We start from the raw sequence: 46,139 nt of genomic DNA, 5'->3' as shown, positions 1-46,139 counted from the left end.
CGACTGGCTCCACACCTACAATCACCACCGCGGACACACCGCACTCGCAGGCAAACCACCCGCCAGCCGCGTTCCCAACCTCACGGGCCAGAACAGCTAGGCCGACGGCCGGGTCCCGGTCTCGGTCCGGGTCCCGGTCTCGGTCTCGGGCCGGGCCCTGGGTGTCGGCGCGGCACACCGGCGCACCCTCCCGACCGCGGCGGAAGGGCGTGCCGGTGCGCCGCAGTGCCGCTCCGCGCCCACCGTCCGGTCCGTAGGCGGCGCCGGCTCTCCCGGGTCGGCCGTTTCCCGGTGCCCGAGGTCCGCCGGGATACTTCCGGGGTGCTGTTGACCTGGATCGCCGAGGTGGCGGATGAGCCGCTGGTGCTGGAGCCGACCGACCGGCGGGTGGAGTGGGAGACCAACACCTGGTGGCTGGGTGCGGAGGACGAGGACAGGCGGGCCCTGTCGGTGCCGGAGGTGGTCGCCGCCTTCGAGCGGACCGCCGAAGGCATCCGGCGCCGCATCCGCGGGATGGGCTTCGCCGGGGTGGCGACGTTCTACGTGTGGCACGACGAGCAGGCAGGGCAGCTCCGGTGCTCGACCGGATCGGTGGCCGCGGACCAGTTGCCGTTCGGCGGTGCCTACGTGCCGTCCGGCGACCTCGGCGCCGTGATCGAGGGCTTCCTGAGCGACCGGGGGCCGGGCGTCGTCGCCTGGTCGGACCTTGAGGACCTGTCGGATCTTGAGGACGGGGCGGACCTTGAGGATGTGCACGACCGGTGCGGGCGGGCCCCCGAGCCGGAGGTGGCACCGTTTCCCGTGTGGGTGTGCAGTGTCGGGCGGGCTCCACGGTGACCGGTTCCGCCCGCCGGGGCGGCCTCGGCGGTGGTGCGGACGGCCGGGCAGGTCGGCTCTTCAGGGCGCGCTGACGGACGGCTACGCTGGGCGGTGTCAGGGCAGCCAGTGGCGCCCGGCCGGCCGAGGGTGTCCGGTCCGGAGCGGTGTTACGAGATCGACCAGAACCGTTGCAAGACCGAGGAGACACCTACGTGGCAGAGCGCAAGCCCATCGAGTCCTGGCTGACCGACATGGACGGGGTCCTCATCCACGAGGGCACGCCGATCCCCGGGGCGGAGGAGTTCCTGCGCCGGCTGCGGGAGTCCGGCAAGCCCTTCCTGGTCCTCACCAACAACTCGATCTACACCCCGCGCGACCTCAGCGCCCGCCTGGCCGGGATGGGCCTGGAGGTCCCGGAGGAGTGCATCTGGACCTCCGCCCTGGCCACCGCGAAGTTCCTCAAGAGCCAGCGCCCGAACGGCACCGCCTACGTGATCGGCGAGGCCGGGCTCACCACCGCGCTGTACCAGGCCGGCTACGTGCTGACCGACAACAACCCCGACTACGTGGTCCTCGGCGAGACCCGCACCTACTCCTTCGAGGCGCTCACCAAGGCGATCCGCCTGATCAACCAGGGCGCCCGGTTCATCTGCACCAACCCGGACGAGACCGGCCCCTCGCCCGAGGGCGTGCTGCCGGCCACCGGATCGGTCGCGGCGCTGATCACCAAGGCGACCGGCGTCGAGCCGTACTTCGTCGGCAAGCCCAACCCGCTGATGATGCGCGAGGCGCTGAACACCGCCGGCGCCCACTCCGAGAGCGCCGTGATGATCGGCGACCGGATGGACACCGACATCGTCGCGGGCATGGAGGCGGGCATGGAGACGATCCTGGTGCTCACCGGCCTGACCTCCGCCGCCGACGTGGAGCGCTTCCCGTACCGGCCGACCCGCGTGGTCAAGTCGATCGCGGACCTGGTCGAGCTGGTCTAGCCTCTGCGGTGCTGTCGTGGGCCCCGTTCCGGCCGTTCGCCGGGGCGGGGCCCGCTTCGTACGGTTCGGCATGCGGGGAGGCAAGGCGCGCATGAGCACGACGGGGGAGTCACCGGAGCCCGAGCTGCCGGGGACGGAACCGCGGGAGCCCGAGCAGGCGGGCCCGGAGGAGAAGCGGGTCACCTGGGCGGAGCTCTACTTCGACCTGGTCTTCGTCTTCGCGATCACGCAGGTCTCCGGCCTGCTGCACCACCACCACGACGCGGCCGGCCTGGTCCGGGCGCTGGTGGTCTTCGTGCCGGTGTACTGGTGCTGGGTGGGCACCACCGTGCAGGCCAACATCCGGGACGTGGACAACCTGCGGGACCGCCTCGGCATCCTGCTGGTCGGCCTGGCGGGCCTGTTCATGGCGCTCGCGATCCCGGGCGCGTACGGCGGGCGGGGCGTGCTGCTCGGCGCCGCGTACTGGCTGGCCCGGCTGGTGCTGCTGCTCCTGCTGGTCCGCGTCCCGGGCGTCTGGCGCGGCCCGTACGGCGTGGGCGTGCTGGTCAGCGGGCCGCTGCTGGTGACGGGCGGGCTGCTGCCGGACGGGCCGCGGTTGGTGCTGTGGACGGTGGCCGCGCTCTGTGACCTGGCCGCGCCGCTGGTGTTCCGCCGTCGGCTCGCCAAGGTCGCCTACCACCCCGAGCACATGCCGGAGCGGTTCGCGCTGTTCCTGCTGGTGGCGCTCGGCGAATCGATCGTCGGGATCGGTGGCACGGCGGCCTCCGCCCGGTTGGACGTGGCCGAACTCGCCGCGGTGGCGGTCGCGTTCACGATCTCGGCGGGCCTGTGGTGGCAGTACTTCGTGTACGCGGCCGATGCGATGCGGCATGCCGTGGTGATCGCCGACTCGCGCCGGGACGTGGTCCGGCGGATCTTCCAGTACGGGCACCTGGCGCTGGTCGCCGGGGTGATCGGGGTGGCGGTCGGCTTCGGGGAGACGGTCGCGGACCCGTGGCAGGCGCTCGGCCCGGGGTCGGTGACGTTGTTGTACGGCGGCTGCGGGCTGTACCTGCTGACCTTCGGGTACACGCGGTGGATGATGTTCCGCCAGGTCGCGTCGACCCGGATCGCCGCGGCCGTGGTGGCGCTGGCGCTGCTGCCCGCCATGGTGCGGCTGCCGGCGCTGGTGGTGCTGTCGACACTGGCGGTGCTGCTGGTGACGCTCAACGTGCTGGAGCACCTCCGGGTGGAGCGCGCCGCGCGCTCCGCCGCCGGGGCCTCGGCGGCGGCCTCGGCCTCGGCCTCGGATCCTGCCTCCGTGGCTGCTCCGGCCCCGGCCGCCGGCTCCGCGCCCGCTCCTGTGGAGTGAGTTGTCGGTGGGCCTGTGTAGCGTTCGGGGTGAAAGAGGGCGTGCGGCGCAGCAGCCGCGGTGTGGGAGGTAGATGTCGTGACGGACACGGTCGAGGCGGGCGTGGTCGAGGCCGGCGAGGGCGGCGGGCTGGAGCTGCCCGAGTCCTGGCGCGGGGTGCTGGGCGCCGAGACGGAGAAGCCGTACTTCGCCGAGCTGGCGGCCTTCGTGGCGGCTCAGCGCGCGGAGCACGAGGTGTTCCCGCCGAGCGGCCAGGAGTTCGCCGCGCTGGAGGCCACTCCGTACGACAAGGTCCGGGTACTGGTGCTCGGCCAGGATCCGTACCACGACAACGGCCAGGCCCACGGCATGAGCTTCTCGGTGCTGCCCGGCACCAAGACGCCGCCTTCGCTGCGCAACATCTTCAAGGAGCTGGACGCCGACCTGGGCATCCCGGCTCCGGACAACGGCTACCTGATGCACTGGGCCGAGCAGGGCGTGCTGCTGCTCAACGCGGTGCTCACGGTCCGTGCGCACGAGGCGAACTCGCACAAGGCCAAGGGCTGGGAGAAGTTCACCGACGCGGTGATCAAGGCGGTGAGCGAGCGCGAGGAGCCGGTGGTCTTCGTGCTGTGGGGCAACTACGCGAAGAAGAAGCTGCCGCTGATCGACACCGAGAAGCACGTGGTGGTGCAGGGCGCGCACCCGTCGCCGCTGTCCGCCAAGCTGTTCTTCGGCAGCCGTCCGTTCTCGCAGATCAATGCCGCGCTGGACGGTTTCGGCGGCGAGCCGATCGACTGGCAGGTGCCCGACCTGAAGCAGGCCTGAGCCTCGGCCCGGGGTTCGTCGGGGGCGGATCCCGGGGTCCGGTGGCCGTGGTCGGACGGGTTCGATCTCCCGTTCGCCCACGGCCACTTGGCGTTCACGGCTGGCGGCCGTCGGTCGGTACCGGGTGTGCTTAGCTGGTGCCGATCGGTCGCCGGACCGGTCCTGGGAGGGGCGGTACGTGCACGGGCTGGGGCGGGCGAGGACGTTTCGGTGGGTGAGGGCCTCCCGGTGGGTCGTGGGGGCGGCGCTGGCCGGGGTGCTGGTGGCCGTGTCCGGTTGCAGCGGTTCGGGCGGCGGCGCAGGCGGCGGGTCCGCCTCCTCGGGCGGCGCAGCCGCCTCCGGAGCCACCGTCGCGGGCACGGCCGCCGGGTCCGGTGGTCTCGCCCAGCTGCCCGGGCAGACCTTCTTCGTCTCGGACCGGACCAACGCGGCCCTGCAGGTGACGGCGCTGCGCGGCCAGGGCCGGACGGCGGAGGCGGACACGCTGCTGAAGATCGCCTCCCAGCCCTCGTCGCAGTGGCTCGGTGAGCAGGGGGCGAAGGAGATCGCCGAGCAGGTGAGCCGGCGGGCCGCCGAGGCGGACCGGACGGCGGTCTTCGTCGCGTACGACATCCCGCACCGCGACTGCGGCCAGTACTCGGCCGGCGGCGCCGCGGACGCCGCCGCCTACCGGGCCTGGATCGCCGACGTGGCCCGGGCCCTCGGCGACCGCAAGGCCTGGGTGGTGCTGGAGCCGGACGCCGTCGCGCACACCCTGGACACCTGCGGCATCAAGGGCGACCTGGCCGCCGAGCGGTACGGCCTGCTGGCCTTCGCCGTCCAGGAGTTGAAGAAGCGTCCGAACGTCCGGGTCTATCTGGACGCGGGCAACCCCGGCTGGGCGCAGGATCCGGACGAGCTGGCCGGTGCGCTGCGCAAGGCGGGCATCGCCGCCGCGGACGGTTTCGCCGTGAACGTCGCCAACTTCTACGACACCGAACGGAACGCGGCGTACGGCGCCCGGCTATCCGCCGCGCTGGGCGGGAAGCACTTCGTCATCGACACCAGTCGCAGCGGCAACGGTGCGCTGGGCGGCGACTCCTGGTGCAACCCGCCCGGGCGTGCCCTGGGTGAGCGGCCGACCGCCGAGACCGGTCGGCCGGGGGTGGACGCCTACCTGTGGATCAAGAACCCGGGCGAGTCCGACGGGGACTGCGGACGCGGCGAGCCCCGGGCGGGCGAGTTCTGGCTGCCGTACGCGCTCGGGCTGGCGCAGGCGGCGCGCTGAGGCAGCGGGCTGCGCCCGTGCCCCGGGACCGTGCGTCCGCCCGGTTGGGCTGCCTGTCCGTCCGGTCCGGCTGCCTTCCCGGGCCGGTCCGCTCAGCTCAGCTCAGCCGGTGACCTGGATCCAGCGGGCGACCGACGGGGTGCCGGCGGCGTCCGTCAGGAACAGCATGTACCAGCCCGGGGGCAGCAGGTTGGGGTTGCCGGGGAGGGCGAGCGAGATGCCGTCCGCCGTCCGCCCGGTGATGTCGAGGGCCACCGAGCGCTGTTCGACGTCCGTCACGTGGGTGACCGAACTCGGCCGGATCAGCTTGGCGGTGGCGACGGCCTCCGGCCGGGAGGTGCCGACGCTGACGGTGCCGCCGAGCTTCGCCGCCTGCGGCGCGGCGCCCACCTGCGGGCGGTCGCCGCGGTACAGGTAGGGCGGGGTGTAGATCTCGATGCGCTGCTCGAAGCCGCCGGGCTGGGTCTCGGCCTTGTCGGCGAAGAGCGGGTTGGAGCCGAGCACGGCGACCCGGCCGTCGGGCAGCAGCAGCGCCTCCGAGTGGTAGTTGCGGCCGACGGTCGGCTCGGCGGCGGTGGTGAAGCTGTTGGAATCCGGGTGGTACACCTGCGCCTTGAGCAGGTCGCTGTCGCCCCGGCCGCGGTAGCCGCTGGAGCCGCCGGTGGTGAAGACGGTGTCGTCCGGGAGGATCACGCTGTTGAGGTAGCGGGTGCCGCCGGCCGGCAGGTCCGGGCCGGGGGTGAAGGAGGGCTTGGCGGCGGAGAGGTCGGCGATGTCGGTGCGCGCCGTGGACAGCGGCGACTCGCCGACGCCACCGCCGCCGAGGACCATCACCCTCTGCGACTGCGCGGGCGGCAGCAGCACCGAGGAGGAGGTCTCGGTCAGGCCCGGGTCGCGCAGGCCGGGGACGGGCTGGAAGGTGTTGTTCGACAGGTCCCAGACGCCCGGCTCGCGGCCCTTGTCGGCGGGGCCGTAGCCCCCGTTCGAGCCGGAGTAGAAGAGCCTGCCGGAGGCGGTCAGGAAGATCGCCGGGTAGGTCGGGAAGTAGTGGTCGGGCGCCTTGGCCCAGGTCTTGTCCTTCGGGTCGTAGATCTCGTTGTCGTTGCCGTTGAGGATCCGGCCGGCGTCGTCCAGCCCGGAGACGGTGACCACCCGGCCGTCGCCCAGCCCGGTCAGCGTCGGGTACCAGCGGGCGTAGGCCATGTCGGTGACCGGCTCGTACAGTTCGGTGTCCGGGTTGAACTCGAAGGCGGAGCGGATGCCCTGGTACTCCTGTTTGTCCAGGGTCAGCTTGTCGCTCTGGCCGTAGAGGTTGCGGGCGTCGGCGCCGCTCAGGTCCTTGATCCGGTACTGGGCGGGCGAGCTGGCGACGTAGTCGGGGCCGGTGCCGACCGCCTCGACGAACACGTGCTGCTCGCCGGCGGTGATCACGGTCTGCTTGCCGGAGCCGCTCTTGGTCGCGGCCGGGACGGTCACCGGGACGGTGCTGGCGTACTCGCGGCCGTTCGGGGCGACGAAGACGGTGCCCTTCGGGAGGGTCCGGGCGCGCTCGGGGCTCTCGTTGCGCACCCGCATGACGCCGGCCGCCTTCTTCACCGCGCCCGCCAGCTTCTCGTACCGCTGGGTGCCGCCGGCGACCAGGACCCGGCCGTCCGGCAGCGAGGTGTGCCCGCCGCAGAACATGTCGGCCGGGGTGGGCACCAGCTTGTAGGTGTTCCGGGCCGGGTCCCAGAGCAGGCTCTTGAAGGTGCCCGCGTTGAACTGCTTCTCGTCGTTGCCGGAACCGGCCACGATCAGCACCTTGCCGGTGCGCAGCAGGGTGGCGTGGACGGCGTTGACCCGGAACTCGGCGGGCAGCGTCAGGGTCTGCCAGTGGCCGTACTGCGCCTTGTACTCGGGGCGGTTGATCACGTAGTGGTGGTACTGCTGGGTCGCGAAGCCGAGGACGGCCGGCGCGTTCATCCCCGCCACGGTCAGTGCGACGGTGCTGCCGAGGGCGAAGCGCTTGGTGCGGCCGGTCTTGTGGATCCTCACGGTGGTTGCTACTCCCTCAGTGGATGGGGGTGCCGCTCTCGTGCTGCGGGGTCCGGACGAACGGTGCGGGGTGCGCGGGGTGCGCCGGCTGCTGCGGGTGCGGGTGCGGGTGCGGGTGCGGGTGCGGGCGCGGCAAGTGCTGAGCGTGCTGCGCGGGCTGCGGGTGCTGAGCGGGCTGGGCGGGCTGCGGGCCCCGCGGGTCGCGGGCGTGGCGCGGGCGGCGCTTCTCCAGCAGGACCTTCGGGTCTGCGGCCGGGCCGCCCGTGACGGTGAGGGTGGCGGTGGGCCGGGTGCGGCGGCGGCGTACGGTGTCCCCGGCCAGGATCAGGAGTGGCAGCAGGGTCAGCGCCAGGGCGATCCAGGCCCAGGTGCGCATCGCGACGTGGTCGTAGCCGGTGAAGTACGAGGCGGTGATCGCGCCGCCGAACACCAGTGTCCAGAACAGGTGGAAGCGGAAGGTGCCGAGGCGGTCGGTGCTGGCCGAGCGGCCCTTCGGCGTCACCTCGAAACGGCTGCGGCGGCGTACCAGCGCCTGCAGCAGCGAGGCCGCGTAGATCGGTCCGCAGAGCGCCGACATCACCATTCCGGCGACCCCGGACGAGCCGGCCGGCTCGTGCGGGCTCACGTTGTGCTTGCGGTTCCAGGTGTAGAGCAGGAGTTGGAGGGCGGCGGCGTCGCTGTAGAGCATCATCCAGATCTCGGAGGAGACGTGGACGCCCGAGGCGCCGAAGCCCAGGTAGAGCACGCTGGACAGGCCGCCGAGCAGCCAGGTGAGCGCGGCCATCGGGTAGAAGAGCACCATCAGCGAGTAGTTGAGCAGCCGGCCCGGTGAGAGCTGCCAGAGCACCCGCCAGTACTGGGTGAGCAGGGTCTCGTAGGTGCCCCGGCTCCAGCGGAGCTGCTGGGAGAAGAAGTCGGTCCAGGAGGAGGGGCCTTCGCCGACGGCGAGCACGTCCGGGGTGTACACGGACTTCCAGCGCTCTCCGGTCTTCGGGTTACGGCTCCGGTGGAACTCCAGACCGGTCGCCATGTCCTCGGTGATGGAGTCGTACAACCCGCCGATCGACTGGAGTGCGCGGATTCTGACGGCGTTGTTGGTTCCGACGAACATGGGCGCGCCGTAACGGTTTCCGGCGCGCTGGATGAGGGCGTGGAAGAGGTACTGCTGGCTCTCGGAGAATTTGGTGACGGCGGAGCCCGAGCTGCGGTAGTTCCCGTACACCTGGGGGCCGACCACGAATGCCACGTCGGGGTCGCGGAAGTAGCCGAGCATGCGCTCGCAGAAGTCCGGCAGCGGAACGTGGTCGGTGTCGACGGCCACCCAGAAGTCGTAGTCGTCGCCGTGCGCCTGGAGCCAGGCGTTGTAGTTGCCGTGCTTGCTCCTGGCGCGGAACCGGCCCTCGGGGCGGTTCCAGTGCGGCCGGCCTGCCCGGGTGAAGTGGCGGACGCCCAGCTCGGCGCAGAGCTCCCGCATTGCAGAATCGTTTCCCTCATCCAACAGCCAGACGTCGTAGGGGCCGTCGTGCCGCACGGCGCGGGCGGCGGCCAGCGTGGCCCGGACCATCTCGGGCGGCTCCTTGCCCGGCACGCAGGCGGTGAGGAAGGCGACCCGGGTGCCCCGTTCCGGGGTCACGGGGATCGGATCGCGGGCGACGAGGGTGGCGTGGGCGTTGGAGACCACGTTGACCAGCCGGAACACCTCGACCACGGCGATGATCCCGATCATCACCTTGTCGCCGAGCAGCACCAGGACGTTCGTCTCGTCCAGCCGCTCCGGCCAGTGCTCCGGCAGCAGGAGCCAGATCAGCAGCACCGCCTCCACGACGGGGGCGGCCGCCAGCAGCAGGGCGGCCCGGATCCGGTGCGGCTCGCGGCGCAACAGGCTCCGGTAGCGGACGCGGTACGGCGCGCGGTACGGGTCGGCGGAGGGCCCGGGCTGCGAAGCGCCTGCCGGGGGCGGGGCCGCCGGGCCGCCCAGGGGGGTTGTCGCGGGGCCGGGGTTGGGGCTGGCGTCGGGGGTGCGGCCGGGGCCGGCGCCGGGGATGTGGCCGGGGGCGGGGGCAGGGTGGGCCGGCTCGGGGCAGTAGATCCCGCCGCCGAGGTCGCCGTCGTCGTCCGGATCGTGTGCCGGGCCGGCGAGGCGGCTGAAGTGGCCGTAGTCGTACGGGGCTTCGGGTATGGGTAACTCGCTCAGGGCGGCTCCGTCGAGCTGCCCGGTGCCTCGCCCCCGGGCCGTTCCGATGCCCTTTCGTCGCGAGAACGGCGTGGTCATAGCTGCTCCCCCCGGAGTTCACCTTGCGGTACTGCTCGGCCTCGTCGTGGAGTCGTCGTCCAGACAGAACACGGCCCGGTGAACTGCGGCCTTTCCAGGCAGTTCACCGGGCTGTTCGGCACATGAAGTGTGCGACTGGTTCAGTTGTGCGCCTGCACGGTGACTTCGAATGCGGGACCCGGCGAAACTCCCGGCTTCCCCTCCGGGCGCTCAGATCCGCTAGGTGGTCAACTCTCCCGGAGCGTCACGGTGATTGCAACCGTTCCGAGAAATGATCACCACCCAGGCATGAAGACCCAGTGGTTCCGGGCCGATCGCGCGGCCGGAGGTGATATGGATACGAATTCCTTCCGAGGGCGAGCCCCGTGGCGCGTCGGAGCGGGCGACGGGGTCATCCGGGCGGCAGCAGGGCGGCTCCGGTCGCCGCCCGGACCTCCTCGAACCCGACGCCCGGCGCCGTCTCCACCACGCGCAGCCCCTCCGGGGTCACGTCGATCACCGCGAGATCGGTGACGATCCGGTCCACGACTCCTCGACCCGTCGCGGGGAGCGACAGCTCGTCGACGATCTTCGGCGAGCCGTCCCTGGCGGTGTGCTCCATCACGACGATCAGCCGACGGGCCCCGTGCACCAAGTCCATCGCACCGCCCATGCCCTTGACCGTCTTGCCGGGGATCATCCAGTTCGCGAGGTCACCGGCGGCCGACACCTGCATCGCACCGAGCACCGAGACGTCGATCCGGCCCGCCCGGATCATGCCGAAGGAGAGGGCGGAGTCGAAGTACGAGGCCCCGGGGGCGACCGTCACGGTCTCCTTCCCGGCGTTGATCAGGTCGGCGTGCTCCGCGCCCTGCTCCGGGTACGGGCCGACGCCGAGGATCCCGTTCTCGGAGTGCAGCACCACCTCGACGCCCCGCGGGAGGTGGTCGGGGATCAGGGTGGGCAGGCCGATGCCCAGGTTCACGTACTGCCCGTCGCCCAACTCCCGTGCGGCGCGGGCGGCCAGGGCGTTGCGCCGGTCGAGGCCGGTGGCAGCGGTGGCGGTGGCGGCAGCGGTGGCGGTGGCGGCAGCGGTCGTCGCGGCGCCGTCCCCGCGGCCGGTACTGGAGGCGGGGACGGCGCCGGTGCCGGGGACGGGCATGGTGCTGCTCGGGGCGGACATCGGCTCAGACCTCCTGGAGTGCGGGGCGGACGGTCCGGCGCTCGATGCGGCGGTCCTCGGGGTCGGCGGCCACCACCCGGTCGACGTACACCCCGGGCAGGTGCACGGCGTCCGGCGGCAGCTCGCCCGGCTCGACGATCCGGTCCGCCTCGACCAGGGTGATCCGGCCCGCCGCCGCGCAGAGCGGGTTGAAGTTGCGGGCGGCCGCGTGGAACACGCAGTTGCCGTGCCGGTCCGCCACCTCGGCGCGGACCAGCGCGAAGGACGCCGTGATCGCCTCCTCCAGCAGGTACCGGCGGCCGCCGAACTCCCGGACCTCCTTGGGCGGCGAGGCCACGGCCACCGAACCGTCCGCCGCGTAGCGCCACGGCAGCCCGCCCTCCTCGACCTGGGTGCCGACCCCGGCCGGGGTGAAGAACGCCGGGATGCCGGCGCCGCCCGCCCGGAGCCGTTCGGCCAGCGTGCCCTGCGGGGTCAGCTCCACCTCCAGCTCGCCGGAGAGGTACTGCCGGGCGAACTCCTTGTTCTCCCCGACGTACGACGAGGTCATCCGGGCGATCCGGCCCGCCCGCAGCAGCCGGCCCAGCCCCCAGTCGTCCACCCCGCAGTTGTTCGAGACCACGCGCAGCCCGGTCGGGCCGGCGTCCACCAGCGCACCGATCAGGGTGCTCGGGATGCCGCAGAGGCCGAAGCCGCCGACGGCCAGCACGGCGCCGTCGGGGATGTCCCCGACCGCGTCGGCGGGAGAGTCCAGGACCTTGTCCAAGGGATCACCTCGTGAGGGAGTGGATGGAAGGGGGGAGGGGAGAGCGGGCGCGGGCCCGGCCCGCTCCTTTGCCGGGGCCGTCCCGGCTCGCAGGCGCCGCTCTCCACCGTCACCGCCCACGGGCCGGCGCAGCGATGGCGGCCACCGCCATGGGTGGGTGCGGACCCGTGTCGGCGGGCCACACCCGCGCGCCCCGGGGGCGTTGCCGGACCGGCGGTATGTCGACCAGGGCCACATCCCGCCGGGCCGATGCATCGCCCGGCCACATGTCGCCGCTCCCACCGCACACCTACGGTTCCGGCATCCACCCCGCCGCACCTCAGGAGTCGGTCACCATGCGCAGTTCGACAGCCCCCACCGGGACCGCCTCCGGCGTCGGCCCGGGCGATTCCCTGACCGGCGGACCGGCCCGGAAGCTCGCCGTCCTCGCGGCGTGCGTCCTGCTCGCCGCGGGCTGCGCCAAGGCCGGTACCGCCGGGACGGGCGCGGCGGACGGCGGTGGCAAGGGTCCGGTCAGGGTGGGCCTGGTGTACTCCAGGACCGGACCGTTGGCGGCCTACGGCAAGCAGTACCTGGAGGGATTCAAGGCCGGCCTGAGCTATGCGACCAAGGGCACCGGAGCGGTCGACGGGCACAAGATCGAGTTCGAGGAGCAGGACGACGCGGGCGACCCGGCCAAGGCGGTGTCCGCCGCCAAGGACCTGATCGGCAAGGGCTACAAGGTGCTGGCCGGCTCCACCGCCTCCGGCGTGGCCCTCCAGGTCGGCCCGATCGCCGCCCAGAACAAGGTGCTCTTCATCAGCGGCCCGGCCGCCGCCGACAAGGTCACCGGTCTGAACACGTACACCTTCCGTTCCGGCCGCCAGTCCTACCAGGACATCAGGACCGCGGCCTCGTTCGTGGGCGATGCCAAGGGCAAGAAGGTCACCGTGCTCGCCCAGGACAACGCCTTCGGGCAGGCCAACGTGGCCGCCGTCAAGGCGGTGCTCGGCGCCGAGGGGGCGACGGTCGACCAGGTGCTCGCCCCGCCGAGCGCCACCGACCTCACGCCCTTCGCCACCCAGGCCAGGACCGCCAAACCCGACCTGCTGTTCGTCGCCTGGGCCGGTGACACCGCCTCGGCCCTGTGGACGGCGCTCAACCAGCAGGACGTGTTCACCGACACCAAGGTCGTCACCGGCCTCGACCTGGCGGCCTCCTACCCGCTGTTCGGACCGGCCGGCGAGAAGATCTCCTTCCTGAACCACTACTTCGGTGGTGCCGCGGGCACCCCGGTCGAGAAGGCCATGGACGAGGCCGTCACCGCTGCCGGTGGGAAGACCGACATCTTCACCCCTGACGGCTTCACCGCGGCCCAGATGATCGTGCACGCCGTCGAGGCCGCCCACGGCTCCGCCGACGACACGTCGGCCCTGGTCAAGGCGCTGGAGGGTTGGAGCTTCGACGGGGTGAAGGGCAGGACCACGGTCCGCGCCGAGGACCACGCCCTCCTCCAGCCGATGTTCCAGGTCCGGCTGACCGGCACCGGGTCCGCTGCCAAGCCCTCGGTGGAGAAGGTGCTGACCGCGGACGAGGTGGCGCCGCCGGTCGCCCCGATGGCGGGCTGATCCCGATGCCCGCCCGTACCGCCACCGCTCCTGCCGCGTCGGCCGTGTGCTCCTCCTCCCCGGTGCTGGGACTGGACGGGCTCGGTTGGTCCGTCCGCGGGGTGCCCATCGTCGAGGACGTCTCCTTCTCGGTCGGCGAAGGCGAGTTCATCGCCTTCATCGGGCCCAACGGCGCCGGCAAGACCTCCCTCTTCAACCTGATCTCCGGCATCCACCCGGCCACCCGCGGCAGGCTCCGGCTCGACGGCGCGGACGTCACGGCCGAGAGCGTGCACGCGCGGGCTCGCCGGGGGCTCGGCCGCACCTTCCAGACCTCCTCCCTCTGGCCGGGCATGACGGTCGCCGACCATGTCCGGTTGGCCGCGCAGGCGGCCGCCGGCCCGCGCGCCTCGTACCGGCTCTGGCGCCGGGCCGACCGCTACGAGGAGCAGCTGGCCGACACCCTGCACCGCACCGAGCTCACCGATCGCGCCGACACCCTGGCCGGCGCGCTCTCGCACGGGGAGAAGCGCAAGCTGGAGCTGGCCGTCCTCCTGGTCTCCGACCCGCGGCTGATCCTGCTGGACGAGCCGATGGCCGGCGTGAGCGCGGAGGAGGTACCGGCCCTCACCGAGCTGATCCGTTCCGTGCACCGCGACCTGGGCCGGACCGTCCTGATGGTCGAGCACCACATGGACGTCCTGCTCGGTCTGGCCGACCGGCTCGCGGTGATGCACCACGGCACCCTGCTCGCCCTGGACACCCCCGAGGCCGTGATGGCCGATCCGACCGTGCAACAGGCCTACCTGGGCGAGGCGTTGTGACCTCCTCTCCGCCCTCCTCGCCGCAGTCGTCCGCTTCTTCTCAGCCGTCCTCCTCGTTGGCGTCGGGTGCCGAACCCCTCCTCTCCGTCCGTGACCTGCGGGTGGTCGTCGAAGGGCTGCACATCCTGCACGGTGTCGACCTCGACGTGGCTCCCACCGGGGTCACCGCGCTCCTCGGCCGCAACGGTGCGGGCAAGACCACCACCGTCAAGGCCGTCATGGGCCTGGTGCCGCGTACGGGCAGCATCCGCCTCGGCGGTGCCGAACTCTCCTCCCTTCCCACACATCTGGTCGTTCGCCATGGCATCGGGTACGCGCCCGAGGACCGGGGGGTCTTCGCCGGTCTGACGGTCGCCGAGAACCTCCGCCTCGCCGAGCGCGGGGCCCCGGGCGGGGAGAGTGTCGCCGAGTCGAACTACCCGCTCGTCCACGAGCTCTTCCCCGAACTGAAGCACCGCGCCGGACAGTTGGCCGGGACGCTCTCCGGTGGCCAGCAGCAGATGGTGGCGATCGGCCGGACGCTGCTCAACCGCAACCGGTTGATCATCGCCGACGAGCCCACCAAGGGCCTGGCGCCCAGGATCGTCGCCGAGGTGGCCGAGGTCCTGGCGCGTGCAGCCGAGGCCGTGCCCGTCCTCCTCGTCGAGCAGAACCTCGCCCTCGTCCGCCGACTGGCCGGTACCTGCGCCGTCCTGGCCGACGGCCGCACCGCCCACCGCGGGGACACCGCCGAACTGTTGGCGGACGAGGAAGCCGCCCGCCGCCTGCTCGGCGTCGGCTCCCGCCACCCGCTCGCCGGCGGGTCCCGGCCCGCGGCCTCCCCGGCCGCTCCGGCCGTCACCGCGGAGGTGAAGCCCTGATGGACACCGTCGTCCTCCTTTCCTGTACCGGGCTCGGTCTCGGTGCGCTGTACTTCCTGGTCGCCTCCGGTCTGTCGCTGATCTTCGGTCTGATGGACGTGCTCAACTTCGCGCACGGCGCCCTGCTTTCCATCGGCGCGTACGCCACCTGGTGGGCGGGCGCCGAGGCCGGTCTCTCCTTCTGGCTCGCGGTGCCGTTCGGCACCCTGGTCGGGACGGCCGCCGCCGTCCTGCTGGAGCTCTTCCTGATCCGGCCGCTCTACAGCCGCCCGCGCGATCAGATCCTCGCCACCGTCGGGGTCGGGCTCGCCGTACCCGCCCTGCTCATGGGGATCTGGGGCGCGGACGCCCGCCCCTTCCCCCAGCCGGCCCTGCTGTCCGGCACCTGGCACGTGCTCGGTGCGACCGTCCCGGTCAACCGCTTCGTGCTGGTGGCTGCCGCCGCGCTGCTGTTGCTCGCTCTTCGGTTGTTCCTCGCCCGCACCCGCTACGGGCTGGTCGTCCGGGCCGGCGTCGAGGACCGGGCGATGGTCACGGCGCTCGGCATCGACGTCCGGAGGGCGTTCACCCTCGTCTTCGCCCTCGGCGGGGCGGCCGCCGCGCTCGGCGGCGCCCTCGGCGGTCTCTACTTCGGTTCGGTCAATCCCGGCCAGGGGACCGGTCTGCTCATCTTCGCCTTCGTCGTCGTGGTCATGGGGGGCATGGGATCCGTGACCGGGGCCGCCGCCGCCTCGGTGGGCGTCGGCCTCGTCCAGCAGTTCGCCAACTACTACACCGGCGCCGGGCTCGGCGACCTCTCGGTCGTCGTCCTGCTCGCCGTACTGCTTCTGGTCCGACCCCGTGGACTCACCGGGAGGCTCGCGTGACCGCCGAAACTCCGATCACGAGCACCGGTGGCCCCGCGGTCCACCGCAGTGCCGCCCCGGCAGGGGGGACTGACACCGGCCTTCCCACGACCCACAGGGAACACACACGCGAGTCCGCCATGATCACTCGAACAGGTGATTCATTCACTCATCGCTGGACAGTGCTGCACAGAGCGCTACGCTGGTGGCCGATCGCCCTGCTGATCACGCTCCTTGTCGCCCCATACAGTGCGCTTCCCGTCCCGGGACTGCTCGACGGCCCGCTCGGCAGCCCGGGAAGCCTCCAACTCCTCGCCCTGTGCCTGCTCTACGGGGCCCTCGCCACCGGCTACGACCTCCTGCTCGGCCGTACCGGACTGCTCTCCTTCGGCCACGCGCTCTACTTCGCGACCGGCCTCTACGCCACCGATCTCGGCATGCTGGAGCTGCAACTGCCGTTCGCCGCCGCCGCGGTGTTCGGCGTCGCCTGCACCGTGCTGCTGGCCCTGCTGCTCGGCTCGGTGAGCCTGCGCGTCACCGGCATCGGCTTCTCCATGGTCACCCTCGCCTTCGCCCAGGCCGGCTCCATCCTCGTCCAGCGGAACCCCGGTGGCGTCACCGGCGGCGAGGAGGGCCGGTCCGCCCCGGCCGACCTGCTGCCCTCCGGCCTGCTCGGGATCGAGAACACCGCCACCCTCTACTGGATCGCCGTCGGCTACCTGGTGCTGACGGTCGCCGCGGTCCACTGGGCCGTCAACTCGCCGATCGGGCGGGTCTGGGAGGGCATCAGGGAGAACGAGCGCCGGGTCGAGGTGCTCGGACTGCGCCCCTACGGCTACAAGTTGGTCGCCTTCGTGCTGGCCGGCGCGCTCGCCGGGCTGGGCGGGGTGGTCTACCTGCTGCTGACCGGCGGCGCCACCCCGCAGGCCGCCTCCTCGGACGCCACGCTCGCCCTCCTGGTCATGGTCGTCCTCGGCGGGTCCGGCACCCGCTGGGGCCCACTGCTCGGCGGTGTCCTGTACACCTGGGCGAGCCACCGGCTCGGCGACCTCGCCAACTCCACGGCCGTCGCGGACCTGCCCGCGGCGCTGCGGGTGCCGCTCTCCCAGCCCCTCTTCCTGCTCGGCGCGTTGTTCGTCGCCGTGGTCTACCTGCTGCCCGGCGGCCTGGCCGGTCTGCCCGCCCGCATCCGCGCCGCCAGATCCGCCCGCTCCGCCCGGACGCCGGCCGACGTCCGGACCGCCCGCCCCACCGGAGGTGCCCCCGCGTGAGCCAGTCACCACTGAAGCCCGAGGAGTCGACCGTTCCCGTGCCCGGCGGGGACCTGACCGTCCTGCGCTGGCCCGCCGACGAACCGGGAGCGCCGACGGTCGTGGCGGTGCACGGCATCACCGCCAACGGCCTCGCCTGGTTCGAGGTCGCCCGCAGGATGGCCGGACGCGTCACCCTGGTCGCGCCCGACCTGCGGGGCCGTGGCGCCAGCCGCTCGGTCTCCGGACCGTACGGACTGGCCCGGCACGCCGATGACGTGGCCGCACTGATCACCGCCCTCGACACGGGGCCCGCCGTGGTCGTCGGCCACTCGATGGGGGCCTGGGTCGCAGCCCTGGCCGCCGTGCGGCACCCCGGACTCGTCCGCCGGGTCCTGCTGGTGGACGGCGCGGTGACCTTCCCGCTGCCGGAGGGCGTTCGCGAGGAGGACGCCCTGGCCGCGGTGCTCGGGCCCGCACTGGCCCGGCTGTCGATGACCTTCCCGGACCAGGAGGCCTACCGGGAGTTCTGGCGCCGGCACCCGGCCTTCGGAGGTGCGTGGTCGGAGGGGATCGACGCCTACACCCAGCGCGACCTCGTCGGCGCGGTGCCCGAACTGCGCTCCTCCTGCGTGCTGGAGGCCGTGCAGGCCGACGGCGCCCAGGTGCTCCTCGACCGGGAGGCGGCTTCCGCCGTGCACCGGCTGCCCTGCCCGGCCGAACTGCTCTGGGCGGAACGCGGACTGCTCGACGAGCCGCAGGGCCTCTACGACCACCAACGGATCGGGCTGGCCGGGCTGGACCCGGAGCGGGTTCCGGCCTCGCCGGTGCCGGACTCCAACCACTACTCGATCCTCTGGGGCGAGGCCGGGGCCGACCGGATCGTCCGCAGCCTGCTCGCGGACGCCCCCGCCGCGGGGTAGCCACCCGCTCGACCGGACCGGGGCGGACCGGGGCGACAGCGGCCGGCGGGGTCAGGACACCCACCGGCCGCCACGCCCCCGGCGGCCCCGTTCCCGGCGGTCCACCCTCCTGGTGGTGCCGCCCCCAGCGGTGCTGCTCTCCGCCGCACCCCGACCGTGCGTCAGCCGGCCGTGCCGAGGAAGGTCTCCCAGCCGCCCGCCGGCGCCTGGCCGACGTTGAGCGAGCGCAGCTTGCGCAGGGTGGACTGGTCCTGCACCTCCAGCCACTCGACCAGCTGCTTGAAGGAGACCAGCCGGACGTCCGGCTTGCCGGCGATCGACTTGAGCGCCTGCTCGACGGCGTCCATGTAGATGCCGCCGTTCCACTGCTCGAAGTGGTTGCCGATGAAGAACGGTGCGCGGTTGCTGTTGTACGCGCGCTCGAAGCCCGCCAGGTAGGAGCCGGCGGCCTGGGTGCGCCAGTCGTTGTAGCTGGCCGGGTCGCCCTTGGTGCTGCCCTTGGACTGGTTGGCCAGGATGTTGTAGTCCATCGACAGGACCTGGAAGGTGTGCCCGGGGAACGGTATGGACTGCAGCGGGAAGTCCCAGACCTTGCCGTCCTGCACCTTCTGCGGCCATATCTGGAGGCCGCCCGACGAGCTGGCGTCGTACTTCCAGCCGAGCTTGGCGATGGTCGGCAGCAGCGCCTTCTGCCCCTCCAGGCACGGAGTGCGGCCGCCGATGAGCTCCTTCTTGTAGTCGAACGGGAGCGGATCGACGTCGGTGAAGCCGGTGTTGGTCCGCCACTGGGTGACGAAGCCGATGGCCTGGTCGATCTCGCTCTGCCAGTCCTCCGGGGTCCACATGTTGACCCCGTTCTTGTCCGGGCGGCTGGAGCAGAAGTGCCCGTTGAAGTGGGTGCCGATCTCGTGCCCGGCCAGCCAGGCCTGGCTGATGAGCTTGAGCGTGCTCTTGACCGCGCCGTCCGACAGGTACGGGATGTCCGAGGCCCCGACCGAGTGCTTCGGCGGGTGGTACAGGTCGGCCTTGCCCTTGGGCAGGGCGTAGATCCCGGAGAGGAAGAAGGTCATCGTGGCCTTGTACTGCTCCGCCAGCTTCAGGAAGCGGGGGAACTGGCCGTCCTCGGTGCCGCCGGCACCGTCCCAGGAGAAGACCACGAACTGCGGCGGCCGCTCGCCCGGCTTGAGCTTCTCGGGCTTGGGCTGGTTGGGCTGCGGGCCGGTGTCCGCATTGGAGCCGTCGCCGATCGGGGTGCCCTTGGGCACCACCGGCTGGGCCTGACCGCCGGCGCCGCCGTCCTGGGCGCCACTCGCGCCGCCGGAGCCGGGGGAGGCGGAGCCCTGACCCGACCCGGATCCGCCGCTGGAGCACGCCGAGACCGCGCCGAGGGCCGCGGTCGCAGCGGTCGCACTGAGCACCGTCCTGCGCGAGATGCTGGTCATGGTCTCCCCTGGGTACCGATACCGGTGGTGAGGGCGGTCCGTGGCCGCACCGGTCAAATCGGGCAATTGATGATTATTCCGCCGCTAGCATGTCATGTCGCCGCAACGGCCTCCAAGGCCGCCGGGCTCCGACGACTCTCAACACGTCGGGTGCGTCCGGCCGGGCTGCAGGGATCCGGTATCTGTTGCCGTCCTGTGACGCTTCGCATTCCTCGCGGCCCGCGCAGTACGGTACCGCCGGTCCGTCCGGGGTTGGTGGCGGTTCGTCAGCGTTCGGCCCGTTTGATCGCCCTTTTGGGGAAATTTTTGCCCCTTGATGGGCAGTGCGCCCCCAGGGCAGTAGTTCCAACGCGGACAGCGCCCCGCGGAGGTCGCAGGTCGGAGGTCGCCCCGCTGAGGTCGGCGGCCGAGGGCAGCGGCCGGGGGTGGGGGTCGAGGGTGGGGGTCGGTGGCAGGGGCCGAGGCCGGCAGGGGCGGCGAGGGCCGGCCGCCCCGGGTGGGCCGATCAGAGCGCGGCGAGCCGCCGGTTGCGGCGCACGATCCGCGCGATCGCGGTGCTGATGGCGGTGGCCGCCGCGCAGGAGACCACGAGGCTCAGCCAGGCGGTGTTGAACCAGTGGCTGTTCAGCCAGCCCAGCGTGACGATGTAGGCGGCCCAGATCAGTGCGGCCAGCGCCGACCAGTGCAGGAAGCGGTGCGGATGGGCGGGGGAGTGGCCGATCGCCACGTCGAGGACGGTCCGGCCGGCCGGGACGAACCGTGCGATCACCACCATGGCGGCGGCCGCGCCGTGCGGGCGTTCGACCAGGGCTTCCTGGACCCGGGCCACGCTGGCCGCCAGTTTGGGGCGCCGGGCGAGCCGGCGGTGCAGCATCGGGGCGCCGCGCCGTGCCAGGTGGAGCAACAGCAGATCACCCAGGAAGGAGGCCACCGCCACGCCCAGGCCGAGCATCAGCGGAGCCCCGTTGATCTGTGCCGTCTTGAGCACGGCCAGGATGACCAGCGTCCCGCTGGGGATGAAGGGGAGGAGGGCGTCGCCGAGCACGGCGAACAGAGCCAGGGCGCAGATCCACGAGGATCCGATCGCCGCCACGAAGTTCAAGGCCCTTACTCCCTCCACGCCGCCCGAGCGAGCAGGTGGCTGTAGGGGTCAACGCTAGCGCCTCGACTTTTCATGGCATGAAGCACCCCGGTATGCCGCAGATCACGACCGCCGGTTCCGGCCGCTCCGCCGGGTGCCGGGCCGTGCGCACCGGGCGGGGCGGAGGACGAGCCTCCGTCGGGGAAGGCTGCCGTCGTCGCCGCCAGGAACCGAACGAGCCCCCGGGGCGGGGTGCCGCGCCGAGGGCTCGCAGTGATCGTCCGGAACTGGTCCAGCCCGACGATCTTGCTGGTGGAGCGCGGATCCCGCTCAGCGATCCGCTCCTGATCACCAGCCTGCCGGATGTCGGCCGCCGTCGCGAGCCCTGGCCCTGGCGACTTCCGGCGCTGGCGTGAAGTCGCCAACCGTGTCCGTGCGCTGGCTCTCCGTCAGTTGCACGAGTGGTCGGCGGCCCCCGGAGGAATGGCCGAAACGTGTTCGGACCGGGGGCGAACGGTGCCCCGACCACGGGAACAGCGAGCCGCCCGCCGTGGTTGACCCCGGTCGGCAACAGCGACCGCCGGGCCGTCCGGGACCGGCACGTCGCCACACGGAGGACGGCTCACGACAGCCAGGAGGGCGGACGGCATGACCAGCGAGGACCAGCAGGAGCACGGGACCGGGCCGGTGGCCGGCGCAGCGATCCGGGGCACCGCCCGCGGCACGGCGCCCGCTCCGCTCTCGATCCTCGACCTGGCGACCGTCGGCGCCGGCCACACGCCCGCCGAGGCGCTGGCGGCCACCACGACGCTGGCCCGCAAGGCCGAGCAGTGGGGCTACCACCGGTTCTGGGTCGCGGAGCACCACGGCATGCCCGGCGTGGCCAGCTCGACCCCGGCCGTCCTGCTCGCCCACCTCGGGGCGAACACCACGATGCTCCGGCTCGGTTCGGGCGGCGTGATGCTCCCCAACCACGCCCCGCTGGCCATCGCCGAGCAGTTCGGCCTGCTGGAGGCCCTGCACCCCGGCCGGATCGACCTCGGGCTCGGCCGCGCCCCCGGCACCGACCCGGCGACCGCCCGCGCGCTGCGCCGCGGCCAGGCCGAGGGCGCGGACGACTTCCCCCAGCAACTCGCCGAGCTGACCCACTTCCTCGACGGCGACTTCCCCACCGGGCACCCGTACGCCCAGCTCACCGCCGTTCCCCGGGGCGAGGGCCGCCCGCCGGTCTGGCTGCTCGGGTCCTCCGGGTTCAGCGCCCGACTCGCGGGCCGCCTCGGCCTCCCGTTCGCCTTCGCCCACCACTTCAGCAGCGCCAACACCCTCCCGGCCCTGGACCTCTACCGGTCGTCCTTCCGCCCCTCCGCCGTGCTCACCGAGCCGTACGCCCTGATCGGCGTGAGCGCGGTCGCCGCCGACGACGAGCCCTCGGCCCGCCGGCTGGCCCGCTCCGCCGCGCTCGGCATGCTCCGGCTGCGGCGGGGCAACCCCGGCCCGATCCCCACCCCGGAGGAGGCCGAGCAGTACCCGTACAGCCCGGCCGAGGCGGACTTCATCGACAGTTGGCTCGACAACGTCGTGCTCGGCGACCCGGGCCGGGTCGCCGACGGGCTGGAGGCCCTGCGCAAGCGGACCGGGGTGGACGAGCTGATGGTCACCTCGCACATCCACGGCCACGAGGCCCGCCTCCGCTCCTACGGCCTGATCGCCGAGGCGTACGGCCTGACGGCAGACGCCTGACGGCAGGAGCCGCCTGACAGCAGGGGCCCGACCGCCGCTGTGCACGCCTGACCGCCCCGGGCGGCGGCTGCCCGACGCCCCGCCTCCGCGTCCCGCTGCCGCTACCGCCCGTCCAGGGCGGGGCGGCCGTCGCGGAGTATGGCCGCGACCAGCGCGGCCTCGCCCGGTCGGGCGAAGTACCAGCCCTGGGCGGTGTCGCAGCCGGTCAGCCGCAGCCGCTCGGCCTGGGCCGCGCTCTCGATGCCCTCGGCGGTGACGGTCAGGCCGAGGGTGTGGGCCAGCTGCACCATCGCGCCGACGATCTGCTCGTCGGCGTCGCTGCGGCGGGTGCCGAGCTCGGGGAGGCCGGGGCGGTCGGCGGGGGCCGGGTCGCGGAAGCCCTCGATGAAGGTGCCGTCCAGCTTCAGCACGTGGACGGGGAGCCTGGAGAGGTAGGCCAGGTTGGAGTAGCCCGTGCCGAAGTCGTCGATGGCGATCCGCACGCCCATGTCCGCGAGGGCCTGGAGGGCCTGCAGCGGACGTCCGCCGGGGCCGAGCAGGGCGCTCTCGGTGATCTCCAGCTGGAGCAGCCGGGCGGGCAGGCCGGTGCGTTCGAGGGCGCGGGCGACGTCGGCGACGACGTCGGAGTCCCAGATCTGGCGGGCGGCCAGGTTGACGCTCACGAAGGTCTCGGTGTCCGGGAACTCGGTGAGCCACTGGCGGGCCTGGCGGCAGGACTCCTCCAGCACCCACTTCCCGAGCGGCACGATCGCGCCGGACTCCTCGGCGAGCGGGATGAACCGGTCCGGGGAGAGCGTCCCGTAGCGGGGGTGGCGCCAGCGGACCAGGGCCTCGGCTCCGTGCACGGCGCCGTCGGCCAGGCCGACCAGCGGCTGGTACTCGATGGTGAACTCGCCGCGTTCCAGGGCCGGCCGCAGCGCGGTGGCGAGCAGCTGGCGGGTGAGCTGGTGGGCGCCGCGGTCCGGGTCGTAAAGGGTCCAGCGGGCGCGGCCGTCGGCCTTGGACCAGTAGAGGGTGGCGTCGGCGTCCTTGACCAGGTCGGTCGGGGTGGTCTCGTGCACGGACCGTTCGACCACGCCCACGCTGGCGGTGATCACCAGCCGGTGCCCGGCGACGTCGAAGGGACGTTCCAGCACCTCCAGGATCCGGCCGGCCAGCTCGGTCAGCTGCTCGCTGCCCAGGCTGTCGGTGACCAGGACGGCGAACTCGTCGCCGCCCATCCGGGCCACCAGGTGGGTGTCGTACCCGTCGAACCCGCGCCGCAGCCGGGTGGCGACGGCGATCAGCAGCTGGTCGCCGATGTGGTGGCCGAGGGCCTCGTTGATCGCCGCGAAGCCGTCGAGGTCCAGGTAGCAGACGCCGACCCGGCGGCCTTCGTCGTCGGTCGGGCCCGGAGCGGGCTCCTCGGCGGCCGTGACGCAGGCGGCGTCGAGCCGTTCGAAGAAGTAGGCCCGGTTGGGCAGCCGGGTCAGCGGGTCGTGCAGGGCCTGGTACTCCAGGCGGTCGCCGAGCCGGCGCTGTTCGGAGATGTCCTCCACCAGCGCGAGGGTGTAGAGCGGCTCCCCGGCGCCGTCCCGGATCAGCGAGACGGTGACCTTGCTCCAGACGTCGTGGCCCTCGCGGTGCTTGAGCTGCTTCTCCACGCGGAACCGTTCCCGCTCCCCGTGGACGAGCTCGGAGAACAGCCTGGCCGGCATGCCCTCCGGGTCGATGATCTCGTGCAGGTGGGTGCGGACCAGGTCGCCGACACCCTGTCCGATCAGGGTGGCGAAGGCGGGGTTGACCTCGATGATCCGGTCCTCGGGGTCGATCAGGGCCATCCCGATGACCGCGTCGCAGAAGGCTGCCCGGAACCGGGACTCGCTGGCCCGCAGTGCGGCCAGCAGCCGGTCGCCGCCGTTCGCCCGGTCGGCCCCGTCGGCCCCGGCGCGGTGGGTGCCGTCGGTGAGCGGGGCCGAGCAGGTGGGGCAGAGCAGCACCTCGGGTTCCTCCAGCGTCCCGCAGGCACCGGGCGGGGCGAGCGCTCCGGTGGACGGCCTGGCGCCGGATCCTGCGGCCGACCCTCCCACCGGCCCTCCCGCAGGCCCCACTGCGGGCCCGGTCGCGGCTCCGCCGACGGGTCCGACCCCTGCGACGGGTCCGACTGCGGCGCCGGGGACCGGCGCGGCGGCCGGATCGAGGAACGGCGCGGCGAGGCGGCGGTGGTGTGGTGATTCCTCGTGCCGCACGCCCGGGTGGTGTGCGTCGGCCCCCTCGTTCTGGCCCGGCACGGCATGCTCCCGTCCGCTGCTGACGCTTGACGATGGTCAGGCCGGTCAGTCGGGATTCCGGCGGCCGGCTCCGCACTCTGTCGCGGTCCTCGGAGTCGGTCCGCTGCGGCGCGCCCGCCGTGGGGCGCTGTCGCACGGGGACCCGCGTGAAGAACAGGGCGCTTCGGCCGATCATAGGCCGCGACGGCAACGCGCGGTGACCGCCGCGAGGGTGATTCGCCCGCTTTGTGATCATGGGTGGCGGTACGTGCAGACGCCCCTGGTGCACATCACATGATGTGCACCAGGGGCGCGTGCGCCGAAGTCGCGCCCCCGGGCGCCGGTTGCGCGCCGGGGTGGCACCTGGGGCGGACGAGCGGACGAAGTGGCGGAGGAAGCCGCCGGTCCGTCAGCCGCCGGTCCGTCAGTCGTCGGTCCGTCAGTCGTCGGTCCGTCAGGCCAGCTTCGCCGTCAGGGTGATGGTGGTGCCGGTCAGGGCCTGGCTGACCGGGCAGTTGGCCTTGGCGTCCTCGGCGGCCTTGACGAAGCCGGCCTCGTCCAGGCCCGGCACGTCGCCGGTGACGGTCAGGTGGATACCGGTGATGCCCTCACCCGGCTGGAAGGTGACGTCGGCCTGGGTGTCCAGCGTGCGGGGCGGGTTCCCGGCGTTGGCCAGGCCGTGCGAGAGGGCCATCGAGAAGCACGCCGAGTGGGCGGCCGCGATGAGCTCCTCCGGGCTGGTCATGCCGTTGGGCTGCTCGGCGCGGGCCGGCCAGGACACCGGGTACGTGCCGATCCCGGACGAGACGAAGGTCGTCTGGCCCTTTCCTTGGAGGAGGTTGCCCTCCCAGGCCGTACGAGCGGTGCGAGTGGTTGCCACGATCGGTACCTCCACTACAGGGGACTGCTCAGCGGTCACTTCCGGTCATGCACGCACCAGCCTACGGGCAGCCCGGTGCCCGGCCCGGCGTGTCACGCCGCGTCGGCAGGGCCGGGCGGCGCCGGTCGCCCGGGGGCGTTCCGGGAGTCCGGACGGCTGTCCGGATCGTGGACGGATCCGCTCAGCGGTGCCTGGCGTGAGCGGGGGCCCTGTTAGATTTGCCCGGGCCCGAGCCCGGCCGCCGTACGGTCGGGCGCCCACCCAGACACCGGGAGCCGCCCCGATGACGGACCACTCCACGACCCCCGACGCCGGCCTGTCCGAGGGGATCGACGACGCCGTACGGGCTGAGCTGACCAGCCTGCGCGAGAGCATCGACAACATCGACGCCGCGGTGGTCCACATGCTGGCCGAGCGCTTCAAGGCGACCCAGCGGGTCGGCCGGCTCAAGGCCGAGCACAAGCTGCCGCCGGCCGATCCGGCACGCGAGCGCGACCAGATCAAGCGGCTCCGCGAGCTGGCCGCCGGCGCGAAGCTGGACCCGGTCTTCGCTGAGAAGTTCCTGAACTTCATCATCGCCGAGGTCATCCGGCACCACGAGGCCATCGCGCGCGCCTGAAGGGGGAACTGCGGCTCCTGAGGGGGAGAACCGCAGGAAGGAGGGGCCCCGGGGGCGCCGCCGGCATCCGTCCGCCGCCCGCGCAGGGCGGGACGGAGGCACCCCGCGATGTCGGTGACGGCTAAATGCCCGATTTCGCCAGGCTCCGCGGTTGGCGTACCGTGCAGGTTCCCCGGCCGGAGAGGTGGAGCAGCGACGATGGCGGTGAACCTGCCCGATACGCCCAGCGGAGCCCCCGGCGATTCCGCCGCCCAGGACGCCCCGCACACCCACGGGGTGTCCGGCGGCCGTGCCGAGGCGCGCCGCAGGGCCCGTGGCTCGCGCGGGCGCCGGGGCACCCGTCCGGGTGGCGGTGAGGGGACGGGCCGCTCGGGCCGTCGTCCCCGCCCGTGGTGGATCGAGCTGCCGGCGATGATCGTGGTCGGCCTGGCGGTCGCGCTGCTGATCAAGACCTGCCTGTTCCAGGTGTTCTCCATCCCGTCCGGCTCGATGGAGAACACCCTGCGGATCGGCGACCGGGTCGGCGTGAACAAGCTGGCGCCGCTGACCGGCTGGGAGCCGCAGCCGGGGCAGCCGGTGGTGTTCAAGGACCCGGGGGGCTGGCTGCCGCCCCAGCCCACCGACCCGAACCCGCTCACCGACGGCGTGAGCTCGGCGCTCAGCTTCGTCGGGCTGGTGCCGCCGAAGGACGACAACTACCTGGTCAAGCGGGTCATCGCGACCGGCGGCCAGACCGTCCAGTGCGAGGGGACCACCCTGAGCGTCGACGGACGGAAGGTGGACGAGCCGTACCTGCACCCGGGCGACGACTCCTGCGCGGGCCTGGACTTCGGTCCGGTGAAGGTGCCGTCGGGCTACGTCTGGGTCGAGGGCGACCACCGCAGCGACTCGGCCGACTCCCGCTACCACCAGCGCGGCCCCGGCGGCGGCGCCGTGCCGGTGAGCAACGTGGTCGGGCCGGTGTCGGCCGTCGTCTGGCCGATCAACCACTTCGACTGGTTCGGCTGGACCGGCCGCTGAGCCCACGCTCGGCGGCGGCACTGTCGGCCCACGTCCGGCGGTGACCCTGTCGGCCCGCGTTCGGCGGGGAGCCCGCTGAGCCCGCGCTCGGCGGTGACCCTGTCGGCCCACGTCCGGCGGTGAGCCCGCTGACCCCACGCTCGGCGGAGGGCCGGTCGGCCCCGCGTTCGGCGACGGCCCCGTCGGTCTCATGCTCGGCGGCGACCCGCCGGCCCCGCTGGCGGCGGGAGCCGGTGGCCGCCGCCGGTTCCTACGAAGCCGTCGCGGATCCCGTCCGAGCGGTCGTGGCCGCTCGGTCCTCCGGATCCGGGTCGGTGGCCGCCCCGGCCACGGCGGCAGTCGCGTCCGGTGCCACCGCCGCCTTCTCCTCCGCCCCGGGCGTGCTGACCTGCGCCGCGAAGGCCCCGGCCAGCACCAGCAGGCCGCCCGCGATCTGCGGCAGCCCCAGGTGTTCGCCGAGCAGCACCCAGGCCAGCACGGTGGCGACCACGGCCTCCAGGTTGGCCACCACCCCGGCGACCGGTGGCGAGAGGTACCCGACGGAGATCACGCCGGTCAGGTAGGCGAGCACGGTCGCGATCAGGACCATCCACACGGCCGGGACGAACGCGGGCAGGGTGTGCCCGTTCATCACCACGTCGCCGCCGAGCGGGCTCCAGTCGGCCTGCCAGGGCCGGGCGACGGCGGTGAGCAGGACGGCGCCGATGAGGAGCCCGTACGCGCTGACGGCCAGCGGGTCGACCGGGCGCTCGCCCCGGCGGCCGGCGTCGGCGAGCACGAAGTAGCCGACCTGGCAGCAGGCGGCGCCGAGCGCGAACAGCACGCCGAGGGCGTCGAAGCTCAGGCCGTTCCAGACCTCGACCACGCAGGCCAGTCCGGCCACCGCGATGCCGGCGCCGATGGCCGAGCCCCGGCTGATCGGCCTGCGCTGGACGAACTTGACGTAGCCGATGAGCAGCGGCGGCCCGAGGTACTCGATGAGCAGGGCGACGCCGACCGGGATGCGGGAGATCGCCGCGAAGTAGCAGGCCTGGACGCCCGCCACGGCGAGCAGGCCGAAGCCGAGCAGCAGGCCGGGACGGCGCAGGACGGCGTCCCGGTGCCGGTAGGCGATCGGGAGGAGCGCCACGGCGGCGCCGGTGACCCGTAGCCACACCACGTGCAGTGGGGAGAGGCCGGCCTCGATCAGCGGCTTGGCCGCAGTGCCGGAGCCGCCGAAGGCGAAGGCGGAGACCAGCGCGAGACCGAGGCCGAGGGTTCGGCCCGAGGGGAGGGTGGGGGAGGCCGTTGATCTGTGCACCGCCGCATTGTGACAGTCATACCGATAGTTCGGTAAGGCGCCATTTCGGCATTTGGTCCTGCACTCAACTGTGCGCACTGGCGCAATCACCGAGCCGACCGATCGGGCCCGGTCGGCCGAGCCCGATCAGTCGATCACTCGCTTCCCCCGAGGTCAGCCCCCCCAGCAGGTCAGCCCCGAAGCCGGCCCCGGACCGGCTGAGGTCAGCCCCCGGACCGCGACGAGGCCGCCGTGCCCGCCCCGACGAGCGCGTCCGTCCCGCCCGTGGGCTGGGTGGTCGGCTGAGAGGTCGGGTCCGTGGTCGGCTGCGTGGTCGGCGTCGGCCGCGTGGTGGGTCGTCCGGTCGGCCGGGTGGTGGGCTGACCGGTCGGCTGGTCGGTCGGGGGATCCGTCGGTGCCGTGGTGGCCCCGCCGGTTCCGTCCGACGGCGCCTTCGAGCCGGAGCCCGAGGGGGTGGGGCCGCTGGTCGGGCCGCCGGTGGGGGCGACCGTCGACGGGGTGCCGCTCGGCGTGCTCGGCGCGGTCGGCAGGTCGTCGGCGCCCGAGTAGTCGTCGGCCGGGGTCGGGAAGTCGCTGACCGGCTGGCCCTTGAGCGCGGCCTTCATGTAGGCCGTCCAGATCTGCGCCGGGTACTGGCCGCCCGCCGCGCCGTCGATCCCGCCGACGCCGCTCAGGCTGACCTGGGCGCCGGTGCCCGGGTCCTGGCCGAACAGGGCGACCGAGGTGACCAGCTCGGGGGTGTAGCCGACGAACCAGACCGACTTCTGGTCGTCGGTGGTGCCGGTCTTGCCCGCCACCGGGCGACCCAGCCCCTTTGCTCGCCAGCCGGTGCCGCCCGGGTCGCTCACCACGCCCTGGAGCATCGAGGTGACCTGGTTGGCGGTGTCCGCGCTGATCGCCTGCGTGGTCTTGTGCGCGGGCAGCGGCACGGCCTCGCCCTCGCGGTCCACGGACTGCACCAGCCACGGGGTGATCTGCTTGCCGCCGTTGTCCAGGGTGGCGTACGCGCCGGCCATGTCGAGCACGCTCGGGGTGGCCGCGCCCAGCGGGATGGAGGGCACCGGGTCGAGGCCCGGGGTGTTGCCGGGCAGGCCCAGGGCGATGCCGGTGTCCTTGACCTTCTGCAGCCCGGTGTCCTGCGCGAGCTGCGCGAACGCCGAGTTGACCGACCAGTCGGTGGCCTGCTGCAGGGTGATCTGGCCGTAGCTCTTGTCGCCCTCGTTCGGCGGCGCGTACGGGGTGCCCTTGCCGCCGCGGACCTTCCGGCCGCTGGTGCCGTCGTAGACCGTGCGCGGGGTGACGGTGCGGCCGTCCTGGGTCTTGGCGTCGTTCTCGAAGGCGGCGGCCAGCGCGATCGCCTTGAAGGTCGAACCGGCCTGGTAGTCGCGCCGGGTCGCGTTGTCCACGTAGTGCTTCACGTAGTCGACACCGCCGTACAGGGCGACGACCGCGCCGGTCTTCGGGTCCACCGAGACGGCGCCGGCCTGGGCGGAGGCGTCCTTCTTCCGCTTGTCCGGGTTCAGGGTGTCGCGCAGCTGCGCCTGGACCGAGTCCTGGAGGGCCTGCTGGCGGCCCGGGTCGATGCTCAGCTTGATCGTGTAGCCGCCCTTGGCCAGCTCGGTCTCGCTGATGACGTTGGTCGAGGTCAGGTACTGGGTGGCCGCGTCGACCAGGTAGCCGGCCTGGCCGGACAGGCCCGGGTTGGGCTGCGGGTCCCGGACGTCCGGGAAGGTGGTGGCGGCCCGCTCCTCGGCGGGGAGCCAGCCCTCCTTGACCATGCCGTCGAGCACGTAGTTCCAGCGGTTGACGGCGTTCTGCTTGCCCGCGGCCGTCGCGGTGGCCACGTCGTAGGCGCTCGGTGCGTTCAGCAGGGTGGCCAGGTAGGCGCCCTGCGCCGGGTTGAGCGCGGAGGCGTCGACGCCGAAGTAGGCCTGGGCCGCGGCCTGGATGCCGTAGGCGCCGCGGCCGTAGTAGGAGGTGTTCAGGTAGCCGGAGAGGACGTCGTCCTTGCTCTCGGTGGCGTCCACCTTGATGGCGATGAAGAGTTCCTTCACCTTGCGGGTGATCGACTGCTTCTGGTTCAGGTACGTGTTCTTCACGTACTGCTGGGTGATGGTGGACCCGCCCTGGGTGCCCTCGCCCTTGGCGGTGTTGACCGCGGCCCGGACCAGGCCCTGGATGTTGACCGCGCCCTCGTTGTAGAAGTTGCGGTCCTCGGCGGCCAGCGCGGCGTGCTGGGCGGCGGGGGAGACCTTGTCCAGGGCGACGTTCTGCCGGTTGGTCTGGCCGGTGCGGGTGATCACCGAGCCGTCCGAGTAGAGCCAGGTGTTGCTCTGCGCGGTCGCGGCGGCGTGCGCGTCCGGGACCTTCACCAGCGTGATCCCCAGCACGAACAGGCCGATGCCGAGCAGCAGCGCCGAGGCGAAGCCGAGCAGGGTCATCCGCCAGGTGGGTATCAGCCGGCGCCAGCCGGTGCGCTTCGGCCGACGCGGCTTGCCGCCGCCGGACCCACCGGACCCACCGGGTCCGCCGGAGAAGCCAGCCGCGCCGGTGGAGCGCACGAAGCGCTTGACCGGCCGGAGACTGATCGGCGGCGTGCGACGGCCGCTCTGGGCGTTTCGGGACAAAGCGCGGCCTTTCCTGCGGGCGGACCGAAGCAGCCTGCACGGGCGGGGGACATCGGCGGTCGGGGACCTTTGTCCCGATTCCGGTTTTACTGCCCTGACGAGCAGGACGGGCCTGATGGCTCCGTCGGGGCACCAATCGAGACCGACATCACACGCAAATCGGACTTCGAGGGCCAAAAAATCGGGGAGCCCCTCGCTGTTGCGAGAGGCTCCCCAACTGTCTGTGCGCCGCCAGGGACTCGAACCCCGGACCCGCTGATTAAGAGTCAGCTGCTCTAACCAACTGAGCTAGCGGCGCCTGCTGACCTGGAGAACAATACACGGTCCGGAGGGGTGCCTCGAACCGCTTTCGGTGGCAGCCGTCCGAACCGTCCTTTTCCTCCGGGTTGGGCCGGAGTTCGCCGCTGGTTAGGGTGGAACCGTGCCCAGCCCCCAGCCAGGACACCGTGCCGGGCGGACGACGGTCGCCGTCCTGCTGCTGCTCAGCGCCGTGGCGTACACCGCCTGGGTGCTGGAGGTCGTGCTGAGCACCGGTCTCGACCCGGTGCAGGCGTACATCAGCGAACTCGCCGCCGAGGACCAGCCGCTGGGCGGCCTGTTCCGGGCCACCGACCTGGTCGCCGGGCTCTGCCTGCTCGCCGCCGCCGGTACCGCCCTCGCGAGCGGACTCGCGAGCGGGACGGCCGAGGAGAAGGCCCCCGGGGAGACCACCGGACGGACGGCCGGGCGGGCCACCGGGCGGACCGGGGGCTCCCGGCGCCGTCGCTGGGCGCTCGTCGGCTGGTCCGCCCTGGCCGTCTTCGGCGCCGCGACCGCCGCCGACTCCCGGCTGCCGCTCAGCTGCACCCCGACCAGCGACGAGATGTGCGCCGCCCGCGAGACCGCCGGGCTCGTCCCCGCGACCCATACCGCGCACGCCGTCACCAGCAGCCTCGCGGTGCTCGGCGCGCTCACCGCACTGGTCGCGCTCACCGTCGCCGCCCGTCGTCACGGCTGGTGGCCGCCGGTGGGCCGGATCGGGCCCTGGCTGCTGGGCGCCGAACTGCTCGCCACCGGCTGGAGCCTCGCCGCGATCGCCGCCTTCCAGGCCGGGCGCGGCACCTGGGCGCTCGGGGCCGGCCAGCGGCTGCAGGTGCTGCTGGTCGCGCTCTGGCTGGCCGTCCTGGCCGTGGGCGTCGCCCGGTCCGCCCGGCGGGACCGGCCGGAGCGGCACGACCCGGCCCGGCCGCTCCCGGCACGGAGGCCGGCATGACCGGACCCGGCGACCCCCGACAGCCCGGCGACTCCCGAACCCCCGGCGGCCCCGGCCGTCCGAGCGATCCCGGCGGCCAGAGCGGCCCCGGCGGCCCCGGCCGTCCGAGTGGCCCCGGCACCCGGGCGCGCTTCCTGCGCATCGACGGCGTGCCGCTGCACGTCCGCACCGAGGGCAGCGGCCCGGTCTGCCTGCTCAGCGGCGGCCTCGGCAGTAGCTGGTTCGACTGGGACCTCGTCGTCCCGTTCCTCACCCCCTACCGCACCGTGGTCCGCTACGACCGCCCCGGTTACGGGCTGAGTGCCGGCGAGCCCGCCACCGGTCGGCCCGCTCCGACGGCGGCCGGCGAGGCCGGGCGGATCCTGACGGTGCTGGACGGCCTCGGGCTGCGGGAGCCCTGCACCGTCGTCGGTCACTCGCTCGCCGGCTTCCACGTCGAGGCCTTCGCCCGGCTGCACCCCGAGCGGACCGCCGGGCTGGTCCTGGTCGACGGCAGCGTCGAACCGGCGGCCCGGCCGTACCCGGCGCCCGCCGCCCGAGACCTGGCGGCCCGGGCGGTGGCCGGCGCCGCCACCGCCCTCGCCGTGCCCTACCTGCTGGGCCCGACCGTCCGCCGGACGGTGGCCCGGCTGTCCACCGTCCGGCGCGAGGACCTCGCCCCGGAACCGCTGGTCCGGCACTGCTACCGCACCGGCCGGGCGCTGCGCGCGCTGCTGCGGGAGAACGCGCGCTACCTGGACACGGCGGCCGAGCTGGACGGGCTGCGCCGCACCCGGCCGCTGCCGGAGGACCTGCCGATCACCGTGCTGGCCGCCGACGACGGCTGCCGGAACCGCCGGACCGAGGCCTGGCTGGCCGAGCAGCGGGAACTCGCGGCACTGCTCGGCGCCGACTTCCGCACCACGGCCCCGGCCGGGCACCTGGTGATGTTCGACCGCCCGGACGCGGTGGCCTCGGCCGTGCTCGACACCCGCTGACGTGCGGACCGGCCCTCCGACGGGAAGCCGCCGGAGGGCCGGCCGGGGCACCGGCAAGAGGAATCGACCGGGGCCGAGCGGGCCGCCGGAGGACCGGGCCCCGCCCCGGGCTCAGTCGCTGGAGCCGACCCGCCGGACCGCCTGCGGGATGGGCAGGTCCCGGGCCGGTTTCCGTACGGCGCGTCTGATCGGGGCGCCTGGCCGCCCGGGGTAGAGGCGGTGTTCCAGGCCGCTGACGCCGATCAGGGCGACCGCGTGGTGGAACTCGCTGACCGGGGCCCGGAAGCGCCCGTGGTTCGGATGGGCGCACAGCAGTATCAGTTCCTCGGGGAGAGGACGGGAATCGGAAGGCGTCACGGGAACAGCCGTACCCCACCGGGAAACGAATCAGGCCGCCCACCGAAGTGAGCGGCCTGAGACCTTGCCATGTGCGCCGCCAGGGACTCGAACCCCGGACCCGCTGATTAAGAGTCAGCTGCTCTAACCAACTGAGCTAGCGGCGCTTGCTGACGTCGAAGACATTACACGGCGCGGGCCCGATCCACCGAATCGTGCGCGGGTGGTCACTTGCCGTGACCGTCTGCGGGCGGCCCCTCCGGGTGGTGGCAGGCCGCCTGGTGGTCCGTGCCCGGCGGGCCGCCGGTCAGGGCGGGCCGTTCCTGCTCGCAGCGGGTCCGGTCGGCCGGGGTGGTGAGCGCGGTGTAGCGCGGGCAGCGGGTGCGGAAGGGGCAGCCGGTGCGGCGCTCGGTGGGGGAGGGCGGGTCGCCGGCGAGCAGGATGCGGTCGCGGGCGCGTTCCGCGGCGGGGTCGGGGAGCGGGACGGCGGAGAGCAGGGCGCGGGTGTACGGGTGGCGGGGGCGGTCGAAGACGGCGGAGACCTCGCCCTGTTCGACCGTCCGGCCGAGGTACATCACGCTGACCCGGTCGGCGAGGTGCCTGATCACCGAGAGGTCGTGCGAGACGAACAGGTAGGAGAGCCCGAGTTCGGCCTTGAGCGCCTGCAGCAGGTTGAGCACCCCGGCCTGGATGGAGACGTCCAGCGCGGAGACCGGTTCGTCCAGCACCAGCAGCCTGGGGCGGACGGCGAGTGCCCGGGCGATCGAGACGCGCTGGCGCTGGCCGCCGGAGAACTGGTGCGGGTAGCGGACGGCGTGGTCGGGGTCGAGGCCGACCTGGCGGAGCAGTTCGGGCACCCGGCGGGCGATCTCCGCGCGGGGGGAGCGCTGGGCGAGCAGGGGTTCCGCGATGATGTCGCCGATCGGCATCCGGGGGTCGAGGCTCGCCATCGGGTCCTGGAAGACGATCTGCAGTTCGCCCCGGAGCCGGTGGGCCTCGGCCCGGGTGAGCTTCGCGGTGTCGTGGCCGAGCAGTTCGATCCGGCCGGTCTCCGGGGCGCCGAGCCGCAGCAGTTCGAACAGCGTGGTGGACTTGCCGGAGCCGGACTCCCCGACCAGGCCGAGGGTCTCGCCCTCGCGCAGGTCGAGGTCGACGCCGTCCACCGCGTAGACCTCGCCGACCTTGCGCTTGAACACCGTGCCCTTGAGGAGCGGAAACGTTTTTCCGAGGCCGCTCACCGCCAGCACCGGTGCCAGGTCGGCGCGGTCCCCGGGAGCGGAGGCGGCCGGCAGCTCCGGTACGGGGTAGACCTCGGCCGGCGCGGGCCGCCGCTCGGCGAGTTCCGCCGACCGCACGCACGCCGACAGGTGGTCGTCCGGGCCCTCCAGGACCGGCTCCGACACCGAGCAGCGCTCCTCCGCCAGCGGACAGCGCGCCGCGAACGGGCAGCCCGGCGGCAGCTCGGCCATCGGCGCGGGAGCGCCGGGGATCGGCACCAGCGGACCGCCGCGCCCGTCCAGCCGGGGCAGCGCGCCGATCAGCCCGAGCGAGTACGGGTGGTGCGGGGCCGCGAACAGCTCGTCCACGTCGGCCGTCTCGACCACCCGCCCCGCGTACATCACCGCGACCCGGTCGGCCGTTCCGGCGATCACCCCGAGGTCGTGGCTGACCAGGACGAGCGCGGCGCCGGTCTCCCGGCGGGCGGTGCGCAGCACGTCCAGCACCTGGGCCTGGATGGTGACGTCGAGCGCGGTGGTGGGTTCGTCGGCGAGCAGGATGTCGGGCTCGTTGGCGACGGCCATGGCGATCATCGCGCGCTGGCGCATGCCGCCGGAGAACTCGTGCGGGAAGCTGTCCAGGGCCCGGTCGGGCGCCGGGATGCCGACCAGGTCGAGGAGTTCGGCGGCCCGGCGCCGTGCCGTGGCCTTGTCCACCCGCTGGTGGACGCGGACCGCCTCGGCGATCTGGTCGCCGATCCGGTAGACCGGGGTGAAGGCGGAGAGCGGGTCCTGGAAGACCATCGCGACCCGGCGGCCCCGGATCGCCGCCAGCTCCTTGCCGGGCAGTCCGACCAGCTCCCGTCCGTCCAGTCGCACCGATCCGCTGACCCGTGCCGTCCCGGGCAGCAGGCCGAGTACGGACAGTGCGGTGACGGACTTGCCGGAGCCGGACTCGCCGACGATGCCGAGGGTCTCGCCGCGCCGCAGCGTGAGGTCCACCCCGCGGACGGCGGGGACCGGGCCGTGCGGCCCGGCGAAGTCCACCCGCAGGTCCCGGACGGCGAGCAGCGGGGTTTCGACGGTGGTGGTCACGGGCGCTTCCTACGGCTGTCGGAACGGCTGCTGCCGAGCGGACCGCCGGCGGAACGGCGGGGGCGGTCGGGCCGCGGTGGGCGGCCGCGGCGGCGGGAACGGCGGGGCGCGGTCCCGGAGGTGGGGTCGAGGGCGTCGCGCAGCCCGTCCCCGATCAGGTTGACGGCGAGCACGAACAGCACCAGCAGCCCGGCGGCGAAGTAGAACAGCCAGGGGAACACCGGCGCCTCGCTGGTCCCGGCGGCGAGCAGGGTGCCGAGGGAGACGTCCGGAGCCTTGACGCCGAAGCCGAAGTAGGAGAGGGCGGTCTCGCTCATCACGGCGCCGCCGACCGCGATGGTGGCGTCGATGATGAGGAAGGAGGCGACGTTCGGCAGGATGTGCCGGCTGATGATCCGCAGCGGCCGTACGCCCATGAACCGTGCGGCGCGGACGAATTCGCGCTCGCGCAGGGAGATGGTCATCGAGCGGACCACCCGGGCGGTGATCATCCAGTTGAACAGCGCGAGCAGCAGGACGAAGGCGATCCAGCCGGCGCTCTTCAGCCGCGACGAGACGATGGTGATGATCAGGAAGGCGGGGAAGACCAGCAGCAGGTCGACCAGGAACATCAGTGCCCGGTCCGCCCAGCCGCCGAAGTAGCCGGCGCAGGCGCCGACCACGGAGGCCAGCACGGTGGACAGGAGCGCCACCAGCAGGCCGATGACGAGCGACTTCTGCAGCCCGCGGAGGGTCTGCGCGAACACGTCCTGGCCGACCCCGTTGGTGCCGAACCAGTGCTCGGCGGACGGGGGTTGGTGCAGCGCGGAGAAGTCGGGGGTGGCGTAGTCCCAGGGCGTGAGGAACGGCCCGCCGAAGGCGAGGGCGAACAGCAGCAGGACGACGGCGGCTCCGACGAGCGCCCCGCGCGCGGCGAGCAGCCGGGCCAGGACGAGCCGGCCGCGGCCGGCGGCCCGGGGGGTGCCGGCCGACAGCGGGAGTCCGGCCGGCCCGGCGGGCCCGGTGGGTTCGGCCGGCTGGGCGGAGAGGGTGGTCATCTCGGGTCTCCTCCGGTCAGGACCGCACGCGCGGGTCGAGGGCGGCGTGCAGGGTGTCGGCGAGGAAACCGGAGACGAGGACGACGACCGCGGTGAACAGGTTGATCGCCACCACCGAGTTGACGTCCTGTTCGTTGATCGACTGGATCAGCCACTCGCCCATGCCGTGCCAGCCGAAGATCGTCTCGGTGAAGATCGCGCCGGTGAAGATGCCCAGGAAGCTGTACGCGAACATGGTCGACATCGGGATCACGGCGGTGCGCAGCCCGTGCTTCAGCAGCGCCCGTCCGCGGGTGAGGCCCTTGGCCTCGGCGGTGCGCAGGTAGTCGGAGCCGAGCACGTCGAGCATGGTGCCGCGCTGGTAGCGGCTGTAGGTGGCGAGGCCGCCGAGGGCCAGCGAGATGGTGGGCAGCAGCAGGTGCAGCGCCCAGTCGGACAGGTGGGCGCCGAGGCCGCCGGTGAGCCCGGGGGTCTCGTAGCCGGTGAACGGGATCACCTCGTGGCCGGCGGCGTCCTTGGCGGCGATGGCGCCGTTCTTGAGGAACAGCGCGACCAGGAAGACCGGCGTGGAGAGCAGGACGAAGGACAGGACGGTCAGCAGCCGGTCGGAGATCCGGTACTGGCGGACGGCGCTCCACGCCCCGGCGGCGATGCCGAGGAGGATGCCGAGCAGGCTGCCGATCAGCAGCAGCCGCAGGGACACCCAGACCCGGCGGCCGAAGTCGTCGGTGACCGGGGTGTCGTGGATGGTCCGGCCGAGGTCGCCGTGCAGCAGCCCGCCGGCCCAGTGGCCGAAGCGGTCGAGCACCGGGGTGTGGTCGTTCAGGTTGAGGGCGGTGAGCTGGCGTTCGACCGATGCGGCGGACGGGCGGGGGACCTTGGCGTCGAAGTAGGCGCGCGGCTGCAGGGCCGTCGCGGAGATCGCGTACGCCAGGAAGACGGCGGCGATCAGCAGCACCGCGTAGTAGCTCAGCCGCTTCGCCAGGTAGCGGAGCATCAACGGCCGCCCGGGGTGGGGGCGGGGCCGACGCGTCTGGTGGGCATCGGGTCTCGGCCTTCGGTCGGGGCCCGGTCGGGCCGTCAGGTGGCGTATTCGGAGCGGCAGTTGGGAAAGCGCAGGTCAGAGTGAAGCATTCGGGGACGGCGGCGGTGTTGCGACGGTGTTGCCCCCCGTGACGTTTGGATCAGGCGTGCGTTCCTCCCCCTGGTGGCGGATCTGATCCGCTGTTACGTTCCTCTGGCTCGATGCCGGATTGAGTGCCCACGCTCAAGCCCAGTCATGCCTCTCGCGCCCGATTCACGTTCCGACCCACGCCACCAGGGGGACCCCCATGGACGCTTCCACCACGGCCCGCCGTCTCGGCCGGGCGGCCGCCGCGGCCGTCGCCGTCGCGCTCGCGGTCACCGCGTGCACCTCGGGCGGGGGCGGCTCGTCCGGCGACGTGGCCAGGAGCGAGCCGCCGAGGCAGGACTCCCAGGACATCAACGCCAAGCCGCTGGACCAGATCAAGGACGGCGGCGAGGTGCGCTTCGCGCTGGACCAGTGGATCAGCCAGTGGAACCCGCTGCAGGTGGACGGCGGCTCGTACACCGACACGGTGGACCTGATCCGGGCCCTGGAGCCGACGCTCTTCGGCACCGACGCCTCCGGGGCCTTCCAGGCGAACCCGAACTACCTGGTGGAGGCCAAGGTCACCTCGACCTCGCCGCAGGTGATCACCTACAAGCTCAACCCCAAGGCCAAGTGGTCGGACGGCAAGCCGCTGAGCTACCTGGACTTCAAGGCCGACTGGCAGGCGAGCAACGGCAAGGACCCGGCGTACAACGGCTACGACCCGTCCGGCTACGAGCTGATCTCCGCTGTCGAGCAGGGCGCCGACCCGTCCGAGGTGAAGGTCACCTTCTCGGAGCCGTACGCGGACTGGCAGAACCTGTTCCGTCCGCTGGTGCCGGCGGCCGGCATCGCCACCCCGGACGACTTCAACAAGGGCTGGGTGGAGAAGATCCCGATCACCGCGGGCCCGCTGAAGATCGGCGTGGCGGACAAGACCGCGCAGACCATCAGCCTCGTCCCGGACCCGGCCTGGTGGGGCACCCGGGCCAAGCTCGACAAGATCACCTTCCGGGTGATGGACAAGTCGGCGAGCATCCAGGCGTACCTCAACAACGAGATCGACTTCGCCTCGGCCGGCACGGCCACCGCGTACGGCCAGCTCAAGGGCGCCAAGGACACCGTGATCCGGGCCGCCAGCCCGTGGGACGAGGTGCACATCTCCTTCGGCGGCACCGGCGCGCTGGCGGACCAGAGGGTCCGCCAGGCGCTCGGCAGGGCCATCGACCGCTCGGCGCTGATCAAGATCGCCAACAACGGGGTGCCGGTGGAGTTCAAGCCGCTCGGCAACCACATCATCATGCCCAACCAGACCGGCTACCAGGACAACTCCGGCGACTGGGCGAAGTTCGACCAGGCCGCGGCCAAGAAGCTGCTGGACGAGGCCGGTTGGAAGGAGTCCGGCGGCGGCCCGCGCACCAAGGACGGGCAGTCGCTGGAGCTGCACTGGGTGCTCAGCGACGGCTCCACCCAGGCCCAGCTCGACCTCGCCACCGCGGCGGCGGCGATGTGGCAGACGGTCGGGGTCAAGGTCGACCTGGACAAGGTGGCCGCCAACGACTACTTCGCCAAGTACGTCACCCCGGGCAAGTTCGACATCGCGAGCTGGCGCAACACCGACTCCTTCCCCGACTCCAAGAGCCTGGCCAACTTCCGGCTGCCGGTGGGCGACAACACCTTCAGCAACCCCTCCCGGCTGGGCACCCCGGAGATCGACGGCCTGCTGAAGAAGGCGGCCGGGACGGTCGACCCGGTGGAGGCCGCGAAGCTCTACAACCAGGCGGACGCGAAGATCTGGGAGCTCGGCCACACCGTCGAGCTCTACCAGCGGCCCACGGTCGTGGCGGCGCGCAAGGGCCTCGCCAACTACGGCGCGTTCGGTCTCGCGGCGGAGGACTACAGCAAGGTCGGCTGGGAGAAGTAGCCGCCGCGGACACGGCGACGCGGGCCGCACGGCAGGCGCTGGCGAGCAGCGCGGTGATCACGAGGCCGGTGGTGCGGACACGGGAAGGTCGGCTCTGCCGCCCCCGCTGTCCCGCCACCCGCCTTGACCTTCCGCGTTGCCCGCAGACCGCCCGTCTCATGGGCCCCGCAGGGCCCGCGCTCTTCCGACCGGGGATGAATCTAGCGGCGCCCCGGCCCCTCGCGGTGCATCACGCGGGGCGCGTCCGGAAACCCGCCGAGCTGTCACCCACTTCGCGCACCGGTGCGTCAACTACGGCTGACGGCAAGGGAAGAACGCGGTGAGCGGGGTCTTCGCCGGTGGGGTGCGGCGGGTCCCGGCAGGGGCGCACCACCCGGCGCACGCGCCGTGCCGGTGCGTGCGCCGGGCCCGGGGCGCTGTCAGGATGCGCGGGGACGATCCGCCCCTCCCGACCCCGGAGCAGCCCCGATGGCCAGTGATCCCGCCGCCCCGGCACCCCGCGCGCACCACGTCGACCCGCCGCCGGTGCGCCGGATGGTCCCGCGCGACCGCCACGAGCCGCACCGGGTCGCCACCCCGCTGGAGCTCTTCTTCGACCTCTGCTTCGTGGTCGCGGTCGGCCAGGCCGGGCGCGAACTGGCCCACTACCTCGCGGCCGGGCACTACGGCGACGGCCTGCGCGGTTACACGCTCGCCTTCTTCGCGATCTGGTGGGCCTGGATGAACTTCACCTGGTTCGCCTCGGCGTACGACTGCGACGACGTGCCGTACCGGATCACCACACTGGTCCAGATCGCCGGGGTGCTGATCCTCGCCGCGGGGGTGCCGCGGCTGTTCGCCACCCAGGACCTGACCCTGGCGATCACCGGGTACGTGGTGATGCGCCTCGCGATGGTCACGCAGTGGCTGCGCGCGGCGGCCGGCGAGCAGGGGGAGGCCCGCCGGGTCGCGCTGCGGTACGCGGTGGGGATCACGATCTGCCAGATCGGCTGGGTGGTGGTGGTGTTCCTGCCGCAGGACGTCCGCCCGTACGTCATCCCGATCGGCGTGCTGTGCGAGCTGGCGGTCCCGGTGATCGCGGAGCTGCGGATGCAGACCTCCTGGCACCCGCACCACATCTCCGAGCGGTACGGGCTGTTCACCCTCATCGTGCTCGGCGAGACGGTCGCGGCGGCGACCGTCGCGGTCCAGTCGGCGGTGGACGAGCACGAGGAGCTGGGCCGGCTGGTGCCGGTGGCGGCCGGCGGCCTGCTGATCTGCTTCGCCGCCTGGTGGATCTACTTCGCCCGGCCCGTCCACGAGCACCTGCGCTCCAACCGGCAGGCCTTCGCCTGGGGTTACGGGCACTACGTGGTGTTCGCCTCGGCGGCGGCGATCGGTGCCGGGCTGGAGGTGGCGGTGGAGTCGGCGGTGCACAAGGCGGAGATCTCCGACACCGCCGCGACCGCGACGGTCACCGTGCCCACCGCGGTCTACCTGGTCACGGTCTGGTTCCTGCACTCCCGGCACACCAAGCGCGGCGCGGTCGCCCAGGCGGTGGCGCCGGTCGGGGCCGCGCTGGTCCTGGCCTGCACCGCGTTCGGCGGCCCGGGAGTGCTCGCGGCGGGCCTGGTCTGCGCGCTGATGGTGGCGGCGGGCGTGCTGATCCACGGCCGGGAGAGCAGGATCGCCGGCGTGTCCTGACCCCGCCGCGGCGGAATCCCGGCCCGGACCCGGGGGCGTCCCGGCTCCGCCGCGGGCGTGTCCTAGCTCCGCCCCAGCAGGACGGGTTCGTGCCGCGACAGCCAGGCCAGGTAGGCCGGGTTGACCTTGGCCAGGTCCAGGTAGGCGGCGCGCAGTTCGCCGTACAGCGCGTCCAGCGCGGGCGGGCTGAGCGCGCGCGGACGCCAGGTGAACAGCAGCCGGACGGCCAACGGGTCCCCGTGCACCGGGCGGACGACCGTGCCGGGCCCCGGTGGGGAGGTCGGCTGACAGGGGCGGACGGCCTCGCCGGAGGCGACCAGCTCGGCGGCGGTGGCGTTGTCCCGCACCTGCAGCACACGGGGGTTGAGCCCGGCCCCGCTGAACACCCGGCGCATCGCCGCGTACTCGTGGTCGGCGGTCGGGTCGACCATCCAGGTGTCCTCGGCGAGGTCGGTGAGGCGGACGACCTGGCGGGCCGCGGCCGGGTGCCCCGCGGCGAGCTCGACGTACTGCGGCTCGCGCGCCATCAGCACCCGCTGCTCGGCGTCCGGCGGCACCCGCAGCGGGAAGCCCTCGCTCTCGTGCACGAAGGCCACGTCCAGCTGGTCGGCGGCGACCATCCGCAGCAGCGCGCTGGCCGAGACGTCGACGTGGATCGTGGTGTCGGTGTCCGGCAGCCGCTCGTGCACCCGGCGCAGCCAGGCCGCGACCGCGCGGCTGCCGACGCTGCCGATGCGCAGTCGCCGGTGCCGGCCGGACCCCGTCGCGTCGCGGGCCTCCTGGCGGGCGGCGGCCACCAGCGCGGCCATCTCGGTGATCACCGGCCTGGCCCGGGAGAGCACCGAGTGGCCGAGCGGGGTGGGCCTGCTGCCGGTCTGCTCGCGGGTGAACAGGGTTCCGCCGATGGCCCGTTCGATGCGGTGCAGCTGGGTGGTGAGGGAGGGCTGGGTCATGCCGAGCTGGAGCGCGGCCTTGCGGAGGCTGCCGCTGTCGGCGATCGCGCACAGCACCCGGAGGTGTCTCACGTCGAGCTCCACGTTCCGGAGCATAGACGCCTCCGCGCCAGATCGCCAAGGACATGACAGGCAGTCAAAGGTGCCTCGACGGAACGTGTGACGGGGCCCTGCCGGTATGCGGCGGTGCTATCGCCGGTTGACATCATCCGCGCCGGGCCCGGGCTGTCCGAAGCTCGGGGGCAGCAAGCCGCCGCGGCCACCGGCCCCGGCGGTCCCCCACCGCGCGCCGCCGCCGTGCCCGGCCCCCACCGGTCCCGGCGGGGCGGCGCGCCGCGAACCCGGAGCCCCCACATGAACCGATCCGTGCTGTCCGCCGCCCTGGGCCTCGCCCTCGCGGCCGGCCTCGCGACCCTGCCCGCCACCGCCGCCGTCGCCGCGCCGGCCGCACCCGCTGCCCCGGCCGTCCAGGGCTACACCCCGGCCACGTACGCCGGTTCGGCCGCGGAGGCCGCGAACAACCGGGCCTTCTTCCGGGCCGTGGTGGCCTCGGTCGAGGCCAAGCGGGCCGCGAACCCCTGGCTGCGGACCGTCACCGTCACCTACGACACCGCCAATGCGCCCTCCTTCGCCGACCAGATAGCCGGCGCCGCACGGATCTGGAACGGCTCGGTGCGCAACGTGCAGCTCCAGGAGACCGGCGGCAACGGCGACTTCTCCTACTACGAGGGCAGCGACAGCCGGGGCTCCTACGCCAGCACCGACGGCCACGGCCACGGCTACGTCTTCCTCGACTACCAGCAGAACCAGGAGTACGACTCGCTGCGGGTGACCGCCCACGAGACCGGGCACGTGCTCGGCCTGCCCGACGACTACTCCGGCCCGTGCAGCGAGCTGATGTCGGGCGGTGGCCCCGGCCCGTCCTGCACCAACCCCTACCCCGACGGCAACGAGCGCAGCCAGGTCGACGACCTCTGGGCGAACGGTCTTGCGGCGGCGAACAAGGCGGCCCGGTAGGGGAGTTCGGGCGCGGCGGGCCGCTCGGCCGGAATCAAGCGGCCCGCCGCTCCGGGTACTTCCCCGCCTCGGAGCCTAGCCGCCACCGGAACGGAATGCCAGGGGCACGGTTGGGTCAAGACGAGGGAAAGACGGCTCAAATCGGCCGTGCCCCAGGGGTATTGCACCGAGCTATCGCGGGTTGACATCATCCGCGCGCCCGCCGGGCTGTCCGAAGCTCTGGGGACATCACCCGTTGACCAGGTGTCCCCCAGGGCCGGCCCCCAACCGGCCACGACACCACAGGAACCGGAGACCCCCACATGAAGCGATCCGTGCTGTCCGCCACCCTCGGCCTGGCCCTCGCGGCCGGCCTCGCCGTGCTGCCCGCCACCGCCGCGGCCGCCGCCCCGGCCGCCCCGGCCACGCAGGGCTACACCGCCTCGACGTACGCCGGTTCGGCCGCCGAGGCCGCGGACAACCAGGCCTTCTTCCAGGCCGTGATGGCCTCCGCGAAGGCCAAGCAGGCCGCCAACCCGGGCCTGGCGACCGTCGTGGTGACCTACGACGCCAGCTCGGCCCCGTCCTTCCGCAACCAGATATCCCAGGCCGCGCAGATCTGGAACAGCTCGGTCAGCAACGTCCAGCTGCGGTCCGGCTCGGCCGCCGACTTCCGCTACTACGAGGGCAACGACAGCCGGGGCTCCTACGCCAGCACCGACGGGCACGGGCGCGGCTACGTCTTCCTCGACTACCAGCAGAACCGGCAGTACAACTCCGTGCGGGTGACCGCCCACGAGACCGGGCACGTGCTCGGCCTGCCGGACCACTACTCCGGCCCGTGCAGCGAGCTGATGTCGGGCGGCGGCCCCGGCACCTCCTGCACCAACCCCTACCCGAACAGCACCGAGCGCAGCCGCGTCAACTCCCTCTGGGCGCGCGGCTGATCCACCGGACACCCCCGGGCCGGCCGCACACCGCTGCGGCCGGCCCGGGGCGTCGCGCGTCCCGCTGCCGCCGCTGCCACTGACGGCGGCGGTGGCCGCGGTGGCGTGTGGCGGCGGGACTGTCGGTGCCGCGTGCGAGCATGCGGGCGAGACCCCTCCGCCCCCGATCGCAAGGTGCCGCCATGACCCGCTCCGTCCCCGACCGGCTCGACGACCTCCCGTACGCCGAACTGCTGCGCCCGCACACCGGGCCGCTGCGCAGCGACGAGCGGTACGACACCGTGCACTTCGACGGCGGCGAGCACACCGACGAGTCGGTCGCCGGGGCGGCCTTCCTGGAATGCGCCTTCACCGGCGTCGCGCTCAGCGGGGTCAAGCTGCGCCAGGCCCGGTTCAACGAGGTCTGGGTGCAGGCCGGCCGCTGGGTGGCCTGCGACCTCAGCGACTCCGAGTGGCAGGACAGCTCGTTCGTCGGCGGCGTGCTGGCCGGGGTCGCGGGGTACGGTTCGGCGCTGCGCCGGGTGGTCTTCCGAGGCTGCAAGCTGGAGGCGGTCAACCTGCGGTCGGCCGTGCTGCGGGACGTCGTCTTCGAGGACTGCCTGCTGCGCGACGTGGACTTCGGCGAGGCGAAGCTGACCTCGGTGTCCTTCCCCGGCTCGACGTTGGAGGAGGTCCGGCTGCGCGGGGCGACGCTGAGCAAGACCGACCTGCGCGGGGCCGTCCGGCTCGGGCTGGCCGACGGGCACCAGGGGCTGCGCGGCGCGGTGATCAGCTCCACCCAGCTGCTGGAGCTGGCGCCGCAGTTCGCCCAGGCGCTGGGGATCGACGTCAAGGACCGCTGACCACCCCGGTTCCTCCGCACCGACTCGGCTCCCCGTTCGTCCGGGCGTCGCTCGGTGACGCCGGGACGAACGCCGGTGACCCTTCGACGAACAGTCCGCCAACCCTGGTGCACGCATCTGGTGGCCCGCTTCCCGCGCGGTGGAGACTTCTCCGCGATCGATGAGCCCGACTTGTGTACACAACATCGCCAGTGAAGGGACGGGCTGGGCTGATGGCCGAGCTGAGTCGTAGGAAGTTCGTCACGCTGTCCGGGGCGGCCGCGGCCGGTCTCGCCGTGGCGGGTACCGGCGCCGCGGGCGCCGCCCCGGGTGCCGCGGGCAGCGCCCCCGCCTCCGCCGCCGCGCTCGCCGCGACCGGCACCATCACCGACGCGCAGCACGTGGTGATCCTGATGCAGGAGAACCGCAGCTTCGACCACTACTTCGGCACGCTGCGCGGGGTGCGCGGCTTCGCCGACCGCAGCGCGATCCAGATCGCCGGCGGCTACAGCGTCTTCAACCAGCCCAACGGCCTGCTCTCCCGCCAGTACCCGTGGCAGTTCAGCCAGACCAAGCCGGCCGGCGGCGCCGACCCCGAGCGCCTCGCCCAGTGCAACGGCGACCTCAGCCACGGCTGGAGCGACCAGCACAAGGCGTGGAACGGCGGCAAGATGGACTCCTGGGTCGCCGCCAAGGGCAACGTCCGCACGCTCGGCTTCCTGACCCGCCAGGACATCCCGTTCCACTACGCCCTGGCCGAGAACTGGACCGTCTGCGACGCGTACCACTGCTCGGTGCTCAGCGCGACCGGCCCCAACCGCACCTACCACTGGTCCGGCCAGATCGACCCGTCCGGCGCCGCGGGCGGCCCGGCCTACGACGGCGGCGACGAGAAGGGCCTGCGCTGGCAGACCTACGCCGAGGCCCTCGAAGCCGCCGGGGTGAGCTGGAAGGTCTACCAGAACGCCGCCGACAACTACGGCGACAACGCGTTGGCCTACTTCAGCCAGTTCTCCGGCGCCCCGGCCGGCAGCGCCCTCGCGACCAAGGGCATGGGCTCGGTGCCCAAGG

Annotated in this window: 37 protein-coding genes, 2 tRNA genes and 1 pseudogene (1 of these 40 only partly in view); 23 read left to right on the top strand and 17 right to left on the bottom strand. The window is 73.0% G+C overall.

All coding sequences use genetic code 11. The features are described from left to right. From ACIRST_RS31670 to ACIRST_RS31645, 6 genes and pseudogenes are all read left to right on the top strand, one after another. Positions 1 to 100, top strand: a pseudogene (locus ACIRST_RS31670) (IS481 family transposase); the annotation flags it as partial. Between the two features lie 191 nt (positions 101 to 291). After that, positions 292 to 837 carry a hypothetical protein gene (locus ACIRST_RS31665; RefSeq protein ID WP_402806395.1) on the top strand — a complete coding sequence of 182 codons (546 nt, stop codon included), beginning with the start codon at positions 292 to 294 and terminating at the stop codon, positions 835 to 837. Positions 838 to 1,031: 194 nt separating this feature from the next. Further along, on the top strand, positions 1,032 to 1,811 hold the full coding sequence (locus ACIRST_RS31660) for an HAD-IIA family hydrolase (protein WP_350521867.1): 780 nt from the start codon (positions 1,032 to 1,034) through the stop codon (positions 1,809 to 1,811). Positions 1,812 to 1,902: 91 nt separating this feature from the next. Then, positions 1,903 to 3,165: a low temperature requirement protein A gene (locus tag ACIRST_RS31655; RefSeq protein WP_402806392.1), complete on the top strand. Its 1,263-nt coding sequence runs from the start codon at positions 1,903 to 1,905 to the stop codon at positions 3,163 to 3,165. A 78-nt stretch (positions 3,166 to 3,243) separates the two neighbouring features. Next, a complete protein-coding gene (locus ACIRST_RS31650) occupies positions 3,244 to 3,972 on the top strand; it encodes a uracil-DNA glycosylase (RefSeq protein ID WP_350521869.1) in 729 nt (242 codons plus the stop codon). A 214-nt stretch (positions 3,973 to 4,186) separates the two neighbouring features. Next, positions 4,187 to 5,239: a glycoside hydrolase family 6 protein gene (locus ACIRST_RS31645; RefSeq protein WP_402806390.1), complete on the top strand. Its 1,053-nt coding sequence runs from the start codon at positions 4,187 to 4,189 to the stop codon at positions 5,237 to 5,239. A 102-nt stretch (positions 5,240 to 5,341) separates the two neighbouring features. Here ACIRST_RS31645 and ACIRST_RS31640 read toward each other — a convergent pair whose 3' ends face one another. The 4 genes from ACIRST_RS31640 to ACIRST_RS31625 all read right to left on the bottom strand — a co-directional run bounded on the left by ACIRST_RS31640 (position 5,342) and on the right by ACIRST_RS31625 (position 11,473). Then, on the bottom strand, positions 5,342 to 7,273 hold the full coding sequence (locus tag ACIRST_RS31640; protein WP_402806388.1) for a galactose oxidase-like domain-containing protein: 1,932 nt from the start codon (positions 7,271 to 7,273) through the stop codon (positions 5,342 to 5,344). Positions 7,274 to 7,289: 16 nt separating this feature from the next. Continuing rightward, positions 7,290 to 9,545 carry a glycosyltransferase family 2 protein gene (locus ACIRST_RS31635; protein ID WP_402806386.1) on the bottom strand — a complete coding sequence of 752 codons (2,256 nt, stop codon included), beginning with the start codon at positions 9,543 to 9,545 and terminating at the stop codon, positions 7,290 to 7,292. 391 nt (positions 9,546 to 9,936) lie between these two features. After that, positions 9,937 to 10,707 carry a 3-oxoacid CoA-transferase subunit B gene (locus ACIRST_RS31630; RefSeq protein WP_402806384.1) on the bottom strand — a complete coding sequence of 257 codons (771 nt, stop codon included), beginning with the start codon at positions 10,705 to 10,707 and terminating at the stop codon, positions 9,937 to 9,939. Positions 10,708 to 10,711: 4 nt separating this feature from the next. After that, a complete protein-coding gene (locus tag ACIRST_RS31625) occupies positions 10,712 to 11,473 on the bottom strand; it encodes a CoA transferase subunit A (protein ID WP_402806382.1) in 762 nt (253 codons plus the stop codon). Positions 11,474 to 11,808: 335 nt separating this feature from the next. On the opposite strand from ACIRST_RS31625, the gene ACIRST_RS31620 reads away from it, so the two are divergent. From ACIRST_RS31620 to ACIRST_RS31595, 6 genes are all read left to right on the top strand, one after another. Then, entirely contained in the window at positions 11,809 to 13,080 is a 1,272-nt protein-coding gene (locus tag ACIRST_RS31620) for a substrate-binding domain-containing protein (RefSeq protein ID WP_402806379.1), read from the top strand. A 5-nt stretch (positions 13,081 to 13,085) separates the two neighbouring features. Next, entirely contained in the window at positions 13,086 to 13,883 is a 798-nt protein-coding gene (locus ACIRST_RS31615; protein ID WP_402806376.1) for an ABC transporter ATP-binding protein, read from the top strand. A gap of 56 nt (positions 13,884 to 13,939) precedes the next feature. Continuing rightward, on the top strand, positions 13,940 to 14,743 hold the full coding sequence (locus ACIRST_RS31610) for an ABC transporter ATP-binding protein (protein WP_402806403.1): 804 nt from the start codon (positions 13,940 to 13,942) through the stop codon (positions 14,741 to 14,743). Continuing rightward, positions 14,743 to 15,609: a branched-chain amino acid ABC transporter permease gene (locus ACIRST_RS31605; RefSeq protein ID WP_350521876.1), complete on the top strand. Its 867-nt coding sequence runs from the start codon at positions 14,743 to 14,745 to the stop codon at positions 15,607 to 15,609. The genes ACIRST_RS31610 and ACIRST_RS31605 overlap by 1 nt, the downstream gene beginning before the upstream one ends. A gap of 119 nt (positions 15,610 to 15,728) precedes the next feature. Further along, positions 15,729 to 16,859: a branched-chain amino acid ABC transporter permease gene (locus tag ACIRST_RS31600; protein ID WP_402806372.1), complete on the top strand. Its 1,131-nt coding sequence runs from the start codon at positions 15,729 to 15,731 to the stop codon at positions 16,857 to 16,859. Next, the gene (locus tag ACIRST_RS31595; protein WP_350521878.1) at positions 16,856 to 17,761 is read left to right on the top strand and encodes an alpha/beta hydrolase; all 906 of its coding nucleotides are present in this window, start codon (positions 16,856 to 16,858) and stop codon (positions 17,759 to 17,761) included. Before ACIRST_RS31600 ends, ACIRST_RS31595 begins: the two co-directional genes overlap by 4 nt. Positions 17,762 to 17,922: 161 nt before the next feature. Here ACIRST_RS31595 and ACIRST_RS31590 read toward each other — a convergent pair whose 3' ends face one another. After that, positions 17,923 to 19,203, bottom strand: a complete 1,281-nt coding sequence (locus ACIRST_RS31590; protein WP_350521879.1) for a hypothetical protein — start codon at positions 19,201 to 19,203, stop codon at positions 17,923 to 17,925. Positions 19,204 to 19,708: 505 nt separating this feature from the next. Then, positions 19,709 to 20,296, bottom strand: coding sequence for a VTT domain-containing protein (locus ACIRST_RS31585; protein WP_350521922.1), 588 nt, complete (start codon positions 20,294 to 20,296; stop codon positions 19,709 to 19,711). A gap of 636 nt (positions 20,297 to 20,932) precedes the next feature. Here ACIRST_RS31585 and ACIRST_RS31580 point away from each other — a divergent pair. Beyond that, on the top strand, positions 20,933 to 22,024 hold the full coding sequence (locus tag ACIRST_RS31580) for an LLM class flavin-dependent oxidoreductase (protein WP_402806369.1): 1,092 nt from the start codon (positions 20,933 to 20,935) through the stop codon (positions 22,022 to 22,024). Positions 22,025 to 22,125: 101 nt separating this feature from the next. On the opposite strand, the gene ACIRST_RS31575 is transcribed toward ACIRST_RS31580, so the two are convergent. Both ACIRST_RS31575 and ACIRST_RS31570 read right to left on the bottom strand, forming a co-directional pair. After that, positions 22,126 to 24,003: a putative bifunctional diguanylate cyclase/phosphodiesterase gene (locus ACIRST_RS31575; protein ID WP_402806400.1), complete on the bottom strand. Its 1,878-nt coding sequence runs from the start codon at positions 24,001 to 24,003 to the stop codon at positions 22,126 to 22,128. Positions 24,004 to 24,727: 724 nt separating this feature from the next. Beyond that, positions 24,728 to 25,153 carry an OsmC family protein gene (locus tag ACIRST_RS31570; protein WP_350521882.1) on the bottom strand — a complete coding sequence of 142 codons (426 nt, stop codon included), beginning with the start codon at positions 25,151 to 25,153 and terminating at the stop codon, positions 24,728 to 24,730. 283 nt (positions 25,154 to 25,436) lie between these two features. Between ACIRST_RS31570 and ACIRST_RS31565 the strand changes: the two genes are divergently transcribed. Together ACIRST_RS31565 and lepB are read left to right on the top strand one after the other, a co-directional pair. Further along, a complete protein-coding gene (locus tag ACIRST_RS31565; protein WP_030060240.1) occupies positions 25,437 to 25,772 on the top strand; it encodes a chorismate mutase in 336 nt (111 codons plus the stop codon). 198 nt (positions 25,773 to 25,970) lie between these two features. After that, entirely contained in the window at positions 25,971 to 26,792 is an 822-nt protein-coding gene (gene lepB / locus ACIRST_RS31560; RefSeq protein WP_402806366.1) for a signal peptidase I, read from the top strand. 250 nt (positions 26,793 to 27,042) lie between these two features. On the opposite strand, the gene ACIRST_RS31555 is transcribed toward lepB, so the two are convergent. The 3 genes from ACIRST_RS31555 to ACIRST_RS31545 form a co-directional block, all read right to left on the bottom strand. Next, complete coding sequence (locus ACIRST_RS31555) at positions 27,043 to 28,092, bottom strand: EamA family transporter (protein ID WP_402806363.1); 1,050 nt, start codon at positions 28,090 to 28,092, stop codon at positions 27,043 to 27,045. 203 nt (positions 28,093 to 28,295) lie between these two features. Then, complete coding sequence (locus ACIRST_RS31550; RefSeq protein WP_402806360.1) at positions 28,296 to 30,719, bottom strand: transglycosylase domain-containing protein; 2,424 nt, start codon at positions 30,717 to 30,719, stop codon at positions 28,296 to 28,298. A 224-nt stretch (positions 30,720 to 30,943) separates the two neighbouring features. After that, positions 30,944 to 31,017 (bottom strand) — tRNA-Lys (locus tag ACIRST_RS31545). A gap of 123 nt (positions 31,018 to 31,140) precedes the next feature. Between ACIRST_RS31545 and ACIRST_RS31540 the strand changes: the two genes are divergently transcribed. Further along, entirely contained in the window at positions 31,141 to 31,971 is an 831-nt protein-coding gene (locus ACIRST_RS31540; protein ID WP_402806357.1) for a DUF998 domain-containing protein, read from the top strand. After that, positions 31,968 to 32,948, top strand: coding sequence for an alpha/beta fold hydrolase (locus ACIRST_RS31535; RefSeq protein ID WP_402806354.1), 981 nt, complete (start codon positions 31,968 to 31,970; stop codon positions 32,946 to 32,948). Before ACIRST_RS31540 ends, ACIRST_RS31535 begins: the two co-directional genes overlap by 4 nt. A gap of 111 nt (positions 32,949 to 33,059) precedes the next feature. Here ACIRST_RS31535 and ACIRST_RS31530 read toward each other — a convergent pair whose 3' ends face one another. The 5 genes from ACIRST_RS31530 to ACIRST_RS31510 all read right to left on the bottom strand — a co-directional run bounded on the left by ACIRST_RS31530 (position 33,060) and on the right by ACIRST_RS31510 (position 37,630). Continuing rightward, positions 33,060 to 33,305: a hypothetical protein gene (locus tag ACIRST_RS31530; RefSeq protein WP_402806351.1), complete on the bottom strand. Its 246-nt coding sequence runs from the start codon at positions 33,303 to 33,305 to the stop codon at positions 33,060 to 33,062. 72 nt (positions 33,306 to 33,377) lie between these two features. After that, positions 33,378 to 33,451: transfer RNA gene (locus ACIRST_RS31525), tRNA-Lys, on the bottom strand. Positions 33,452 to 33,511: 60 nt separating this feature from the next. Beyond that, positions 33,512 to 35,596, bottom strand: coding sequence for a dipeptide ABC transporter ATP-binding protein (locus ACIRST_RS31520; RefSeq protein WP_402806349.1), 2,085 nt, complete (start codon positions 35,594 to 35,596; stop codon positions 33,512 to 33,514). Further along, positions 35,593 to 36,633 carry an ABC transporter permease gene (locus ACIRST_RS31515; protein WP_402806346.1) on the bottom strand — a complete coding sequence of 347 codons (1,041 nt, stop codon included), beginning with the start codon at positions 36,631 to 36,633 and terminating at the stop codon, positions 35,593 to 35,595. Before ACIRST_RS31515 ends, ACIRST_RS31520 begins: the two co-directional genes overlap by 4 nt. Before the next feature lie 16 nt (positions 36,634 to 36,649). Continuing rightward, positions 36,650 to 37,630 carry an ABC transporter permease gene (locus ACIRST_RS31510; protein WP_402806343.1) on the bottom strand — a complete coding sequence of 327 codons (981 nt, stop codon included), beginning with the start codon at positions 37,628 to 37,630 and terminating at the stop codon, positions 36,650 to 36,652. 334 nt (positions 37,631 to 37,964) lie between these two features. Between ACIRST_RS31510 and ACIRST_RS31505 the strand changes: the two genes are divergently transcribed. Both ACIRST_RS31505 and ACIRST_RS31500 read left to right on the top strand, forming a co-directional pair. Further along, the gene (locus ACIRST_RS31505) at positions 37,965 to 39,668 is read left to right on the top strand and encodes an ABC transporter family substrate-binding protein (protein ID WP_402806340.1); all 1,704 of its coding nucleotides are present in this window, start codon (positions 37,965 to 37,967) and stop codon (positions 39,666 to 39,668) included. 468 nt (positions 39,669 to 40,136) lie between these two features. Then, positions 40,137 to 41,351, top strand: a complete 1,215-nt coding sequence (locus ACIRST_RS31500; protein WP_350521893.1) for a low temperature requirement protein A — start codon at positions 40,137 to 40,139, stop codon at positions 41,349 to 41,351. Between the two features lie 62 nt (positions 41,352 to 41,413). Here the strand turns inward: ACIRST_RS31500 and ACIRST_RS31495 are convergent, their stop codons facing one another. Beyond that, on the bottom strand, positions 41,414 to 42,388 hold the full coding sequence (locus ACIRST_RS31495; RefSeq protein WP_350521894.1) for a LysR family transcriptional regulator: 975 nt from the start codon (positions 42,386 to 42,388) through the stop codon (positions 41,414 to 41,416). A gap of 270 nt (positions 42,389 to 42,658) precedes the next feature. On the opposite strand from ACIRST_RS31495, the gene snpA (ACIRST_RS31490) reads away from it, so the two are divergent. The 4 genes from snpA (ACIRST_RS31490) to ACIRST_RS31475 all read left to right on the top strand — a co-directional run. Next, positions 42,659 to 43,321, top strand: a complete 663-nt coding sequence (gene snpA / locus ACIRST_RS31490) for a snapalysin (RefSeq protein ID WP_402806337.1) — start codon at positions 42,659 to 42,661, stop codon at positions 43,319 to 43,321. A 302-nt stretch (positions 43,322 to 43,623) separates the two neighbouring features. After that, the gene (gene snpA, locus ACIRST_RS31485; protein WP_350521896.1) at positions 43,624 to 44,247 is read left to right on the top strand and encodes a snapalysin; all 624 of its coding nucleotides are present in this window, start codon (positions 43,624 to 43,626) and stop codon (positions 44,245 to 44,247) included. 182 nt (positions 44,248 to 44,429) lie between these two features. After that, positions 44,430 to 45,089 carry a pentapeptide repeat-containing protein gene (locus tag ACIRST_RS31480; RefSeq protein ID WP_350521897.1) on the top strand — a complete coding sequence of 220 codons (660 nt, stop codon included), beginning with the start codon at positions 44,430 to 44,432 and terminating at the stop codon, positions 45,087 to 45,089. A gap of 212 nt (positions 45,090 to 45,301) precedes the next feature. Beyond that, a protein-coding gene (locus tag ACIRST_RS31475; RefSeq protein WP_402806333.1) for a phosphocholine-specific phospholipase C crosses the window boundary here: on the top strand, positions 45,302 to 46,139 show its 5' end (the start). The gene runs 1,244 nt beyond the window's last position; the window shows 838 of its 2,082 coding nt (coding positions 1-838); it begins with the start codon at positions 45,302 to 45,304; its stop codon lies beyond the right edge, outside the window.

The organism is Kitasatospora sp. NPDC101447 (assembly GCF_044767225.1).
In the GTDB taxonomy this organism is placed as follows: Bacteria; Actinomycetota; Actinomycetes; order Streptomycetales; family Streptomycetaceae; genus Kitasatospora.
Note: the sequence above shows the minus strand (reverse complement) of the source record. Positions and strands in the feature narration are given on the sequence as shown.

Excerpts from the sequence above, each read along its gene's own strand:
- ACIRST_RS31655 (WP_402806392.1), top strand. The coding sequence starts at position 1,903 with ATGAGCACGACGGGGGAGTCACCGGAGCCCGAGCTGCCGGGGACGGAA.
- ACIRST_RS31635 (WP_402806386.1), bottom strand. The coding sequence starts at position 9,545 with ATGACCACGCCGTTCTCGCGACGAAAGGGCATCGGAACGGCCCGGGGG.
- ACIRST_RS31630 (WP_402806384.1), bottom strand. The coding sequence starts at position 10,707 with ATGTCCGCCCCGAGCAGCACCATGCCCGTCCCCGGCACCGGCGCCGTC.
- ACIRST_RS31620 (WP_402806379.1), top strand. The coding sequence starts at position 11,809 with ATGCGCAGTTCGACAGCCCCCACCGGGACCGCCTCCGGCGTCGGCCCG.
- ACIRST_RS31615 (WP_402806376.1), top strand. The coding sequence starts at position 13,086 with ATGCCCGCCCGTACCGCCACCGCTCCTGCCGCGTCGGCCGTGTGCTCC.
- ACIRST_RS31605 (WP_350521876.1), top strand. The coding sequence starts at position 14,743 with ATGGACACCGTCGTCCTCCTTTCCTGTACCGGGCTCGGTCTCGGTGCG.
- ACIRST_RS31600 (WP_402806372.1), top strand. The coding sequence starts at position 15,729 with ATGATCACTCGAACAGGTGATTCATTCACTCATCGCTGGACAGTGCTG.
- ACIRST_RS31590 (WP_350521879.1), bottom strand. The coding sequence starts at position 19,203 with ATGACCAGCATCTCGCGCAGGACGGTGCTCAGTGCGACCGCTGCGACC.
- ACIRST_RS31580 (WP_402806369.1), top strand. The coding sequence starts at position 20,933 with ATGACCAGCGAGGACCAGCAGGAGCACGGGACCGGGCCGGTGGCCGGC.
- ACIRST_RS31565 (WP_030060240.1), top strand. The coding sequence starts at position 25,437 with ATGACGGACCACTCCACGACCCCCGACGCCGGCCTGTCCGAGGGGATC.
- lepB (WP_402806366.1), top strand. The coding sequence starts at position 25,971 with ATGGCGGTGAACCTGCCCGATACGCCCAGCGGAGCCCCCGGCGATTCC.
- ACIRST_RS31535 (WP_402806354.1), top strand. The coding sequence starts at position 31,968 with ATGACCGGACCCGGCGACCCCCGACAGCCCGGCGACTCCCGAACCCCC.
- ACIRST_RS31515 (WP_402806346.1), bottom strand. The coding sequence starts at position 36,633 with ATGACCACCCTCTCCGCCCAGCCGGCCGAACCCACCGGGCCCGCCGGG.
- ACIRST_RS31510 (WP_402806343.1), bottom strand. The coding sequence starts at position 37,630 with ATGCTCCGCTACCTGGCGAAGCGGCTGAGCTACTACGCGGTGCTGCTG.
- ACIRST_RS31505 (WP_402806340.1), top strand. The coding sequence starts at position 37,965 with ATGGACGCTTCCACCACGGCCCGCCGTCTCGGCCGGGCGGCCGCCGCG.
- ACIRST_RS31500 (WP_350521893.1), top strand. The coding sequence starts at position 40,137 with ATGGCCAGTGATCCCGCCGCCCCGGCACCCCGCGCGCACCACGTCGAC.
- snpA (WP_402806337.1), top strand. The coding sequence starts at position 42,659 with ATGAACCGATCCGTGCTGTCCGCCGCCCTGGGCCTCGCCCTCGCGGCC.
- snpA (WP_350521896.1), top strand. The coding sequence starts at position 43,624 with ATGAAGCGATCCGTGCTGTCCGCCACCCTCGGCCTGGCCCTCGCGGCC.
- ACIRST_RS31480 (WP_350521897.1), top strand. The coding sequence starts at position 44,430 with ATGACCCGCTCCGTCCCCGACCGGCTCGACGACCTCCCGTACGCCGAA.